We start from the raw sequence: 56,730 nt of genomic DNA on the forward strand, positions 1-56,730 counted from the left end.
CGAGCATGGTTGCGGACATGACTTGGGCGCCACTGGCGGCGCCCTTGATTTCCTCGGTCAACGCGATCTTCTCGTGGTGTTCCTTGGCGGTGCCGCTCATGTCCAGGGCGGCGAGTCCGTCGCGGACGAATACGAGGAAGGCGAGGTCTGCCGCGTGGTTGGCCCCGGCCACCGGCCACCGCGGGTCCGGAGGCGGCGTGCCGGCTGCGGATCCGACCTCTTCGTCGGAATCTTCACCTAAGTGGGGTTGATTGATGTGTTCATCGAACATATCTCCATTCTACTCTTCGGCACCGTCGAATTGAAGAGCGGAAATTATGCTTGTTCGTACTGTATGGCCATGTCAGATATTGGTTGTGGTTATCCACATGCCGCCCTAGACACCTTGACAAGGCCTCCCGAGATGGGCATCCACGACCAAGAAAATAAGGCTTTTCCAGCTAGTCCGGCGATAATGGTTGAATGCTTCCCTCCCCGCTCGCTTGGCTGTCCGAAGGTCAGTGGCTCCCTGCGGCCACAGCCCACCAAACGCGGGCAAAGCGCTTTGGCGAGCCGTTCACGCAGCGCAGGATGAAACGGCAGAAGCACCCGATCGAGGATTTCCTCTTTACCTATTACACGCAGAAGCCCGGGCAGCTCTATCGCTGGCATCCGGGCCCCGGAGTGGTGCTGGGCGGGGAAAAGGCCCGCGAACGAGCGGACTGGAAGTTCTACCGCGAGGTCCTGCATCCCGAAACCGGCGAGCGCGGCTACACAGTGGACCTTGGGGCGTTCGCCTCGGCCCGGGCGGAGGCCATCCGCTTTGCCGTGGTCATCCTCTCCAAGACCGCGGCCCGTCCCGGGAATTTCGCCTGTTTCGGACTGCACGAGTGGGCAATGGCCTACAAGTCGGCGGACAACGGCATACGGCACGAGTATCTGCCGTTGCGCCTGGGTCCGGCCGGGACGGACACCGTGGTGGAAGAGCACAAGATCCGCTGCACGCACTTTGACGCTTTTCGGTTCTACACTCCCGAGGCCGTGCCGCTGAACGAGCTGCAGCCAACCCGCGAGACCCAACGGGATCTTGAACAGCCGGGCTGCCTGCATGCCAACATGGATCTGTACAAGTGGGCCTACAAGCTCACTCCGGCGGTGCCCAGCGACTTGGTCATGGACTGCTTCGAGCTGGCATGGGACATTCGCACGATGGACATGCAGGCCTCGCCCTACGACCTGGCGGACTGGGGGCAGGAGCCCATCCGCATCGAGACGCCCGCCGGCAAGGCGGAGTACGTCCGCCTGCAAAAGGACTTTGCCGACCGCGCCCAGGAGTTGCGCGGGCGGTTGCGCGCCGTTGCCCAATCCCTTCCGGTGCCACAGACTTAGAACATCCGGCCGCCACCGTGGCCGGACCACTGCTGGAGGGGCGGCGTCATGCGGGCAAGTACCCATTCGATCATCCCGGCCCTGCTCTTGGGCGCAACCATGGTACTGACCGGGTGCGCCGGCGGTGGATCGATGGAGCCGTCCGCCAGCGCGTCATCGGACGGGGCACCGAGCGCGGACCTGCAGGTATCCATCCTCGCCGATGGCACCAGCGAAAGCGACCACTACTCCTTGCAGTGCAACGGCGCCCAAGCACTGGAGACCAGCGTCCACCCGAACGCCGGGGAAGCCTGCGCACTGGTGGAGAAGGAACCCCAGGTTCTCGCGCAGTCCAAACCCGACCCGACAATCGCCTGCACCTTACAATCCGGGGGACCTGCGGTGGCACGGGTCAGCGGAACATTGCACGGGAAAGCAGTGGAACGCAGTTTCGACTTGGTCAACGGCTGCGCCATCGCCCAGTGGCAGTCCGCTTCGGCGCTGTTGGATATCCAGCCCGGCCTGCAGTAGCCACTGGGCCTTGTGGGTCCGGCGGCTACTTCTGCACCAGATATCGGTGCTCGGGACGCCCCCTACTTCCGTATGCCAGTTCAAGGCGCAGCGATCCCGCCTGCACCAGGTTGGCGAGGTATCGCTGGGCGGTGGCCCGGGAGATACCCACCGCGGTGACCACCTGCATGACGGTGGCAGGCTCGCCGGCCGCCGCGACAGCCGCCAGCACGGCTTGCTCGGTGGGGGTTGGGGCCGCCACTGCCTCTTCACCGGCCAGCAGCGCTCGCTGCGCCCTGTCGATCCCCTGCTGGTCAAGACCCGCCGGGCCCTCCAGCTGCCTGCGGTAGCGGGCGTACCCGCGCAACCGGGAGGCGAGCGCCTTGGGGTCGAAGGGCTTGATGAGGTACCCCAATGCGCCACGCCGAATCGCCGTGCGCACGGCATCGACCTCGGTGGCGGCCGAGACCACGAAGGCATCCACGTCTAGCGTCACCAGCAGGTCGAGCCCGGAGCCCTGCGGCAGGTATACATCAAGCAGCAGCAGGTCGGGCCTACCCTCGGCGACGGCGCGCGGCACCATCCGGGCATCGTGGACCGGGGCAAGCGCGGTAAAGCCGGGGACCTCGTCAACGTAGCCCGCATGCAGGGCCGCGACACGGAAGTCGTCGTCGATGACCAAGACCTTGTAGTCGGTATTCGGGTTCATCATTCGTGCATCCTTTCGGTTGGGCCGTTCTCGATGGTGAGCACGCCGGGCAACCGCGCGGCAAAGACCGCCCCTGCCGCGGGCTCCCCGGAGGACCCGGGAATTCCTCCGGGATCGGCGATCCAAACCTCGCCGCCCCGGGTACGCGCAAGCCGGCGGATCAGCGGCAACCCCACCCCGTGTCCGTGCACGGCCGAACCCGCCGCAGCACCGGTGCTGGCCCCTTCGGCAAAGACATCCATCCAGGCAAGCACCCCGGCCCCGGAATCCGCGACGGCAAGGTGCAGCGTACTGCCCTCGGAAAGCAGGTCAACCTCGACCCAGCGCGGCGCGGCTCCCGCCACGGCGGCATGCAACGCATTGTCGATGAGGTTGCCCAAAACGGCCGTGGCGTCCTGGGCATCATTGAGCCGGCCGTAGAGCGCGCTGGAGGTCCCCACCCGCAGCACCACACCACGCTCCCAGGCCTCGATGCCCTTGGCCCCGAGGAACGCGCCCAGGTAAGGATCCCGGATGGTGGCAAGGTTCTGCACCGCTTCGCGTACCGGCCCGGAATCGATAATTTCCCCGAGGTACGTGGCGGCCTCGGCGCTGTCTCCTTGGCGCAGCAGGCCCGAGATGGTGTGCAACCGGTTGGCGAACTCGTGTCGTTGGGCGCGCAAGGCCCCTGCCATGGTCTGCACCGCATCAAGGCGCGAGCCCAGGGTCTCGATGGTGGTGACATCGCGAAGCAGCACCACCATCCCCAGGTTCGCGCCGTCGCGGATGACCGGGCGCACAGTGGCCACCAGCGCCGCACTCTCGGTTTCCAGCCGAAGCGTGGTCTCGCCACCCCGGGAGATCGCGTCGACCAGCCGCGCAGGAAAGGGCACTTCGGTGTAGGGCAGCCCAATGATGTCCGAGGTCTCGTGGCGGTGCGGCAGCGCAAGCATAATGCGTGCCGCCTGGTTGCGCACGCTCACCCGCCCGTCGGGGCCGATACCGATGACCCCGTCGGCCACCCCGTGGAGCACCGCGTCGCGGTCACGCAGCAATTGTGCCATCTCAGCCGGTTCCAACCCGAGTGTCAGTTTCTTGAGCCGACGGACCAGCCAACGGGTTGAGACTGCACTGAGCCCCAGTGCCGCAAGGCCCAACCCCAACACCCAGGCGCCCGCTGTGCGAAGTAGCACGGCAAGTTCCTCCACGCCGACCCCGACACTGACCTCACCCACCACCGCCGCATCTTCCTTCGGGTCGAACACCGGAACCTTGGCGCGCACCGATTCGCCCAAAGTGCCGTGAGCGCGGGAAACCGATTCATTTCCCGAGAGAGCCACCGGGTCGGTGGAGACCCTTTGGCCCAGCAGTCCGGGGGTCGGGTGCGCCAGGCGGATCCCGCGGTCCTCAGTGATCACCACGAAGAACGCCCCGGTGCGAACCCGTACCGCCTCGGCCGCCCGCTGCACGTAGCCGTGGCGCAGTCCCGGGGCGTCGAGGACCTCCTGATCGGCGTATGCGCCGACCTTCGCCTTGATTTCCGGGTCGGCAGCCAGCGTACGGGCAATGGACAGCGCACGCTCCTGCGCCTGTTCGTTGACCCGCTCAACGGTCACCCACATGCCACCGCCGGCCGCCACCAGAATCATCAGCCCCACCACCAGGAACTGCAGGGTCATGATGCGGGCGGCGAAGCCCCGCCCGGCCTTTGGTGCGTGGGACATGGATCAAGTGTAGGAGACGCCGTGGGCTTTATGGGCACAAAGGGATTTAGCGGAAGAACGACGCTTTGTGGGCACAACCACATGCCCGTGACGCACACCACGTAGCGTGGTTTTTTGCGGCGCACCGGCTGGTTCGTGCACCCCCACCCCCCCCCGTTGAGAAGGAGACCCCCATGCTTGTAGTACTCGGGTTCCTGATGGTTGCCACCTTCATGGCGCTCATCATGACCAAACGCATGACCCCGTTGCTGGCATTGATCATCGTCCCGACGGTGTTCGGCCTCTTCGCCGGCGCCGGTCTGGGCCTGGGCGACATGGTGATGGACGCCGTGAAGTCGATGTCTGGGACCGCCGCCCTGCTGATGTTCGCCATCATGTACTTCGGCATCATGATCGACGTGGGGCTCTTCGACAAGTTGGTCGACGGCATCCTGCGCCTGGTCGGCAACGACCCGGCCAAGGTCGTGATGGGCACCGCCGTGCTGACCGGGCTGATTTCCCTAGACGGCGACGGCTCGACGACCTTCATCGTGGTCACCGCCGCACTGCTGCCGATCTACCAGCGCCTGGGCATGAGCCCGGTGGTGCTCACCTGCGTTGCCGGCCTGACCAATGGCACCCTGAACATCGTGCCGTGGGGCGGCCCGACGGCACGCGCCGCAGCGGCGCTGCACGTGGATGCCTCCGCCGTGTTCGTCCCGATGATCCCCTCGCTCATCGCGGGCCTCATCGTCGTCTTCGCCTTCGCCTGGGCCATGGGGGTCTCCGAGCGCAAGCGACTGCAGCGCGAGGATCCCCTTCGTTGGGGCCCGGGATCGAAGATGGCACCGGGCGCCGAACGCGCCGGCGGCTCCAACACAGGTGGCACCAAGAAACCTGTAGGTGGCCGCGGCGTCGCATTGCTGGAAAAGGTCGCGGTGCGCGGGGACGGGACCGAGGCGGCCACCATGAACGGCACCGTACTGGATCCCAACCGCGAGACCCTGCGCCCCAAGTTGTTCATCTTCAACCTCTCGATGACCGTTGCCATCATGGTGCTGCTGATCGTTGATGTGCTACCGCTGTCTTACCTGTTCATGGTCGGCACCGCTGTGGCCCTGCTGGTGAACTTTCCGCGCATCTCGGACCAGGCGAAGATGATCTCCTCCCACGCCTCCTCGGTGATCGCGGTGGTCTCGATGGTTCTGGCCGCTGCGGTCCTCACCGGCGTGCTCTCGGGCACCGGCATGGTCGATGCGATGAGCGCCTGGCTTGTCGATGTCATCCCCGCATCCATGGGCCCGATGCTAGCGATCCTCACTGGCATCATCTCCATCCCCGCCACGTTCCTGATGAGCAACGACGCCTTCTACTTCGGCATCCTGCCGGTACTCACCGAGGCCGGTGCGCACTACGGGATCGATGCCGTGGACATGGCGCGCGCCTCGATCACCGGCCAGCCGGTGCACATGCAATCCCCGTTGGTTCCCGCGATCCTGCTGCTGGTCTCGATGGCCAAGGTTGATCTGGGCGAACACCACAAGAAGGTGCTCTGGCGTGCCCTCATTGTCGCCCTGGTGATGCTCGGGGTTGGCGTACTCACCGGCGCCATCGGGATCGGATAGGTACCTGCACGGCCACCGCCTAGTTGGCCCCCCCCAGCGGCAGGCACCTGGCCTCTGGGCATGCCGTGCGCAAAGCCCAAAACACCGGGCTGCATGACACTGGTGTCGTCTTAGGCGGCGAGCCAGACTGAACGCAGCTCCGCCCCCGTGCCGTCCGTGGCCACGCGAGTGTGGAAAAATGGCATTCTCTGGAAGGAATGCACCATGGAATTCTTGTTGCTGCTGATTGGCCTGCTCTTCGCCACGGTGCTGGTTGTCGGGCTGGGCGAGAAGATCAGGCTGCCCTACCCGATCCTGATGCTGGTGTTCTCCGCCGGGGCCGCGTTCCTGCCATTCGTTCCCGAGATCCACATCAACCCGGAGCTGATTCTCCCGCTCTTCCTTCCTCCACTGCTCTATGCCGCGGCACAACGCAGCTCCTGGTCGATCTTCCGCCTGCGCTGGCGCTCATTGGTGCTCTTGGCGGTGTTGCTGGTGGTGGTCACGACCGCTGCCGTCGCCGGAGTCGCCTGGCTGATGGTCCCGACGATGGCGTTGCCGCTGGCCATTGCCTTGGGGGCGATCGTTGCCCCGCCTGATCCCGTCGCGGTGGAGGCCATTGCCGGCAAGGTCAAACTGAGACGCCGGCTTCTCACGGTCCTGCAGACCGAAGGCCTGTTCAACGATGCAATGGCCATCGTAATCTTCCAAGCGGCCGTCGCCGCCTCATTCAACGGAAGCGACGTCGGCTTCGACGTGGTGCCCCGCTTCCTCATCGGTGCGCTCGGTGCCAGCCTGCTCGGCCTGGCCATGGCCTGGCTGGTGGGCACCCTGAACCGATTCGTTCCGGACTTGGTGGCGCGCTCGGCAACCACCTTGGTGGCGCCCTACGCGGTGTACCTGCTGGCCGATGAACTGCACCTTTCCGGCGTGGTGGCCGTCGTGGTCACCGCGCTTGAGCTGGGCCGCCGGGCCCGCCCGCAGGACTCCGCCGAACGCCTGACCCGCACCGCTTTCTGGGACGTGGTGGAGCTGCTGACCACGGGAGTCGCTTTTGGTCTGGTCGGCATAGAGATGCGCTACGTCATCGAAAGTGAGGGCCGCGAGCTGTTCGCCTTCATCCCGGGCATCGCCGCCATCTGCGCCACCGTGGTGCTGGTGCGCTTCATCTGGATGATGGCCATCTACAAGCTTGGCGGCGCCGAGTCCCAGTCCAAGGCCCCCGGATCGCTTAAGGAGGTGCTGGTGCTCTCCTGGTGCGGGATGCGCGGGCTGGCCACCCTCGCCCTGGCTTTGGCCCTGCCTTCCACCACTGCCGACGGACAACCCCTGGAAGGGCGGAACTTCGTGATCGCCGCCGCCTGCACCGTGCTGGTGGTGACCTTGGTGCTGCCCGGACTGACGCTGCCGACGCTGGTGCGCTTGCTGAAACTGCCCAACGACGATGTCAGCGAGGAAAAGGCCCAGCGCGCGCTGGCCCTCCGGGCGGAGCAAGTCGCCATCGAAACCATGAAAAACTCCGCCGCAGCGGCCAAGCTGCCGCCGGAACGCCGCCTCTCGCTGGCCAAGCGAATGTCCGCGCTGCACACCATCTTGGAGTCCGACCTTGAACAGGACCCCGGGGAGATGCGGAGACTGCGGCGGCTGCTGGCACTGATGGACGACGTCCAGCGAGAGGCCTTGGACGCCGCCCGCGCGGAGATACTCAAGGCACGCAACGAGCCGGGAAACGACCCCGAACTGGTGGACCGCGTGCTGCGCCGGCTGGATTTGCGCACTGTCACCCTGGATCGCTGACTTATTCCTCCCGGGAAAACAGTTCCGGGTGGCTTCAGTGGCTGGTGCCCTCCAGCGCGACAGGGACCGGGTCAAACACCAACCGCACGCATTGCCCCGGCGCATAGGCTCCGTGGGCTTCGTGCTGGACGGCAACGGATACGGGGCCGTCGTGGTCCTGGACCAGGACCACCGTGCGGCGCATCGAACCCAGGAAGCCCGAGGAGACCACTGTGCCCTCCAACCCGCCTTCCCCGGGGTCCGAGGCCGGAAGAATCCTGATGTGTTCGGGCCGCACGTAAGCGATGGCCTGCTGCCCGGGCACTGCGCCGTGCTCCGAGGCCACCGGAAGCCGCTGGCCGTGGATCGTAAAAAAGCCCTCCTCGAACAGTCCGTTCAGGCGGTTGGAAATCCCCACGAAATCGGCAACGAACGGGGTTGCCGGGCGGTGATAGAGCCCTTCGGGGGTGTCGAACTGTTCAATGCGCCCGGCGTTCATCACCGCTACCCGGTCGGAGATGGCAAGGGCCTCTTCCTGGTCATGGGTCACGAACACCGTGGTGATCCCCAAATCGGTGACAATCGCACGGATCTGTTCGCGCAAGCGGATACGGACCTTGGCATCCAGTGCGGACAGCGGCTCATCGAGCAGCAGGGCCCTGGGTCTGGTGACCAGAGCCCGGGCCAGGGCAACGCGTTGCTGCTGGCCACCGGAGAGCTGGTGCGCATAGCGATCCTCATAGCCACCCAAGTCAACGGACTCCAGCGCTTCGGCCACCCGCATCACGCGTTGCGCACGCGGTATCTTGCGCATGCTCAGCCCAAACTCGACGTTCTTGGCCACCGTCATGTGCGGGAAGAGCGAATAGGCCTGAAAAACCATGCCAATGTCGCGTCGATTCACGGGAACCCCCGAGACGTCCTTTCCGTCGATCAGCACCTGGCCGGATGTGACCTCTTCAAGCCCGGCCAAGCAACGAAGCGCGGTGGTCTTTCCGCAGCCGGAGGGCCCCAGCAGGCACACCAGCTCCCCGGGGGCGAGTTCCAGGTCGATCCCGTGCAGGACCCTGCTGGTCCCATAGTCCTTGCTCACGGACCGCAACGCGATTCCGGTGCCGTCGAGGGCGCCAACCTTGGTGCCTGCGGTGGCTGGATTATGTGGCATTTTGGTCTTTCTTTCGCGTCAGGGTGCGCCGCCTGGTGGATCGGCTGCGGGTATTACCCATGCCGGACACCAGCGCCAGCAGAACGAACATGATCAGCAGGGACAACAGCGACACCAACACGGCGATGTATGGATCGGTTTGCGAGATCTGCAGCAACCCGGTCTGGAAGGTGTCGCGGCTCAGCAGCGAGGAGACAGTAAATTCGCCCATGACGATGGCCACTGTCAACAGTGAGGCCGAGAGCAATCCGCGGCGCAACCCGGGGATCAGGATCTTGCCGAACACCGCCGGCCATCCGGCCCCCAGGGTCCGTGCCGCCTCGCTGAGCACCCGGGCATCCATGCCCTGCAGGTCGGCAGCGATGGCCCGGTAGGCAAAGGGCAACACCAGCACGCCGTAGGCCAGGAACAACGTCCACTCCCCTGAGCCCAGTGTTCGCCCCAGTATCCGGTAGACCGGTGCGAATCCGACGACCAAGGCAATGGCAGGGATCGCGATGGGCAACACCGTTAACAGGTCCAGCAGTCGCTGCAACTTCGGGAAGCGCAGGTGCACCCAGATGACCGTGGGGGCGAACACCCCCAGCACCAGGCCAAGCGAGAGCGCGGAGAGCACCAGGGAGTTGCCCAGCCCCCGCGTCAGGGCCCGGTACTGCCGGCTCTCCTGCAATGACCCCAGCCCGATCCAGTGCTCGAGGCCATAACCTCCGGTGGTGCTGCGCAACGTGAACTCGGCCATCGCCGCAAGGGGCAACAGGAAGAGCACCGAGATGACCAGCAGGATCGTGCGGCGGACGGCCGGGCGCGGTGGCGTTGAAACCCTGTTCACTGCTGCCACCGCGCTGCCCTGCGCATCAACAAGCTGTACAAGGACATGACCACTGCCATGACGACGATCATGCCCAGGGCAAGCACCCCTGCGGTGTTGGCCACCGATGCGCCCGTTTCACCGATTAGCGCTGCACGGATCTGCAGCGGAACGATCTGTGCGCCTTGGCTGATCAGTGCCGCGGCCGTGGCGTAGGAGGAGAAGGAATTGGCAAAGAGGAGTAGGAGAGCTCCGAGAAAAGATGGTGCCAGCACCGGAAAACCGACATACCGCCAGTACTGCCATCGTGTGGCACCCAGGGTGGCGCTGGATTCGGCCCACTGCGGGCGCAGGCGTTCGATCGCCGGCAAGAAAGTGATGACCATCAAGGGAATCTGGAAATACAGGTAGGGAAGAACCAGCCCGGGCAGTTCATAGAGCCAGACGCCCTCGGCGTAGATATCCACTCCCCAGGTGTCGCGCAGCCATACACGCAGGATGCTTTGCGCACCCATGGTTGCAATGAAGGCGAAGGCCAGCATCACGCCGCCGAATTGGGCAAGCACCGATGCGGCCGCGTCCATTGAACGACGGATTGGTCCGTCTCCCCGAACCCCGGTCAACGCCCAGCACACCAAGGCGCCGACCACCGCACCAATGACGGCGGTAACCATGCTGATGAGTGTGGAGGAACCGAAGGTGCGCCAAACGACCGGGTTTTCGTAGACGGAAAAATTTCCCCAGGTGAACCCTCCGGCGGCGTCGACAAAGCCACTGCCGACGGCCAAAAGAGTGGGAACCACCAGAAAGGCGAAGATATAGACGGTGAAGGGGAGAAGTCCCAGCCACGAAAGCTTGCGCTTCAAAAAGGCAGCGCTCCTTGGAATACTCGTCGGGCTCCTACGGGGCAGCCCCTAGGGCCCGCCCCGCAGGAAGGATTTTCAATCAGCGGACCCTACTGGGTCAGTTCCGCCCAACGCTCACCGAGCAGCTTGTTTGCTGCTTCTGTCTCCGTTTCATTCGGCGAAACCCAATCCTCCGAGGTGGTTCCGAAGGTCGTTTTCTGCAGCAGAGCTTCGTCGACGGAACCGGATTCCTTCAACGCGTCCACGCGAACCGGAACCGAGTTGCCTTCCATGAACAGCTTCTGTGCGTCGTCGGAGAAGATCCATTCCTGCCACAAACGTGCCGCGGCCGGGTGCGGCGCGTCTGCATTGACTGCCTCGTTGTAGAAGGACACGTATGCGGCGCCCGGCAAGATGGTTGTCTTGAACTTCGGGTTTCCGGTGGCGGCGGCTTCGTTGTTGAACGACCAGTCGAAGACCACCGGGGTTTCACCCGAGGCGATGGTTGCCGGCGTTGGATCGACCGTCAGGAAGTTTCCGGCGGCCTTCAGCTTGCCCATCCAGTCGATCCCCGGGGCGAAGTCGGCAACGCTTCCGCCGGCCAATGTCGAGATGGTGCCCATGGCAGCAAAGGCTGCTCCGGCCTGTGTCGGGTCCCCGTTCAATGCCACGGCGCCCTTGTAGTCAGCTCCGAGCAACCCATCAAGGTCCTTGGGCTCGGGAACCTTGGATGAGTCGTATCCCACCGACATGATCCCGGTGTAGTTGTTGACCCAGAGTCCGTCCGGGTGCTTGTTCCCCTCGGGAATCGAATCCCAGGTGGCCACCTTGTACGGGGCAAACTTGTCGGTGTTGGCCAGCGCTACGGCTGCCCCGAGGTCAAAGACATCCGGCGCGGTGCTCTGCCCCTTCTGGTTCACTGCAGCCTGGATCTCCTCGGCCGAGGAGGCATTGGGATTGGCGGAGTTCACGTCGATATCGTATTTGTCCTCGAACCCGGTGATGACTGCACCGTAGTTGGCCCAGTCATCCGGCAGCGCAATGACGTTCAATCCGCCTTCTTTTTGCGCTGCCGCGACCAGTTCCTCCATGCTGCCGAAGTCCATGGCGCTGGTGGCTGTCGCGGCGTCAACGCCGCCGGCCGTCTCCTTGGCCCCGGACCCCGACCCACAGGCGGCGAGTGTGGTTGATAATGCCAGCACGACTGACGCGGCCAGCAAAGAACGACGCTTCATTTAAGAGGTTCCTTCCCCAAAAGTCTACAAACCATTGGAGGGCGGAACTGAGGCATGTACCTTCAGCATCCGCCAAGCGGATGACCCTCTGACCACACCCTACTGGCACTTAGCGACTAGTGGGAGCCTTAAAGATGAACATTTTGTTAAATGATCGAATACCGGAAATTGTCCGCGTGCGGGCAGGGGACCGACAAGTCTTCCCAGGGCACCACGGAAAACCACCGCGGGGCAGCCAAAAGTGCGCTCCCGGCCACGCAAGCTTCTCGGGGCCGGGAGCGCACGGTGGGCTGGCCTCGGTCAGCTCCGGCGATGTTCAGGCAGGGGATGGCGGCCCCTGCTTAGTCGGTGAAGGAGGTCAATACGATCTTGCCTCCGGCATGGCCGGCCATGGAGTCGGTGACGGCAGCGGCAGCTTCCTGCATCGGACGGGTGGAAACCACCTTGACGGACAACGTGCCCTCCTTGACCATGACGTCCAGTCGTTCAAGGACCTTCGCGTCCGGACGCACCCAGATGTATTGCCCTCCGGCCTCGGCCACCGAACCGTCGGCGATCGAGGCATGCTTGCCGTTCTTCTTGAGCACCGCGAGGGTGTCCTCAAGCGCTTCGCCGTGGAAGTCCGCCACCGCGTCGACACCATCGGGCGCCAACACGCGGACACGCTCGATAAGACCCTCACCGTAAACCAGCGGTTCGGCACCCAGCGAGGATAGGAATTCGTGGTTCGTTTCCGACGCGGTGGCCAAAACCCGGACACCTGCAGCCCGGGCGATCTGGATGGCCGCCTGTCCCACGCCGCCGGAGCCGTTGTGGATTAACAGCACCTGGCCGGCGGAGATATCCAGCGCGTCCAGGGTGCGTAACGCGGTCATGCCGGTCAGTGGAAGACCGGCAGCTTCTTCCCACGTCAGTTCTTCCGGCTTGTGGGCCACCATGCTTGCCGGCAAGGAGATGTATTCGGCCCAGGACCCGATACCCACGGTGTCCCGCCGGCCATAGGCATGGACCTCGTCTCCGATGCGAAATTCCGGGGTGTCGAAGCCTACGGCCTCGACGATACCGGCGACGTCCCAGCCCGGAACGGCGGGAAAGTCCACGTCCATGACCGGATCGAGGTATCCGGCCATGATCTTGTAGTCCACCGGGTTGACCGCGGCGGCCTTGATCCCGATGCGCACCATGCCCGGACCCACCTTGGGCACCGGAAGCTCGTGGAGTTCAAGGACCTCCACGCCTCCGTAGCTCGCATAGGCCATGGCCTTCATCGTGCGTTCAGTCATTGTGTTGCCCACCTTCGTTTCTCTGCTTGGGGTTTGCCATGGACAACAGCGGGTCCGCCGGAATTATTCACGTAGGCCGAAAAGCGCGGACCAGCGACGCATTGGCCGAGTTCCATGCCGGTTGCCGCACCCAGGGCCTAGACTCGTTTCAACCGTCCGCCAAGGGTGCGGATGCCCAACGACCAGGGAGCCAGTTCCGATGATCATTGCCGTGCCCACTGAAACCAAGAACAACGAACGGCGCGTTGCCATCACCCCGGCGGGGGTTTCGGAATTCGTGGCCCACGGGCACCAAGTCATCATCCAGGCGGGCGCCGGAATCGGTTCCGGCATCGAGGACGCGCAGTACATCGAGGCCGGGGCAAGCATTGCCGAGGGCGCGGATGCCATTTGGTCCGCCGGGGAGATGGTCCTCAAGGTCAAGGAACCGATCGGTGATGAATACGGGCGCATGCGCGGGGACCAGATCCTGTTCGCCTACCTGCACCTGGCCGCGGCACCTGACTGCGCGGATGCGATCCTGGCCGCCGGCACCACCGCCATCGCCTACGAGACGGTGCGTCGCGGTGCCACCTTGCCGCTGCTGGCGCCGATGAGCGAGGTTGCCGGACGGCTGGCCGCGCAGATCGGCGCCTACACGCTGCAAGAGCCCATGGGCGGATCGGGCATCCTGATGGGCGGTGTCCCGGGAACCCGTCCGGCAAAGGTCGTTGTCATCGGTGGCGGGGTCGCCGGCGAGAATGCGGCAGCTGCCTCGGCCGGCATGGGCGCGGATGTAACAATCATCGACGTGAACCTGGCCCGGCTCAAGGAAATCGACACCGCCTATCACGGCCAGATCAAGACGATCGCCTCCTCCAAGCACGCGATCGGGCTGGAGGTTGCCGCCGCGGACCTGGTCATCGGCTCGGTGCTGATCCCCGGATCCACCGCCCCGAAGCTGGTGACCCTTCAGATGGTGGAAAAGATGGCACCGGGCTCGGTGCTCGTGGACATCGCCATCGACCAAGGCGGCTGCTTCGAGGGATCGCACGCCACCACCCATGAGAATCCGACCTTCAAGGTGCACGACGCCCTGTACTACTGCGTCACCAACATGCCCGGCGCCGTCCCGCAGACCTCGACCGCCGCACTGACCAACGCGACGCTTCCCTACGCGCTGCGCATCGCCAACCAGGGCTGGAAACAAGCAATGCGAGAAGACGAGGGGCTCGCCAACGGATTGATGGCACACTGCGGATCGGTGGCGTTCGCGCCGGTAGCCGCGGCGCTGGGACGCGAGCACGTTTCCGTCGACTCCATGCTTGCCGATTCCTAGGAAACAGGCCGCCGCGCCCGCCTAGTCGGTCGAATCGAGGTAGTACCAGCGGCCATCGGTGCGCTGGAAGCGGCTGACCTCGTGTTGGGTCTCGGAGTGGCCCAGCAGCCTGTAGCGTGCCTCGAACTCGACGATCCCGGTCATGTCGAAGGGTCCGCCGGCTACGGTGCGGATGATCTCCAGGTTGCGCCACACCACCGCATCGTCAAGCGCCAGCTCCACGGGGCGGGTCTGCGGGTGCCAGCTAGCCAGCAGGTAGTCGGGCAGGTGCATCGCAAAGGCGCTGAAGCGCGATCGCATTAGCGCCTCGGCGGTGCCGGGCCATGGCCCTGCATCCGGGGCCTTGAACCCCCGGTGATATCTGCCACAGCAGGATTCGTAGGATACCCCCGAATTGCACGGGCATCGCGTCTCTTTTTCCATTGAACAAGCTTAAGGGCAGTGGATCGCGCGAAATACCGTCCCTTGTGTGACCACCCGCGGTCCGGAAACCTGGCACGAAATCAGCGGAACGGCATCAGGCCGCTAGACTGGAGGCGCAAGCTCGCGGAGCGCCCCCACCCTGGCGTGAGACGGCACCTCCGCAGGCGATTAACCACCCCTCGCGCACAGGAGAACCCGGATGCCCCGGATCGTTGTTGATGTTATGCCCAAGCCTGAAATCCTTGACCCGCAGGGCAAGGCAATCGTTGGCGCACTTCCCCGTCTTGGCTTCACCGCCTTCAGCCAGGTCCGTCAGGGCAAGCGCTTTGAACTGAGCGTCGAGGGCGAGGTCACCGAGGAGGTCTTGGCCCAGGCGCGCACCGCCGCAGAGACGCTGCTCTCCAACCCGGTCATCGAAGACGTTGTCAACGTTCAGGTTGTCGCAGACTAATGAGCGCAACCGAACTTCCCTTGATCGGCGACTACTCAACGCCCGACACACCGCTGTCCGGCGCCCGCATCGGCGTCGTGACCTTCCCTGGCACCCTTGACGACCGCGACGCAGCCCGCGCCATCCGTGTTGCCGGCGCCGAGGCAGTGTCCCTGTGGCACGCCGACCACGACTTGGGCGGCGTCGACGCCGTCGTCATCCCCGGTGGCTTCTCCTACGGGGACTATCTGCGCGCCGGCGCCATCGCCCGCTTCGCCCCGATGATGTCCAACATCATCGACGCGGCAAGCTCGAGCGCCAAGCTGCCCGTGCTGGGCATCTGCAACGGTTTCCAGATCCTCACCGAGTCGCACCTTTTGCCCGGCTCCATGGTGAAGAACGACCACCTGAAGTTCCTCTGCCGCGACCAGGTGTTGCGCGTGGAAAACAACGCAACGGCCTGGACCAACAAGTACGGCTTGGGTGAGGAAATCACCATCGTGCTAAAGAACCAGGACGGCCAGTACGTGGCCGACGAAAAGACCCTCCACGCCCTTGAGGCCGAGGGCCGCGTGGCGTTTAGCTACGTTGGCTGGAACCCGAACGGTTCCCGGCGAAACATCGCAGGCATCACCAATGCCGCGGGCAACGTGGTGGGCTTGATGCCGCACCCGGAGCACGCAGTGGAGGCCGGCTACGGCCCCGACCACACCGGAACCGACGGACTGGGGTTCTTCACCTCCGTTTTGACCCATCTTGTTGGAGGCCAGAAGTGAGCGCCGCAGAACAGAGTACAGAAGTGAAGAAGTTCAACATGGACACGGTGGCCATCGCCGCCGCCACCCCGGACACCGAACTTCCCTGGGCCGAGCTGGGCCTGAAAGCCAATGAGTTTGACGAGGTCGTCAAGGTCCTGGGCCGCCGGCCCACAGCGGCCGAGCTGGCCATGTACTCGGTCATGTGGTCCGAGCACTGCTCCTACAAGTCCTCCAAGAACCTTCTGAGCCAGTTCGGCAAGAAGGTCACTCAGGAGATGAAGAAGGACATGCTCGTGGGCATCGGCGAAAACGCCGGTGTGACCAACCTGGGCGACGGCTGGGCCGTGACCTTCAAGATCGAATCGCACAACTCCCCCACCATGATCGAGCCCTACCAGGGCGCGGCCACCGGCATCGGCGGCATCGTGCGCGACATCATCTCCATGGGCGCACGCCCGGTGGCCGTGATGGATCCGCTGCGCTTCGGCGCCATCGACCACCCGGACACCGCACGGGTGATCCATGGCGCGGTCGCCGGCATCGGCGGCTACGGCAACTCGCTGGGCCTGCCGAACATCGGCGGCGAGGTGGTCTTCGACTCCGTCTACCAGGGCAACCCGTTGGTGAACGCACTGGCCGTTGGCGTCATGCGCCACGAGGACATCCGCCTGGCCAACGCGTCGGGCAAGGGCAACAAGGTGGTGCTCTTTGGCGCGCGCACCGGCGGTGACGGCATCGGTGGTGCCTCGATCCTTTCTTCCGAGTCCTTCGATGACACCAAGCCCTCCAAGCGCCCCGCGGTCCAGGTCGGGGACCCGTTCGCCGAGAAGATCCTCATCGAGTGCTGCCTGGAACTGTTCAAGGGATCCCTCGTCGAGGGCATCCAGGACCTGGGCGCCGCGGGTATCTCCTGCGCCACGTCCGAGCTGGCCTCGAACGGCGACGGCGGCATGGAGGTCGAGCTGACGAGTGTGCTGCTGCGCGATCCCTCGTTGACCCCGGGAGAGATCCTGATGTCCGAGTCGCAGGAACGCATGATGGCCGTTGTCTCACCGGCGAACATCGAGGCCTTCGAGGCGGTCATGGACAAGTGGGCCGTGGAGTACTCCTGGCTCGGCGAGGTCACCGACACCGGTCGCCTGATCATCAAGTGGGACGGCGAGGTCATCGTCGATGTCGACCCGCGCACCGTGGCTCACGACGGACCTCTCTACGACCGTCCGTACGCCCGTCCCGAATGGCAGGATGCCCTGCAGGCCGACACCTTCAAGGCCTCGGAGGCCGGGGCGGACCTGCCGTCCACCGGCGATGAGCTGAAGGCCGCGCTGATCGAGCTCATGGCGAGCCCGAACATGTGCGACAAGTCGTGGGTCACCAACCAGTTCGACCGCTACGTCGGCGGCAACACCGCGCTGGCATCCCCCGATGACGCCGGAGTGATCCGCGTCGATGAGGAAACCGGCATGGGTGTGGCCTTGGCCACCGACGCCAACGGCCGCTACACCTTCCTGGATCCGTACCACGGCGCGCAGCTGGCCCTCTCGGAGTCCTACAGGAACGTGGCGACCTCCGGCGCCGTGCCGCTGGCGGTCTCTGACTGCCTGAACTTCGGCTCCCCCGAGGACCCCGATGTCATGTGGCAACTCGCGGAGGCCATTCGCGGCCTGTCCGATGCCTGCATGGTGCTCGGGGTCCCGGTCACCGGCGGCAACGTCTCGCTGTACAACCAGACCGGGTCCACCGCGATCCACCCGACCCCGGTCGTGGCCATGCTGGGCAAGTTCGACGATGTCGCCCGCCGCACACCCTCGGGGTGGCGCGCGGACGCCGACGGGCAGGCCATCTACCTGCTGGGCACCACGCATGACGAGCTCGACGGTTCGGAATTCGCGAACATCCGTGGACACCTCGGCGGCTTGCCTCCGAAGGTGGACCTGGCGGCGGAGAAGACCTTGGGTGCGATCCTGGTCAACGCTTCGCGAGACGGCATGATCGATTCGGCACACGACCTTTCCGAGGGTGGCCTGGGCGCCGCACTGGGCGAGATGGCGCTGCGCTACGGCGTCGGTGCCCGCGTGGCCCTGGACGATCTGTGCGAGCGAGACGGTATCGATGCCTTCACCGCGCTGTTCTCCGAATCGCAGGCACGCGCCATCGTTGCGGTCCCGCGTTCCGAAGAGGTGCGCTTCAACGACATGGCCACCGCACGGGCCTTCCCGGTGGTTCGCCTCGGGGTGGTTGATGCGCAGGCCACCTCGCTGGAGGTCCAGGGCCAGTTCGATCTGGACCTGGCGGAGCTGCGCGAGGCCCACGAGGCCACGCTGCCAAAGTACTTCGGCTAGCCATACCAAGCCCAAGGCGGGGCGTCGGGGGTTTTTCCCCGGTGCCCCGCCCCTCGTTTAACCCCGTAAGGGGGCGAGCAGCCCGGATTCACGGCGCTTTTCCTGGCCCGGGAAAACTGATACCTGCAGGTGCGGACGCGCCGTGGGGTCCGCGAGCCGCGCCCTGCCCCGGAGCACACGCCATCCCCCCGAGACCCACGCAAAGCATCAGTTCATACCGGGTATTGGTGGCCCGAGCGCGGGCTGAGACAGAGAAAACCGCAGGGTCTTCCCTCCGCAGCACCCTCGGATCCCCACGCCCCTTGGCCTATGATGCGTGACATCAACACTTGTGAGCCACGCCGCTTTGCCGTAGAGTTCCTCACTACAAGCCATGTTCGACTATAGAACTTGTCGTTCTAATATAGAACACACGATATCGGCAGCAGCCATCGCCCCACGAAAAGAGGAAAGCCCGTGCAGTTCCACCACCACGGTTACGTATCCGGTGACCCGCGTATCAAGCCAGCTGCCGGTGTCGGCATCGATCGCCCGGAGGAACTCCCCGAGACGGTCGACGTGCTCATCGTGGGCTCCGGTCCCGCCGGCATGCTCACCGCCGCACAGCTCTCGCAGTTCCCCGGCATCACCACCCGCGTCGTGGAACGCCGCGGCGGCCGACTGGAGATCGGCCAGGCCGACGGCATCCAGGCACGCAGCGTAGAGACCTTCCAGGCCTTCGGATTCGCCGAGCGCATCACCCAGGAGGCCTACCAGATCACCGAAATGGCTTTCTGGCGCCCGGACACCGAGAACCCGAAGGACATCATCCGCGGCGGCCGCGCCGTCGACGACGAGCATGGCATCAGCGAGTTCCCGCACCTGATCGTGAACCAGGCACGCGTCCTTGACTACTTCGCCGAGGTCGCCGAGCACTCTCCCACACGCCTGACCCCCGACTACGGCTGGGACTTCCAGGGCCTCGAGGTCACCGATCAGGGCGAGCACCCGGTCAAGGTCACCTTGGTGCGCAGCGCCGGTGCCGACGAGGGTGCCACACGCATCGTGCACGCCAAGTACGTTGTGGGTTGCGACGGCGCCCGCAGCCCGGTCCGCGCCTCCATAGGCGCCAAGATGGCCGGCGACAAGGCCAACCACGCCTGGGGCGTCATGGACGTGCTGGCCTCCACCGACTTCCCCGACATCCGCCTTAAGTGCGCCATCCAGTCCCACGACGGAGGCTCCATCCTGCTGATCCCGCGCGAGGGCGGTCACCTCTTCCGCATGTACGTCGATCTGGGCGTGGTGCCTCAGGACGACAACGGCGCGGTCCGCAACACCCCCATCGAGCACATCATCTCCCAGGCCAACGCGATCCTGAGCCCGTACACCCTGGACGTGCGCCATGTCGCCTGGAACTCCGTGTACGAGGTCGGCCACCGCCTCACCGACCGCTTTGACGACGTCGAGCTGGCGGACATCGGAACCCAGACCCCGCGCGTGTTCATCACCGGGGACGCCTGCCACACGCACAGTGCCAAGGCCGGCCAAGGCATGAACGTCTCGATGCAGGACGGATTCAACCTGGGTTGGAAGCTGGCACACGTGCTCGAGGGCCGCAGCCCCGAGGCACTACTCTCCACCTACTCTGCGGAGCGCCAGGTCATTGCCAAGAACCTCATCGACTTCGACAAGGAATGGTCGACGTTGATGGCCAAGAAGCCCGAGGAGTTCGAGAACCCGGACGACCTCGAGGAGTTCTACGTTTCCACGGCCGAGTTCCCAGCCGGCTTCATGACCGAATACACCCCTTCCATGGTCACCGGCCAGCCCGTGCACCAGGAACTCGCCACCGGATACCCGGTGGGCAAGCGTTTCAAGTCGGCCATGGCCTCGCGGGTCTGCGACACCAACCCGATGCACTTGGGACACCACGCAACCGCCGATGGCCGCTGGCGCATCTATGTCTTCGCCGACGCTGCGGCCCCTGGCACCGGCTCCAAGGTTGATGACCTGGCCCAGTGGCTCTCCACTTCCGCGGATTCACCGCTGGCGGCAACCCCTGAGGGGCTCGACGAGGACGCCTGGTTCGATGTGAAGGTCATCTACCAGCAGCGCCACGAAGAGCTGGACATCAACGCGGTACCCTCGGTCTTCAAGCCCGAGGTCGGCCCGTTCAAGCTCACCGACTACGAGAAGGTCTACGGCGTTGTACCCGGTGCCGACATCTTCTCCGAGCGCGGGGTTTCCCGCGACGGCGTCGTAGTGGTGGTGCGCCCCGACCAGTATGTCGCCAACGTGCTGCCGCTTGATGCCACCGAGGAACTCGGTGACTTCTTCGCGCGGATCCATGCGGGCGTGCGCGCCTAGCACCACCCCTGCATGGCAAAACGACCCCCGGTAGCGGTTTCGCTGCGGGGGTCGTTTTTTCGTGTGATTCCTGCAGCTAGGCCAGCTCGACGACCTCGAACTCGAGCAGTTCCATGCCGTTTGCCACCGGTGCCTGGGCCGCGTGGTCATGCCCGGCGCGTTGGGCGCGCCAGTTCTCGAAGTCTTCGCGGGTGGCCCACTGCGTATAGACGAAGTAGCGGTCCTCCCCGGCGACCGGGCGCAGCAGCTGGAATCCCTCGAAGCCCGGGGATCCGTCCACGGAGTGCTTGCGGGCCGCGAAGCGCGCCTCGAGCTCGCTTCCGGCCTCGACCGGGACGTTGAGTGCGTTGATGACGACGATGGACACAATACTCCTTCCGGGCCCGGATTCCCCGGACCGCTTGTCCTTCCAAGTTACACCCAGGACTTCAGGGCGCTACCTGGGTGTTGCCAGCTTCCGTGCCGCGGCCAGGTAGCGTCCTGTTGCATGGCGCGCGGCCGCTTCTGCGATCGGCGCACCGAGTCGGTAAAACCAGTTCGAATGCCTGGAAACAGCGTTCAATTCGAAGTAGACGGATCCATCGTCCTCCAGCACCGCGAGAAAAGACTCCTCCCCCGTTTCCGGATGTCCGGCCAAGGTTCCGTAGGCAAAGCCGCTGCGGGCATCCTCCTGAACCAGCCGCACCACCCTGCAGGGGGCGGGCAGACGCAGCGGACCCACACCGAATCCCAGCACGACCCCGGTTCCCAAGGAAATCTCGGGGGTGTCTGCCTGCACCCGAAGCCCGGCACCTTCCTGCAGCTTCCAGGTGCGGATCCCTTGGGCCAGCGACTCGAAAGCGGACCTTCCCTGACCCACGCATTCGCGGATGCGCGTGGAACGATATCCTTCCGGGACCACATCGCCCTCGGTTGCGCCGCGTTCGGCATAGCTCAAGTCGTTGACCACCCCGAGGCGGAACAGTCTGCGGCGGGCTGCCATTTCCGAGGGCCCCATCGTGCCCAGTGCCAATCCCGCAACCGCCAAGGTCACCTTGCCGGCCAACGAACTGGGCAGCCGAACGGGCCCCAGGGCCGTCCGTTCAAGACCCAACATCCTGCGGTGGCTTTCGGGCAGGGTGTCAACCACCGCGGCAAAGAGCAGTTTGTAGCCCGGCAGGACCATGGGGTCCAACGGAGGGTTCTTCAAAAATGAGACGACCTCGGCAACCCGTTCTCCGCCGGCCAATTCGCCGCGGGACTCATAGCCGGCCATGGCCGCTTTCAGTTCGGCATCGCTGCGTGGAGGGTTGACAACTCCCATCAGCTCCCCGGCCTTGGCCCATTCACGCACATACGCGTCCGCCCCTTGTGGAACCGGACCCGAAAATATCTCGTGGCTGCGCAGGAAGGCATCGGCGAAGGCGATGTGGACCCAATCCGAGAGGCCGGGATCATTGGCGGAGTATCTCTCTTTCGCGCCTTGCCCCGTGGTGTAGGTGCCGACCACCGGGACGTGGCGGCGCCTGACCCAGTCGCAGGCCTGTTGGGCTGCTGCCGTATCCCCGTACGTCAGCGTAAAGATCCAGCGGATGGTGCCGGCCAGCCGGGACAGCATGTCGTTTTGGTAGTTTGAATGTTCGGCCACTCCTGCCAATGCTCCCGGGTGCAAGGCCTGTGTCAGCAGTGCGCGGATTCCCGCCGCAATCGGGCTCATCCCCCCGTGGACCGTCCAGACCGCGGAGTCGTGGGCAAAGTAGCCGGCGTCCTCGCCCCGATCCAGCTCGCGTTCCCACACCGGGTCATAGGTTTCTTGGGCGGTGAATGTCTGCCGGAGCTTGATCCGCAGTAGCTGGAACATGGTCGTTGCTAGCCGATCTTCAGTTCGTCCATGTCGCCCCAGGAGTCGCCCTCGACCTTGCGGGAGACGATCTTGGGGGTCGCGGCCAGTGCCGGGCGCATGGATTCCAGGCCGGCCTTGAAGTGCTCTGAGTTCACGTGTGCTCCTGCCGCGTCGTCGTCTGCGAAGGCTTCGATGAGCACGAACTCGGTCGGGTCCTCGATGCTGCGTGACCAGTCAAACCACAGGTTTCCGGGCTCGGCGCGGGAGGCGGCCGTGAAAGGGGCCACCAGGTCCATGAATAGATCGGTGTAGTTGGGCTTGGTCTTTATTTTCACGACGATGAAGTACATGGTTCCTAGCCTACCGACCCGGAGCTAGCCACGCTCAACCAAGCCATTCCAGTCCAGCGCCGCTTGTTCGATGCGTGGAAGCGAGGCGACCACCAAGTCGTAGGAATCCTCGATGAGGTCCGACATCAGTTCCTCGGCAAGCCCGGGAACCACGGTGTTCCAGTGCTTTTTGTTCATATGGTAACCGGGGGTGATCTGCGGGTTGGCGGCCCGCAACTGCTCGGCCAGCACCGGATGGCATTTGAGGTTCAACGACACCAGACCGAATCGATGGCTCAGCAACCCGAACATCTTGGCCCGGGACCTGTCCTTGCCAGCGACTTTGAACACCGCGGCGCCCTCGCCGAAGGGGAAGTCCTCATAGGCGCCGGGCATGCCCAGTGCCAGTCCGCGCCACAATTCGTATTCCACAGCTTCATCCTAGCGATGATCTTTCCACGGCAACACGGATGAAAAGGGCCGGCTTCGTTGCCTCCGCTGGAGAAATGTCAACGGAACCGGCCGGTTCAGGGTTTTCCCTGGCCGTGCAGCGGCAGAAAACCGTCTTGGATCGTGCACCGATGAGCGGTACAACGGTTCCCATTTCAAAAAAGCTGCCGGCCAGCCGTGCGGCCGCGCAGCTAAAGGCGTGGCAGTTCGATCAGCGGGCAGGTGTTCATGACAACCTCGAGTCCAGCCTCCTTGGCGCGTTTGGCGGCATCTTCATCGATGACGCCCAATTGCAGCCAGACGGCATCAGCCCCGATCTCGATTGCCTGGTCCACGATGGCCCCGACTCTTTGGGAGTTAACGAAGCAGTCGACAACATCGACATGGCCGGGAATATCAGCCAACTTGCGGTAACCGGGCTCACCGAGCACGCTGTCCGCGCGAAGCGAGACCGGAACGATCTTCATTCCCAGCTCTTCCTGCAGGACCCGCGAAACTCCCGGTGCCACGCGCCTGGGGTTGTTGCTCAAGCCGACCACGGCCCAACGTGCGGGAGTCTTCAGGAGCCGTCGTATCACTTGGGGATCATTGGCGTGCGATGCGTTCATTGTGGTGCTCATGTTCCCAACGCTACAACTGCACGCCTGTTCCTGTCGGCGAAAGGCCCTGCTGACTTAAACGCCGTGGCCTGCGTGGGATCCAGTCCCGCGCCGACCTCTCTCATGCATTTCTGCGGTTCGTTCGCGGCTAACCGATGCTTTCCAGCTTCATTTCCGTGTTGGCAGCGGAGAATTCGGTGAAGGCTCCGCGGAAACGCGCCGCCGGGTGGGTTTCTTCCAGACGATCACCGCGTCCGAACATCTTGTGGCGCAAGCTGCCCGGGGCATATTCCTTTTGGGCAAGGCCGCGGCTGTGCAGCTCGGGGAGGATCCCGTCGATGAAGTCCGTGTAGGAACCGGGAAGGATCTGGTTCATGATGTTCAATCCGTCCATGCCCGCATCCTGCCAGCGTTCGATCTCATCGACGATCTGCTCCGGGGTGCCGGAGATCTGTTGCGCCTTGGCCCGATAGCGCGCCAAGTCACCGATGGTCGGCTTTCCGCCGGGCACCGATGCGATGGCCGCCTCGAGTACCCCTCGCGCGCCCTCGGTCTCGATCTCCCCCAGCGGCGTATCCAAATCCAACCCACCGAAGTCGACGCCGATACCACCGCCGATGTGGGCAACGATCGCATGCAGGTCCAGGTACTCGTCGTACTCTGCCTCCTTGGCCTTGGCTTCCGCCTCGGTGCTTCCCACCACGAAGGACAAACCGGCAAACACCTTGACATCCCCTTTGGCACGCCCGGCAGCGGCCTCGAGTTCACGGATCTTGCCCACCTGCTTGGACACGTATTCGGTGTGCGGGGCAAACAGGAAGGTGGCTTCGGCGTGCTCTGCGGCAAACTGGCGTCCCCGCCCCGAGGAGCCGGCTTGGAAGAGGAAAGGGGTTCGCTGGCGGCTCGGCACGGCAAGGTGCGGACCGTCGATCGAATACCGCTTGCCCCGGTGGTTGATCTTGTGCACTTTTTCCGGATCTGCGAAGATCCCGGATTCCTTGTCGGCCAGCAGTGCGTCGTCGTCCCAGGAACCTTCCCACAGCTTGTAGGTCGCCTCGACGTACTCGTCTGCCCAGTCATAACGGTCATCGTGCGCCGTCAAACCCGCGGCCCCGAAGTTGCGGTGCGAGTTTTCCAGCACGCTGGTCACGATGTTCCAGGCAACCCGGCCCTTGGAGAGGTGGTCGAGAGTGGAAAGCTGGCGGGCAAACTGGAAGGGCGAGGCCTGCACCACCGAGCTGGTCATCGCCAACCCGATCTCACTGGTGGTAGCGGCGAGTGCCGAAAGCAACACCATGGGGTCGTGCGAGGGAACCTGCATTCCCTTGCGGACGTGGGAGGCCCAGCCACCTTCATGGTCTCCGTAGAGCCCCACCACGTCGGCAAAGAAGAGATTGTCGAACTTGGCATCCTCCAGCTGCTTTGCCAGATCCACCCACAACGACAGCTCGTTGAAGCGGTGCTGTTGCGCCTCGGGGTGGCGCCATTGCCCGCCGAGGATGTGGCTGGGGGTGTTCATCAGGAAGGCGCTGAGCAGCAGCCGTGGCCGCGTGTCGAAGGTACCCATTTACTTGTTCTCCTCCTGTGTATCCGTTGCTTCACCGATCGAGTGCAATCCGGTGGGGATGGTGCCGTTGATGTAGTAGTCCCCCACCGAGCGCGCCTTGAACGTCACCGGGTTGTGGGTGGCCACAGTACGGGCGTTGCGCCAATGCCTGTCCAGTGACTTGCCGCGCGATACGGCCGAGGCCCCGGTGACGTCGAAGATTTCGCTGGTGGCATCCAGGACGAGCTTCGGAACGCTCACGTGTGCTTGCTGCACCGCGATCTCGGCGCGGATGAACGCAGACTCCTCGTCCAGCCCCAGGGAGGGGTCCACTGCTGCGTCCAGGTCGCGGGCGGCAGCGAAAACGATCGAGTCGGCCGCGTAGACCGCGGCGGCAATGCGCCCGACCTTTTCCTGGATCAATGGGTCGTTTCTAAACAGCTCGCCGGAACCGGTGTTGAAGGTCCGGGTCCGGTTGCGCACCAATTGAGCGGCATCGGCCAACGCCGCGTGGCCGATGCCGGCCAGCACGCTCAGCAGCGCAAGCTGGAAGAACGCCGGTTCAAGCGTGGAGGAGACCTTGCGCGCGATGATGTCCTCCCCGGGCACCACCACATCGTCGAAGATCGCGGTTCCGGTGCCTGTCAGCGGCTGACCGAAGCCGTCCCAGTCATCAATGATCCTCACCCGCGGATCATCGGCGCGCACTATCGCGTACTGGCGCCCCTCGACGCCCTCGGTGCTGGCCATGACGATGACCCAGTCGGCAAAAATAGAACCGGTCGTGTAGTACTTCTGACCCTGAAGCAGCCATCGGCCTGCGTCCTGGCGCAACTTCGTGTTGGTGGTTCCCAGGGCGTTTCCGCCCCTTTCGGTCGCCGCGTTGCCAAAGATCTCACCGGCAATCACCCTCGGGAACCAGCGAAGCTGGAAGTCCTCGGGCTGCAGCGCAATGGTTTCCACGAAAGAGAAGTGTGAGCGCAACAGGTGCCCGACGTTGGAATCGGCGGCGGAGAGCTCCACCACCAAACGGAAGAGGTGTTCGTGGCTGATCGGATCTCCCCCGTGCGCGGCCGGAACACGAAGTGCGGTGAAGCCGGATTCCTTGAGCCAGCGCACCGGTTCGAAGGGCAATACATGGTTGTTTTCCCGTTCCACCGCGCCTTCGGCGATCTGCGCGAATACCGGGGCAAAGCGTGCGCCCAACTCCGCGTAGCGAGACTCTGCTGTTCGTTCCTGTACGTGCGTGGTGCTCATTGTTATTCCTCTACATCCATGGGATCGGGGCCTTGTTGGCCAAAGTCAGTTGTTTGCCAGCTCGCGCAATAGCTGCCCGGGGTTCGAATCCAGCAACAGCTTGGTGTATTCGCTCACCGGGCTTCCAAAGACCTGTGCTGCCGGGCCTACCTCGACGAGCCGGCCCCTGCGCATGACCCCCACATCATGGGAGATCCGTTCCACCACGTGAAGGTCGTGGGAAATGAACAGGTATGACAGACCCTGTGTGACCTGCAGGTCTTCGAGCAGGGACAGGACCTGCGCCTGGGTCAGGACGTCGAGGGCCGAAAGGGCCTCATCGAGCACCAGCGTCTTTGCCCCAAGTGCCAGCGCCCGGGCGATGGCAACGCGTTGGCGCTGGCCCCCGGAGAGTTCCTTGGCGCCGAGTGTTGCCATGCGGGCAGGTAGGTTGACCGCGTCCAACAGCTCTGCCACGCGGATCTCTCGTTCGGCCTTGCTCCCGACTTTGTAGTTTTTCAGGGGTTCGCTGATGATCCGGGACACCGTGTGTCGCGGATCCAAGGCGGAATCCGGGTTTTGGTAGACGAGTTGCAGGCTGCGCCAGAGATCCCGTTTTCCGGCCCCGCGAAGCTTTGTCACATCTTGCCCATGGATCCTCACGGTTCCCGCGCTCGGTTCGAGCAGACGCATGACCATCCGCGCCGTGGTGGATTTGCCGGATCCCGATTCACCCACCAGGGAGAAGGTGGTGCCCGGACGTACCGCAAAGGAAACCGCCTCGACAGCCGCATGGGCGTCTTTTCCATTGCCGTAGACCTTTTTCAGCCCAAGGACCTCAATGGCCGGGACCTCGATGTTCCCCTCGCGCCCGGTGGTACGGACGGCGGGGTCACTCGGAGCGGCCTCGGCAAGCAGCAGTCGGGTGTAGGGATCTTCGGGTTTAGAGAGGATCTCGCGCACCGGGCGGTCTTCGCGGATGCGCCCATGTTTCATGACCACGATGCGGTCGGCGATGTCTGTGGCGACGGCGAGGTCGTGGGTCACGAATATCACCGCCGTTCCCATGTCGCGGGCGAGCCTGGTGAAGACCTCCAGCACGGTTTGCTGAACAGTCACATCGAGGGCGGAGGTCGGTTCATCGGCAATCAGCAACTCCGGTTTCAGGGCGAAGGCAATGGCGATGAGGACTCGTTGCTTCAGTCCGCCGGAGAGTTCGTGCGGGTATTGGACGATGCGCTGGGCCGGGCGGTCGATGCCAACGAGTTCCAGCAACCTCAGCACCTCGGAGCGCAGCTCCGCCTTTGAGTGCTTTCGGCCACGCCGATGCAGACGAAAAACCTCCCCTACCTGTGATCCGATGGTCTTGACCGGGTCCAGCGAAGCTCCCGGGTCCTGTGGGATCATGCCGATGCGGCGTCCGCGGATTTGTTCAAATTCCTTGGTCGAGCGGGTGAGCAGGTCCTCTCCCCAAAGGGTGATCGTCCCGTCGAGTATCTTTGCCGAGGCCGGCAGCAACCCGATGATGGCCTTGGACAGCGTGGATTTCCCGGATCCCGATTCACCCACCAAGGCAACGATCTCACCGGCCTTCAGCGTGAGGTCGATGTTCTCCGCCGCCGTGACGGATTCGGCTCCGCTGCCGTATTGGACGCTCAGTCCGTGGATGTCCAACAACGCGGGCGCTTGGGCTTTGGTGCTCATGGCATTGCCTTTCACTAGAAACGGAAGATCTTGTGTAGCTGGCGGCCCAAGCCCGCCAGCAGGATGACCACGGCGACGATTACCAGGCCGGGCAGGGTGGTGAGCCACCATGCAGAGGCAAGGTATTGCCGGCCCTCGGCAATGAGCAGTCCCCATTCCGGGGTGGGCGGCGGCGACCCGAAACCCAGGAATCCCAGGCCCGAAATGGCGAGGATCGCCACGCCGAGGTCCACCACCAAAAGCGCCAGCACGGGGCCGCATGAATTGGGAAGGATGTGTTTGAAGACCACGGAGAAGTAGGTTCCGCCGTTCATGAACGCCGCTTCAACGTAGTCGAGGCTGCGCACCCGCAGTACCTCGGAACGGACCACCCGGGCAAATGACGCAATGGATGCGATGCCTACGCCGATGCCCAATGAGATCGGCCCCGGGGCAAATGCCGTGACGATGATCAGCGAGATCAGGAATCCGGGCACAGCCAGCAGGACATCGACCAGACGCATGGTCAGTGCATCTACAGCGCGGCCCGCCGTCGCTGCCAGAAGCCCCAGCCCGGTACCGGCCACCAGGCCGATGGTGACGGCGAGACCTGCCGTCACCAATGTTTGGCTGGTTCCGTGAACCACCCGGGCGAACATGTCGCGTCCCAGGTGGTCGGTGCCAAACCAATATTCGGCTCCAGGAGCCCGGAATTTTTCCGCCGGAACACCGCTGATGGGATCGAACCCGCTAAAGATCGCGGGGAACAGCGCCCAGCCAAGGACGATGGCCAACGGCGCGCAGGTCAGCCAGAAAACCGGGGACCGAAGCGCCCCTGGCTTGGGTTTCGGGCTTGGTAGGTGCCCGGCAGCAGGCAGGCTGTCCATCGAGGCCAACCGGTGCGCGTCAACTTGTGCCAGCGGTTCCTCTAGCTTGATGCTCATGCGGGTTCTCTCCGTTCTTTCTTAGGCAACGAGCGCGCGCGGCGCACCGTGCGTTCCACTCTTGAGGATCCGTGGATCCAATAGCGGGTAGATCAGGTCGACCACGAGATTCACGGTGACGAAGGCCGTTGCGGTGAGCAGCACCAGGCCTTGGACCAGCGCAACATCTTGTGCCGTCACGGATTGCAGCACCACTTGTCCCAGGCCTGATCGTGCAAACACCGTCTCGGTGATCACCGAACCGGCCAGCAGTGTTCCTACGGTGATGCCGCTGATGGTCATGGCCGGTGCCGCAGCGTTCTTCAGGGTGTGGCGAAAGAAGATCCACGATTCCGAAGCGCCCTTGGCCCGCAGTACGTCCACGAACGGCTGCGCGTAGACGTTCTCGACGCTTTTGAGCAGCACCTGGGCAATCGGGGCGGAAACATGGATCGCCAGGACCAGGACGGGAACGGCGATGGAGGCGAAGGACCCATCCGGGAAAAGCGACATCACGCCAAACTGGATCGAGAGGACCTGCAGGAGCACCAGGCCCAGCCAAAACACCGGCACCGCGGCAAAGAGAGGCGGCAAGTTGACGATGAACCGCTTCAACCACGTCCGACGAGCCAACGTGGCCGAAGCGACCAGCACAACGGCAAACACCACAGCCGTGGCAAAGGCGCTTGTTGCCAGCAATAGCGTCGAACCGACCACGGCACCGATGCGCTCGGCGACGGGCTGGCCCGAGGCCAGGGAATAGCCGAAGTCTCCGCGAAAGAGACCCGCCAGCTGGCTGGCGTACTGCACCAAAAGTGGCTGGTCGTATCCATACTGGGCCTTCATCGCTGCGATGGTTGCTGGGTCGGCCGCGGCATCAGCCGACAGGAAAATCGTTACGGGGTCATTTGGAAGCAACTGCACGGCCAGGAAGACCAATGTGTAGGCAAGCCAAATGACCAGCAAGGCTTGTCCGATGCGGCGGGCGATGTATGCGGCCATGGGTCAGCTACTTTCCGGTCTTCCAGGCGCCCTGGAAGATCGGGGCGGTTCCGGAGGTGAACTCGACGTGGGCGTCTGAATTGCCGCCGTAGACCTGGACCTCGTCCCAAAGGACCAAGGCCAGTGCCTTCTCACTGACGAGCTGGCGCTGTTCCTCGGCGATGAGTTCGTTGTGCTCCGCTTCGCTGGTCGCTGCGCGTTCCTTGGCAAACAGGGCGTTGAGCTCGGTGTCGGCGTTGAGGGTCTGGGTGTTGTTCTCGGGACCGAAGACCGGTCCAAGTCCCCCGTATGCGAATTGGCGGGTTCCGAAGAACTCGATGTTGGGGTCGATCATTGCGGTGGCAAGGAACGTGTTGTCCGAGGCACGGTTGATGAGCTTGACACCAATTTCACGCCACTGTTGTTCGATGAGCTCGAATGCCGGCTTGATGACCACCGAGTTGTTGGAGCTGGTCACTGTGACCTCCAGCTTCTTGCCATCCTTTTCGCGCACGCCGTCGGCACCAACAACCCAGCCGGCTTCATCGAGGAGCGACTTGGATTTTTCCGGCTCGTAGGCCAGGTCCGCGGAAAGGTCGATGAAACCGGGCGCTGCGTGGTTCAGCACCGAATCTGCCACGACATAGCTCTCGGAGAGGACGGTGTCCTTGATGGACTGCCGATCGATGCCTGCTTGGAGCGCCTGGCGGACTTTGGCATCGGTAAGCTTGCCGCTGCCGATGCGCACCGCGGCCATGTTGGTCGTCAAATCAACGCCTTGGGCTGGCAACACATTGTCCCCGCTGCTCTTGAGCGCCTGCTCATCGACCGGCTGCAGCCCGCGCACCAGGTCGACCTGGCCTGTTCTGTACCGCTCCAGCACGATGGGCAACCTCGGGCAGGTACTTCACCACAAGAGAGTCCAGGTATGCGGCTCCCTGGTTCGCCGCGCTCTCCGGTGCCCACTTGTAGTCCTCGCGCTTGGCGAAGGTGACTTCCTCATCGGTCTTTTCGGATTCGAATACGAAGGGCCCGGATCCGATGATCTTGGCGATCGCAGACTGTCCAGCGTTGTCGAGCTTGAGTGTGTCAGGGGAGACAAGACCGGCTGTTACGGAGGAGGTGGCACGCAGGAAGTTAGCGTCGGGCGCCTTGAGCGTCACCTTGACCTGGTTCTTCCCGATGACCTCTGCGGATTTGTAGGCACCAAAGTCCACGTTCGGTGCGATCTGGGCGGCCTTGACCCCAAGCCCCAAGGCATCCAGGTTCTTCTTGACAGCCTGGGCATTAAGGGCGGTGCCATCGGAGAAGCTGACCCCGTCACGAATCGTGAAGGTGAATTCGGTCTGGTCCTTGTTGGCGGTGAAGTCGGAGGCTATCCAGCCCACGAGCTTGCCCGATTCGGCATCGAAATACGTCAGGCGGTCAAGAAGGCTGTTGAGTACGTTCGCTTTCTCATAGAAGCGTGCGGCCTGTGTCTGCCAGTTGCTGATGGGAGTCACCTCCGCAAAAACGAAGGCTCCGCCCTGCACCGGCTCATTGCCGATGGGACTGTTCGGTGCTGCATTGCCGGCGTCTTGTGTCCCCGATCCGCATGCACTGAGCGCGAGCGTTGCCGCGGCGAGCATCGTCAGGACCTTGACGCCGGTACCGGCGTTGCGACGTCGCTTCGCAGGTGGGTTGGTGTTGCCCATGGTGTTCCCTCTCGGTTAACCCGAGGAATGCCGCCACATGGCTGGTCGTCCGCTTACCGTCATGGGCATGACGGTTCGTAGTGGACCGGCGCAGAGTTTGGCTATCTCCATCGGTCCTGGCGGTAGCACCGGTCCCCAATGACGGGGGTGGTTGCTGCGGCGTCAACGAGCCAGGTCTCTCAGCCGCTCTGGATGGTGTGTTCGGGTGTAGCCTTGCGCCACTGTCGAACCATTCAAGTCTGTTGCAGATTCTTCGATATGACCAACCGAAAGGTCGCTTCCGTGAAACAAACCGACGCATAGCGTCGATTGTGAGGCGTATTCATGTCATAAATCTTTACAAGTCGGACTGTGAAGCGTCAACGTAATCATTCTTGCGTCATGGGCTGGTCATGTTGATAATCCGGTCCTTGTTCGGATTCGGGCTGATCGCCAGAGGCTTGCAAGCTGACAACGCTGCATGACGCCAATCTCGGCGGGTCCATCTGCAGGGCTTTGGCGCTGCGTCCGGATTCGCTCGGAACACCGCCGCTGCACGTGTGCCAACCGAGGTGTGAACCATAATCCGAAACCAGCGTCCAGTTACGGAACGTGGCAAGATCACCTCATGAAAGGCACACGCACACGGCGTGCAAGGCATCGAAGGATGCGCTTGCTGGGAATGCTCGTCGGCGGAATCACCGCCGCCGGATTAGCCGGGGTCCTGGGCCAGTGGAACTACGCGCCGGCCGTTGGATGGACAGCGGCGGCACTGATCTACAACGCATCGGTTTGGCTGACCATTGCATCGATGGGTCACGCACGCACTTGCGACGACGCCCAGGAAGAAGACCCGGGGGTGCAGGTAACCGACCTGTTGATCATCCTGGCCGCCATCGGGTCGCTGGCCGCAGTGGCGTTGGTGATGGCCAGCGGCAGCAACCTGAGCGCATCGGCCAGGTTGCCCCTGGCCCTGTTGGCTTTGACCTGCACCGCAATGTCGTGGTTGATGGTCCATACCCTTTACACGCTGCGTTACGCCAGGATCTACTACGCCGGTGCACCAGGGGGGATCGATTTCAACCAGGACGAGCCGCCGCAGTACACCGACATCGCTTACATGGCCTTCAGCGTGGGCATGACCTACCAGGTCTCGGACACCTCCATCACCACGCGCGAGATGCGTTCGGCGGTCCTGCGTCACAGTTTGCTGGCATTTCTTTTCGGCACCGGCATCCTGGCCACCACCATCAACCTGGTGGTCAGCCTTGCCGCATGAAAGGCCTTGGGAGTGGACACACCATGGTGTGACCACTCCCAAGATTTCATCTGAGCGTCCGCGGCCTAGCTGAGAAGCGCGTTGGAGAACCGGTAGTTCGCCGCACGGTGCGAATCCTCGACCCGGTCGCCCCGGCCAAAGAGCTTGTTGCGCAGCGTGCCTTCGACGTAGTCCTTCGGGTATACGCCACGGGCCTGCAGCTCAGGAACGATGAATTCGACGATGTCCTCGAAGGTGCCCGGCGTGATGGCGTAAGCCAAGTTGAATCCATCAACGTCGGTGTCCTGGACCCATTCGATGAGCTTGTCGGCCACCTCCGCCGGGGAACCGACGGTGATGGGGCCGAAGCCGCCAACACCCACCCATTCGGCAAGCTGGCGGATCGTCCACGGGTTGCCGGCATCCCCGCTGGCCTTCTGGAAGGTCGCCACCGAAGACTGGATCGCATTGGACTTTACATCGTTGCCGATGACGTCGTCCGGGGCATAGGTGGACAGGTCGATGCCCATCCAGCCCGAGATCAGCGCGAGGGCGCCGTCGATGTCGGCATAGGACTTATAGTCCTCGAACTTGGCCTGCGCCGCGGCGCTGTCCACGTCCGTGATGATGGTCTGCATGGCGTAGATCCGCACGTCGTATCGTCCACGCCCGGCCGTCTCGGCCGCGTCACGGACCTTGGTGACGGTCTCCTTGAGCAGCTCCTTGGTCGGCGAGGTCACGAAGACAGCCTCCGCGTTTTCGGACGCGAACTTCAGTCCGCGCGGGGAGGTGCCTGCCTGGAACACCACCGGGGTGCGCTGCGGGCTGGGCTCGGTGATCGCGATGCCCGGGACCTTGAAGTACTTGCCCTCGTGTTTGATGTCGTGGACCTTGGACGGATCGGTGAAGATCCCGCGCTCGGCATCGCGCACCACGGCGTCCTCTTCCCAGGATCCCTCGAGCAGCTTGTAGACGACTTCCATGTACTCGTCGGCGTGGTTGTAGCGCTCGTCGTGCTCGAGCTGGTCCTCCTGGCCCATGTTCCGGGCGGCTGAGGGGAGGTACCCGGTCACCACGTTCCAGCCGATGCGGCCCTTGGTCAGGTGGTCGAGGGTCGCCAGTCGGCGGGCAAACGGGTACGGGTGCTCATAGGCGGTGCCTGCGGTGACGCCAAAGCCGAGGTTCTCGGTCACCGAGGCCATGGCCGATACAAGCATGAACGGGTCGTTGACCGGAACCTGCGTGCCGGCACGCAGCGGGACCTCGTTGGAGCCGCCGAAAACGTCGTAGGTGCCCAGCACGTCGGCGATGAAGATGCCATCGAACTTGCCCTTCTCCAAGGTCTTGGCGAGATCGGTCCAGTAGGACAGGTCCTTGTAGTTCGCGGACTTGTCCTTCGGGTGCCTCCACAATCCCGGGGACTGGTGTCCCACGCAATTCATGTCGAAGGCGTTGAAACGGATCTGGCGCTTGGCAGGTGGGTTGCTCATGGGTTTGTCCTTTGCGAAAGAGGTGGATGTTTGCCGATTCGAATCCTGTCGAACCGGTGGGGTGGCTTTTGGCCGGGGACCAGCTAGGAAAGGTGCGTGCCGGGGCCCGGGCCCACGTCGCCGATGGCGTTGAGTTGTTGAGGCGCGGTCCCGTTGACTTCGTAGTCGCCAATGATGCGCGACTTGTAGATCGCCGGGTTGTGAGTGGCTACGGTACGGGCGTTGCGCCAGTGCCGGTCCAGGTTGCAATGCCTTGAGGTGGCTGAAGCACCCAAGCCGTCAAAGAGCTTGGTGGCGGCCGATAGGACCAGTGGTTGCACGATGGCTTGGGCACGGTCGGCGGCAAGTTCACATACGGCGAACCGTTCGGCCGGGCTCAGCGACGGATCGCCCAACGCAACCTCGACCTCAGCGACCGCGGCCAACACGATCGAATCTACGGCGAAAGCAGTCCCGGAGATCTCACCAACCAACTGCAACACCTGGGGTTCTTCGCGGACCGGAACACCGGTCCCGGTGCTGAAGCTCCGGGTCCTGGCCTGGACCGCTGAGCGCACATCGTTAAGCACCGCGCGGCTGATCCCTGCCTGCACAGCAAGGAGCACCAATTGGAATATCGCGGATTCAGGATCGTTGATCTGTTGTTCCTCCGGAAGGACCGTGTCCACCGGAACGTCTTGGAACGTGGTCGATCCGGTCCCGGTAAGCTGCTGCCCGAAACCGTCCCAGTCATCAAAGATCTTGACCCGGGAATGCTGGGTGGAAACCACGGCAATCTGCCGTCCGGCACGGGTTGGGTGCGCGACGGCGACGGCCACCCAATCTGCATAGATGGTGCCGGTGCAATAGTATTTATCGCCGTTGAGGATCCACCGCTCCCCGGACATGGCAATCGTGCTGTTCAATGTACCGAGCCGGTTGCCGCCACGCTCGGTGTAGGCGTTGCCGACGATCTGCCCAGCCGTGATGCGCTCGATCCATCGATGGCGCATGGAGTCGTCTTCGAGCTGCAACACCGCTTCCACGAAGCCAAAGTGCGAGCGCCAGAGGTGGGCCACCTGGGAGTCGGCCTCGCCGAGTTCGATGAGCAGGCGGAACAGGTCCCGCAGACTCGCCCCGTATCCACCGTCGTTAACCGGTATCCGCAGCGCACCAAAACGTTCACGGTTCAGCCATCCGACCTGCTCGAAGGGAAGGGTCCGGGTGGCGTCGCGGTCGCTGGCACCTTCCGCGATCTTGGCGAAGACCGGACGGAAGATCGCAGCCAACTCGTCATAGTGCCCATCCACTGGCACTCCCGGGGTCAGCTTGAGCAGGTGCCGGGCAGGTGTGGCTTCGGTGAACGCATCAAGATCGATGGCTCCAAAAATTTCCGGGTCGCCTTCAACATTAAACGTGTGCAGAGGTGCATCGGCAGCCATAATTCGTTCTCCATCGACTCTGGCGTGAGCACCTACCGCCCAGTTAAGGGGAGGGGTTGCTGCGGCGTCATGGAGCCAGATCTCTCGGTCGCTCAGGATGGTTGTTGTTCACATTTCTACATGGATTCTCGCGCCGAAGACAACCCCGTCCGTCACAATCGAGGCGCGCATCACAAGGCAAAGCACTTTTGCGCTCCGCCGGAGGGCCAGTGACCCGGCGGGCCTCCGGCATTGGGTCCGCTAGTTCTTCGACGCCGCATGGGGCGGGACCGAGTGATTCGGCGCTAATTACCGACATGGGCAGATGGCGCGCCTATCCGCGAGATCACGCGGATCAGCACACTCGTGCTCGGGCTCAACGACAAGATCCCGCTCGTCGAATTGCCAAAAATGCGAAACATCGAAATTTCTGCATTCCATCACAGATCATTTGATCGGAAGAGGCATATTTCCGTGCTGTCGAAGGTTTCGTCACATTCCCATGGGTTTGCTCCTATGCTTCCCATCGACTTTGATGGAAGGCGTAACCCATCCCGAGCGGCCGAGAGATCTGGCTCATTGACGCCGCAGCAACCACCTCTTTGAGGCCGGTGCTACCGCCAGGTCCGATGGAGAAAACATGACTTCCCCTTCAGCTCGCCCCGAAGCGCCCGAGAGTGGCAGCTCCCATGACAAGCGAATCCGCGCCAAGGGTTCCTGGCAAGGGAACATGCGAACCACTGTCGATATCCGCAGCTTCTCATTCGATATCGATGAGCCGCTTCGCGTGGGCGGCACCGATACTGCTCCGACACCCATGGAATTCATGGCAGGCGCCCTCAACGGTTGCGTTAGCGTGGTCGTTGAACAGGCGGCCAAGGAAATGGGAATCGAATTCACGCGTCTGGAGACTTACTCGATAGCAACCCAAGACACCCGCGGCTTCGCCGGGACGGCAGACGTCTCACCGTTCTTCCACTCGTACAGGCTGGAGGTCCATCTTGAAACACAGCTTGACGATGCCGCGGTCAAACACGACCTGACAAAACAAGTTCACCGCCGCTGTCCCGCCATCAACTTGGTAAGTGCCGCTGGAGTGAACTTAGAGATCAACTGGGTCTTTGCCACCCAGGTCACAGAACATGCCGCCGAAAACGCCGGCAACATCGCATTGGGCTATGTGCCGCGGGAAACCCCCATCAATTCGCATGAAGAGGCCTCCGCATGAGCGCCGCCGGATACTGGACCATCGGATTAGCCTTGTCCTATACGATTCTGCTGATCGCCGGAGGGCGTCTCGCCCAGCAACGGAGCGCCGTGGGCAAGACCAAGGGGTTCTTCGTCGGTGGCAGGACCTTCAGTCCATGGACGGTCGCCTTCTGCATTACCGGGTTATTTTCCGGCTCATCCTACATTGCCATCATGGAGCTGAGCTACCGTACCGGTGTTTCAGCTCTTTGGTACGGAGTGGCTGAAACAGTACAGATATTGCTCATTGCCCTGCTGTTGGTGAAGCCTCTCCGAGAAAAGCTGGTCGTGACGGTCACTGGCATCATCGGCGACCGCTTCGGTCGGGTTGCCAAGGCAATCTCCGGTGTCATCACAGCCTTCACATTCCCCATGTGGTCGGTGGCCACCACGATCGCCTTCGCCTCGGCACTGACGGCGTTCACTGGCCTTAGCCTGCATGTGGCCGTCATCGTCACAGCCCTGTTGCTCCTGGCTTTCCTATGGAGCGGCGGGATGCGCTCGGTGGCATTCAACCAGAGCATGAACTGCCTCGTTTTCGTGGGAATGCTCTTGGTCGGCGCATACGCGGTCTTCGCGAAACCAGGTTTCTTCGGCCTGCGGGAATTCGCCGAAACCAACCCCCAGATGTTTGATCCGGGCAACGCCGGCATCTCGCTGATCGTCGCTTGGTTCGGAACCTTCATCGTGAACGTTCCGCTGGCCCAAGCCGCATTCCAGATGACCATGTCTTGCCGTACCCCGGAAGACGGCCAAAAGGGCCTCTACACAGCGGCGGCATTCGGCGTCCCATTCATCATTATCGGCGCTCTGATCGGCACCTCCGCCGCGGTGGTTGTGCCGGCGCAGGACCTCGCCCTAGTCGCAATCCCCCACTACATAGAGCAGGTTCTTCCCGCTCCGCTGGTAGGTGTATTTTTCCTCGGCGTCTGGGCTTGTGCCATGGGTTGGGCGGGTCCGTGCCAGTTCTCCGGGGCCACATCCTTGGGCCGCGACGTCGGCAGTGCCATAAATCCCAAAGCCACCGAGGTCCAGCTGGTCCGCTATACCCAGTGGTCGCTCGTAGCCCTGACTGCCCTCATGATCCTCTTTAGCATCTTGCGCACGGAACAGTCCGCCTGGTGGAACGTCTTGGCTTGGACCCTTCGCAACGGCGCAACGCTGGCGCCGGTGTTGGCCGTGTTCTTCTGGCCATTGGCGACCCGTAGCGCGGCCTATGCCTCGATGGTCACGGGCTTCAGCGCCGGGATTATATGGAACCAGCTCGCGGGCTGGTCCGCGACGTCGTTCTACCTCGGCACCCACCCGGTTTGGGTCGGTATGCTCGCAAACGTCGCAACCTTGGTCTTGGTCACCCTGGCCACTTCTCCCTGGCGTTTGAGCGTCGACCCGAGGCGGGTCCGCCGGGCAGTCCGATTCGGTCTTGGTGCACTGGCTGCACTTGTGACATTGGTCTTCACCGCAGGCTGGTTGGCGGGCTACGGGTTGATTGCCATGGTCCTGTTCATCGTCGTCCTATGCGCCGCCTTGTCAGTGTTCTTTGCCACTGAATCACGCGAATCAAACTTTGCGGGTCGGGCTTCCAAAGAGAATCCGGAGCACGAATCCTCCGGGCGCGCCATCGAAAATGCCGTGTAGGCAGGCTGGCGTCCGCGAGTAGCCTCCACCCATTCCGAGCGGCCTAGAGATCTGGCTCAGTGACGCCGCAGCAAGCACCGCATAGACGGTGAAGTGCTCATGCCAAGACCGATGGAGAACACCATGACTGAGACCCTTTGCCCCGCCACGGCGGACATCACCAACGAGACCAACTGGAGCGAAGCGGAACGCCTCGCATTTTGGGACAACGCCGCCAAGCGCCTTGACTGGTCCGAGGACTGGCACACCACCTACACCAGCACCGGTGTGGACACAGCTGCACGCCGGGGACCCGAGCTGCGCTGGTTTGAGGGCGGCAAGCTCAATGCCGCCTACAACTGCGTTGACCGCCATGTCGAGGCAGGTCGCGGGGCAAAGGTCGCCCTGCATTTCGAGGGCGAGCCCGGCGACACCATTACCGTCACATACCAAGATCTGCAGGACCGCGTGTCCAAGGCCACCAACGCATTGGTTCTTCTGGGCATCGGCAAAGGCGACCGCGTGGTCATATATCTACCGGTATTGGTGGAGACGGTTGTCATCACCCTGGCCTGCGCCCGGATCGATGCCGTGCACTCGTTGGTTTTTGGCGGCTTCTCCGCCGAGGCGTTGAAGTTCCGTGTCGAAGACACCGGCGCGAAGCTCTTGGTCACCACCGACGGCCAATTCCGTCGCGGCGAGGCCGTTCCGGTCAAGCACAACGCGGATGCGGCAGTGTCCGGGGACAACGACATCGAGCACGTGCTGGTGCTTCGCCGCACCGGATGCGAGGTCCCTTGGACCGCGGACCGCGATGTGTGGTGGCATGAGGTGGTCGACACCGCCGACAGCACGCTTATCCCCGAGGCCTTCGACTCTGAAACCCCGCTGTTCATCATGTACACCTCCGGTACCACCGGCCAGCCCAAGGGGCTGGTCCACACCACCGGCGGCTACCTGACCCAGGCGTCGTGGAGCCACGAAGCCCTCTTCTCGAACCCGGATCCGGAACAGCGCGCCAACGACGTCCACTGGTGCACCGCTGACCTGGCCTGGGTTACCGCCCACACCTATGAAATCTATGGGCCGCTGTCCAACGGGGTCACCCAGGTCATCTACGAGGGCGTGCCCAATGCCCCGCACCCTGGACGCCACTTCGAGATCATCGCGCGCTACGGCGTGACAAGTTACTACACCGCACCCACGTTGGTTCGCTCGCTGATGGGATGGTTTCCCGCCGGAATCCCTGCGGAGCATGACCTGTCCTCGATCAGGGTGGCAGGAACCGTGGGTGAAGCCGTGAACCCGGAGGCATGGCGCTGGCTGCGCAGCCAGGTCGGACGCGATACCGAAAGCGGCATCCCGATGGTCGATACATGGTGGCAGTCGGAAACCGGCGCCACGATCCTCTCCCCCCGCCAGCAGGACACCGGGTTCAAGCCCGGTTGCGGCACCCGTGCCCTGCCCGGTGTCAGTGTCGACATCGTTGACGATGCCGCACAAACCGTGGAAAAGAACCTTCAGGGCTACATCGTACTGACCAAGACCGGGCCCGCGATGGCCCGTACGGTCTGGGGCAACCCCGAGCGCTACTTCACCTCGTATTGGCAGAAGTACGCCGAACAGGGCTGGTTCCTGGCCGGGGACGGCGCTCGTTTCGATGCCGACGGGGACATCTGGATCCTGGGGCGCACCGACGATGTCATCAACATTTCCGGGCACCGGCTCTCCACCATCGAAATCGAATCCGCACTGGTGGCCCATCCGTCCGTCGTCGAAGCAGGGGTCTGTCCTACACCGGATACACGGACGGGGCATGCTGCCACCGCTTTCGTGGTTCCCTTCGACAAGTCGGTGGTGGGCACGGACCTTTCAGGCGAGGCCTTGGCCAAGCAGCAAGAGCTCATCGCCGCGTTGCGCGACCACGTTGCAACGCAGATCGGGCCTATTGCCAAGCCGCGCGAAATCGTTTTCGTCCCGGACGTGCCAAAGACCCGTTCGGGCAAGATCATGCGTCGGTTGCTGACCCAACTCTTTGAGGGCAGCGCATTGGGCGACACCACCAGCCTGCAGAACGAACCGTGCATCGAACAGGTCAAACAGATCTGCGACGCACGCTAGGCCCACGCTTAGCTACCGCGCAGTGCCGGGGTGCGGAAGCGGTGAAGCCCGTGGAACCGGTGTACCGGAGGGGCTCTCGTCGCAGGCGCGGAAGTTGTCCATGCGGTCCGAGTTTTGGAAAAGCGTTCCTTAGCGGACGGATTCGCGGAAGTGCTCACGCAGCTTCTGCACATCCACATGAAGAGACTCGCCGTTGCGCAAGATGTTACTCTTCGCTCCCCCGGTGATCACGTCCAATGCCACCCGGATCAATGTTCCGTGCGCCACCGCAATGATCCGCTGGCCCTCGTGACGCTGGATCAAGTCATGGAGCACGAACAGTGCACGGTGTGCCACCCGTTCCTCCGGCTCCCCGGAGCCCAGCAGTGCATCGATCTGCGGGCGCGGAAGGTCACGGACCACTTCACCTTCGGCGTCGCCGTAGTTGCGCTCCTGAAGACCAGTGATCCTTTCGGTCAATGCCAGGCCAAGATTCTGCCCGATCAACTCCGCGGTCTCCACCGCCCGCCCCAGCGTGGAGGAGACAAGGATGTCCCATGAATCGGCACCGAGCCGCTGGCCCGCCGCGTGGGCCTGTGCGCGCCCCAGGTCGTTGAGCGGAATATCCGTTTGCCCCTGAAGGCGGCCCTCGGCGTTCCATGCCGTTTCGCCGTGCCGAACCAAAACCAATGTTGCACTCATGCCTCCAAGCTTACCCGGCGGGGCACGTCGGGTTTTTTGCCGCAGGATCTTCGACCACCGGCCCGTGGAGCGCAACTTGGGATCACAATCTTTGGACAACAACGGTTTTGTTGCCACAATGGAATGACGATGACCATCCCGAGCGGCCGAGAGATCTGGTTCAATGACGCCGCAGCAACCTTCCACACTCCGGTGGACAAGGTGCTACCGCCAGAAACGATGGAGAATGCGCAAGCAATCTTTGGCACCGCCGTGATCCATGGCGGCGCCGCATTGAACCCGGGAACAGGTCAGCCACCCACCACCGATATAACGGGCGCCTGCACTGCACTGGCAGTGAAGTCGGCGCGCCCGTTCACGCAAGGAGTCAGCCACCGACCATGACAGAACACGTTTTTGGGTTCCGCACGCGCGCACTGCATGCCGGCGGCACTCCGGATGCCGAGCACGGTTCCCGCGCCGTCCCGATCTACCAGACCACCTCGTTTGTCTTCAAAGACTCCGACGACGCCGCCAACCTCTTTGCACTGCAAAAGTACGGCAACATCTACTCACGCATCGGCAACCCGACCGTGGCCGCTTTCGAGGAGCGCATCGCGTCCCTCGAAGGCGGAATCGGCGCGGTTGCCACCGGCTCGGGTATGGCAGCGGAGTTCATCACCTTCGCAGCATTGGCCGGGGCCGGGGACCACATCGTGGCTTCCTCCAAGCTCTACGGCGGCACCATCACCCAGCTGGATGTGACCTTGCGCCGATTCGGCGTGGAAACCACGTTCATCGATTCCACCGATCCGGCGGAGTTCGCCGCGGCCATCCGGGAAAACACCAAGGCGCTGTACACCGAGGTGGTGGCCAACCCCTCGGGTGACATCGCTGATCTCAAGGGCCTGGCCGAGGTGGCGCAGGCAGCGGGCATCCCCCTGGTCGTCGACTCCACGCTGACCCCTCCTTACTTGTTGCGGCCCATCGAACATGGAGCGGATATCGTGATCCACTCCGCCACCAAGTTCCTTGGCGGCCATGGGACCACCCTTGGCGGGGTCGTGGTGGAGGCCGGAACGTTCAATTGGGGCAACGGCAACTTCCCCACGATGACCGAACCGGTCGCCGCTTACGGGAATGTCTCCTGGTGGGATAACTTCGGCGAGTACGGCTTCTTGACCAAGCTGCGCAGCGAGCAGCTGCGCGACATCGGCCCGGCATTGCCGGCCCAGTCCGCGTTCCAGCTGCTGCAGGGCGTAGAGACCCTGCCCCAACGCATGGACTCGCACCTGACCAACGCCAAAGCCGTGGCCAAATGGCTCGCCGCCGATGAACGCATCAGCTACGTGAACTTCGCTGGCCTGGAATCGCACCCGCACCACAAGCGGGCCAAGGAGCTACTGCCCCTGGGCGTCGGCTCGGTCTTCAGTTTCGGGGTCAAGGGCGGCCGCGCCGCCGGGACCGCATTCATCGAAGCGCTGCAGCTGGCCAGCCACCTGGCCAACATCGGGGATGTTCGCACCTTGGTGCTGCACCCGGCATCCACCACACACCAACAACTCAGTACCGAGCAGCTGGCAGCCGCCGGCGTCGCGGAGGACCTGATCCGCCTCTCGGTTGGCTTGGAGGACATCGAAGACATCCTCTGGGACCTGGACCAGGCACTGACCGCCTCACAACGGGTGGCCGATGCCCCGGAGCAGGAAGCCCGTGAAGGGGCGGCATGCTCCATTGATGCCGCCCGCCCAGCGGCCATGACGGGAGCCAACTGATGTCCAACGCCATCGAAACCCGCAACTGGGTCGGACCGAACGCCGCCGAACGCCTGGAACTGTTGCGCACCACTACCTCGATCGCGATCGTTGGAGCATCGAACAAGCCTTCACGTGCCAGCTACTTCGTGGCCACGTACCTGCTTTCCTCTTCGAAGTACAAGGTCTACTTCGTGAACCCGGTGCTCAATGAGATCCTGGGCCAGCCGGTCTACAAGTCACTTGCCGACCTGCCCGAGGTCCCGGACCTCGTCGAGGTGTTCCGCAAGTACGACGATTTGCTCGGCGTGCTGGACGAATCGTTGGCTGTGGGGGCCAAGACCCTGTGGCTGCAGCTGGGTTCCTGGCACGAGGAGGTTGCGGCAAAGGCCGAGGCCAACGGCATAAACGTGGTCATGGACCGCTGCGTGAAGATCGAGCATGCCCGATTCCACGGTGGGCTGCGCCTGGCCGGATTCAACACCGGAGTCATTTCCTCCAAGCGGCAACTGCTCGCCTGAGCCTGTGCGCATCAGGCAAGAAGGGTCGGTACCCGACGGGCACTGACCCTTCTTGTCCCCGCGACAGGTGTCTCGCGACACGCAGCTCTTAGCCGTGCAGGATTCCTACCACGCGGCGTCCTCCTCGTCATCGGCCTCGGACACCCCGAGGGAGGGCTGCTGGTTCGCGTCGAACTCGGCCCAGGCCTCGACGAAGCCCAGGATGTCCTCGAGCGTCTCTTCTTCCTCGTCTCCGAGCTGCTCCACGGCCTCTGGCGTGTCCAGGATCAGGGCGATGGCGACTGCCGGGTGCTCCTCGAAGTGGTCGGTGGGCGCGTATTCGGTATTGAACGTCAGGGTCTTGCTCTGTCCGTAAAGCTCGATGAACGCCCGCACGGCCGCCAGAACCCGGGAAAGATCCAGTCCGGTCAACGAGTCGTTGTAGGCCTGGGCCGTTGCATCGGCCCAGGCCTCGATGATCGATTCGGTCATTTGTGTGTCTGAATTTCCCACTGCTGATCCTGCCTCTTGACGGTTGCTTCGAGAGTCAACACTAGTGCGCGGGGTCCGCCGCGTATATGCGGAAAAGTGTGAAATTGGCCCGGTTCCTAGCTGCCTCCCGTGGCGGTATCGGACTGCCTAGAGCCGGCGGTTGGCCAGCACCGGCAGGTACTCCCGCACCTCGTCGATGCGGCGACGGGTGACATCGGCGGTCACCAGGGCCTCCGCGTCATCGCCCAGATACTCGATCGGCACTCCCATGGGGTCAAGGATCGCCGAGTGGCCGATGGTGTGGCTGGAGCTGGTGCCGGCCGCGGCAACCCACACCGTGTTTTCAATGGCGCGTGCCCGCAACAGCGTTTCCCAGTGCTCGATCTTGTGCTCGCCCTTGAACCAGGCGGCCGGAACCAGCAAGACCTCGGCGCCGGCGTTGACCAGCCTTCGGGCAACTTCAGGGAAACGCAAGTCGTAGCAGGTCAGCACGCCGACCTGCAGTCCTGCAATCTCAAAGACCGGGATCTGGCCGACGTCTCCGGCCTTGATCGACCGGGACTCCTGGTAGGAAAAAGCGTCATAGAGGTGGATTTTGCGGTAGGTGCCCATGATTGCACCGTCGGCCGCCAGCACCGCCAAGGTGTTGTAGGGCAGGTCGTCGTCGCTTTGCTCGTATCCGCCGGCCACGATGGCAACGCTGTTTTCGGCGGCCAAGAAGGAAAGCTTCTGGACGAACTTGGTCCAGTTTCCCTCGATGGCGGCATTCAAGGGACCGGTGACCTTGGAAACAGCCAGCATCGCTTCTTCGGGGAACAGCACTAGGTCGGCGTCCTCGGCCTTCGCCTGGGCTACCAACCGTTCAATGGTTTCCAAGTTGTCGGTGACGGAGCCGGTGGGTGCGAACTGACCAACGCTGACCTTCATGGCGATTCCCTTCGTTGCGGAGTGCTTGGAACCAGCCTAACGACAATCACCCATCCGGTGGATCCATTGCTCCGGTTTTCGCCGTAGCCTGAGAATTGTGACGAGGAAACCCGAAAAAAAGTGGTTGGCGCTGGCTGTCCTTGCTGGAGCCCTGGCGTTGATCGTGCTCGATGGAACCATCGTCGGGGTTTCACTGCCCAGCATGATCCAGGACCTGGACATGGACCTGACACAGGCCCAATGGATCAATTCGCTCTACTCCGTGGTCTTGGCGGCATTGCTGATGACCGCCGGTCGCCTCGGGACCGGGTGGGACGACGACGCCTGTTGGCCCTGGGCGTCGGGCTCTTCGTTCTCGGCAGCCTCAGTGCCGCATTGGCCTCCGGGCCCGGGCCGTTGATCGCATCACGCGCAATCCAGGGCATCGGCGGGGCCGCGGTGCTTCCCTCGACGCTCTCGAGCATGAACTCCATCTTCCGGGGCAAGGAACGCGCGGCGGCCTTTGGCGTCTGGGGCGCTGTCATGTCCGGTGCCGCGGCCATCGGCCCGCTGGCAGGCGGGGCGTTCACCACCTATCTTGATTGGCGTTGGATCTTCTGGGTGAACCTGCCCCTGGGGGTGTTGGTCATCCTGGGGATCTGGCGCTACGTTCCGGAAACCCGGGAGGCCCAGGCCAATCGCGGAGCTGACATACTGGGCGCGCTGATCAGCGCGGTGGGGTTCGGGCTGCTGGTGTTCGTGCTGATCGAGGGCCCGAGCTGGGGTTGGCTCAGACCTCGCACCGGGGTCGATGTCGGCCCGTTGCATTGGCCGGCCGATGCCGCCGTGTCACTGATCCCGGTCCTGGGCGTGATGGCCCTGGCCTGCCTGGGTGCATTCATCGGCTGGGAGCTGCGACGGGCGAGGAAGAACCAAAGCACGTTGCTCGACCTATCACTCTTCTCCTATTCGACGTTCTCCTGGGGAAACGCCACGGCCACCATGGTGGCCATGGGCGAGTTCGGGCTGCTGCTGGTTTTGCCGCTGTACTTGATCAACGTCCTGGGCACCGATCCCATGGGTGCCGGTTTGATCCTGGCGGGCATGGCGGCCGGCGCGTTCCTCTCCGGTGCGATGGCCCGGCACCTGGCCGAACGACTGGGAGCCGACCGGGTCGTAGTGCTCGGGTTGGGCATGGAGATCGTGGGCGTCGTGGCTCTCGTGCTGGTCCTGGGGGCCGGGGCACCCTTGCTACCGCTGGTGGCGTTCCTGGTGCTCTACGGACTGGGACTCGGCTTGGCCTCCGCGCAACTGACCAGCACCGTGCTGCGAGACATTCCAACCAGCGCCTCGGGGCAGGGCTCGGCAACCCAAAGCACCGTGCGGCAGCTGGGCGCCGGGTTCGGCACCGCGATTGCCGGCAGTGTGCTTGCCATCGCCACGACCCATGCGGCGGTAACGAACCTGGGGGTGTTGGCCCTGCCGGGGATCAACGCCACCGACTGGGCACAACGCCTCAGCGACTCCGCCGGCGGGTTGATCCCGCTGGTGCTGCACACCGATGCCGGCGCGGAATTCGGCGAGCACACCGCACAGGTCGCTGGGGTCATGTCCGACGCATTTACCACCGGTGTCCAAGCCGCAATGGTCGCCGCTGCCGTTTGCCTGGCCATTGGTTGGCTCGGTTCGCTCGAGGTCAGCCGGGCCGCCCGGCGCAAGCCCGGGGCGCACACCGCGACAGAACGCTGAAAACACCAAGGGCGTGATGCCGGTACCAGCGAAAATCCATCCGCCCGGTGTCAGCACCACGCCCTTGGCGTGTGTTTGGTGTCAGTCGTTGATCAGGTCGTGGCGAACGATCGTCTGTTCGCGATCCGGTCCAACACCGATAGCCGAGATGCGGGTCCCGCTAATGGCCTCGAGCGCCAGCACATAGTTACGCGCGTTTTCCGGCAGGTCCTCCATTGTCCGGGCACCGGTGATGTCCTCGGTCCAGCCATCGAAGTACTCGAAGATCGGCTTGGCGTGGTGAAAATCGGTTTGCGTCATCGGCATTTCGTCGTGGCGCACCCCATCCACGTCATAGGCCACGCACACCGGGATCTTCTCGATGTTCGACAGTACGTCGAGCTTGGTGACGAAGTAGTCGGTAAAGCCGTTCACGCGCGAGGCCTGGCGTGCCAGGACCGCGTCGTACCAGCCGCAGCGACGTGGCCGTCCGGTGTTCACACCGAATTCGCCACCCGTCTTCTGCAGGTATTCACCTATGTCATCAAACAATTCGGTGGGGAACGGCCCGGCACCAACACGAGTCGTGTAGGCCTTGATGATGCCAATCGACCGGCTGATCCGGGTCGGGCCGATGCCCGATCCCACGGATGCTCCGCCGGCGGTCGGGTTCGACGAAGTGACGAACGGGTAGGTGCCGTGGTCGACGTCGAGGAACGTTGCCTGGCCGCCTTCCATGAGCACGACCTTGCCGGCATCCAATGCGTTGTTCAGCTCAAGGGTGGCGTCGATGACCATCGGACGCAGCCGTTCGGCGAAAGACAGGAAGTACTCGACGATCTCGTCGATCTCGACGCTGCGACGGTTGTAGACCTTGACCAGGAGTTCGTTCTTCTGGCGCAGTGCACCCTCGACCTTTTGGCGCAGGATCGATTCGTCGAAGACGTCCTGGACACGGATGCCGAGGCGTCCGATCTTGTCCATGTAGGCCGGGCCGATGCCGCGGCCAGTGGTGCCGATGGCACGCTTGCCCAGGAAACGTTCGGTGACCTTGTCCATGGTCTGGTGGTACGGGGCGACCAGGTGTGCGTTGGCCGAAACCCGCAACTTGGAGGTGTCTGCTCCGCGTGCTTCGAGTCCGTCGACCTCTTCGAAGAGCGCCTCAAGGTTCACGACGCAGCCGTTGCCGATGATCGGGATCGCGTTGGGCGAAAGAATTCCGGCGGGAAGGAGCTTGAGCTCATACTTTTCACCGCCAACGACGACCGTATGTCCGGCGTTGTTGCCGCCGTTTGGCTTGACTACGTAGTCGACCTGGCCACCCAAAAGATCTGTGGCCTTGCCCTTGCCTTCGTCGCCCCATTGGGCTCCGACGATCACGATTGCTGGCATGGGATCCTCCCCCTTGCTCGATTCAGCGCGGCCGGCGCAATGCCGGGTCCCGGCGGTGCCGGGCGCAGAAATGCCCCTCGCTCTTCGATTGGCCCAAGCATGGATCAGGAAGAACAATAAGGGGCTCTTACCTCACGAGTTTACCCGATGAAGCATCGATGAGTGGATTTAGGCCTTTTGGGGCTCGCCTTCTGCCTTGATCGCCGCATTTAATGCGGCCCGCATGAGTGACTCCCAGTGTTCCAATGAACTTTCGGGGACCGACACCCAGTCACGGTATGGCCGGCCTTGGCCGGAGAGATCGAAAAGGACGGCTCCAGGATAGCTCATGGCGGTGGCCATGGATTCGCTGTCACGCCCGACCTTGAACCCCATGGAGTCTTCGAGCAGGCAGGCAATCGCCTTGGACCCGTACTTCAAGGCATCCTTGCCAAACATCTTTCCGACTTCCACGTCCTCGCCGAGCAAGGCGCGGGCGAGCCGTTGGAACTCGTTCATGGCCTCTGGTGTTGGGAATTGCATACTCATGACCCCATCAAACTCCCCTTTGGGTGTTTCGTCGAGAGGTTTGGACGCAGGGCTTTCCCCAACGACGTCGGGATCACGGCCCTGATGCCTGATGCGCAACCACCAAAACGGCACCAGGAACGTTCCCCCTGCGCTGCGATCCTGTGCGAATGTCCAAAAATTTTAGACTGCCAGCGAAGCGCCGGGCAATAAAGCGGCCCCGTGTCGCGGCCAAGAGACCGCTCACCGATGACGCGAAGAAGATTTCCAGTCGATCCAGAAAATAGATCATCGTCTTGGTCGAAGGCAAGCTGTGTGTTCTGGGGCGGCCGTGCCGGAGGCGGTTATATCCGTTGCCGCCATAGACTGGGTTCCATGGCCCTGACTCGTGAGCAACTTATTGACACAGCCGTGGGCGTCCTCTCCGAATTCGGCTTGGCGGATCTGTCGATGCGTCGGCTCGCGCGGGAACTCAATGTGCAAGTCGGCGCACTGTACTGGCACGTGAAATCCAAGCAGGAGCTACTTGTTGATGTGGCTGCCAAGTTGCTGGGATCCGTGCCGCGGCCGGCGACCCCGACAGCAGGAGCGATCCCGTTGGCCATTGCGTCCTTGCTCCAACAATTGCGCACCGCTTTGATCACCGTCCCGGACTCGGCCGAGGTGATCCAGCTGGCACAGTCGATGCGGCCCGATGCGCTGGCTCCGCTGGGCTGGCTGATGGATTTTTTGGAACTCGCCGGCATCCCGCCGCACGAGGTCCCCTATGCACGGCACCTGTTGCTCAACCACCTGCTGGGTTCCATTGCGGCGCACCAGGAATTCCAGGCACTGGCCGGCGGGCCGGAAACAGACTCAGCGCCGGACGAACTGGGCCAAGAGGCATTCGAATACGGCATCCGTGTGATCCTTCAAGGGCTGGCCATGGAGCATCCGGCCAACGCGGCCTAGCTTCCCAGACGCCCGCCGGAAGCTTCCAGGTAGCAAGAGCCGCACAGCGATTCGTACCAGACCTCGTCGCCGTCGATCGCTATCTGGTCTCCGTCAAAGGTGATCCGCTCTCCGGATCTGCGGGTGTTGAACACTGCCTTGCGGCCGCAACGGCAAATCGTCTTGAGCTCCTCGAGGGAATGCGCAATCTCCAGTAGGCGGGCGGAACCCGGGAAGGCATGGGTTCGGAAATCGGATCGGATCCCGTAGGCAAGGACCGGTACGTTGTCCAGTACGGCGATGCGGAAGAGGTCATCGATCTGTCCGGGGGTCAGGAACTGGGCCTCGTCGACCAGCACGCAAGCCACCGGGGGCGCATCGACGTGCTGCAGCAACGCATCGGGATCATCGCCCGCGGCCATTCGCGTAAACAGCTCCCGCACGTTTGCCGTAGGCGGGATCAGGAAATCGACATCGCGGCTCATTCCCAGGCGGGACATGATGCGCGAATCGCCCTTGGTGTCGACCCCGGGTTTCGTCAAAAGAACACGTTGGCCGCGCTCTTCGTAGTTGAATGCAGTCTGGAGCAATCCGGTGGACTTGCCGGAGTTCATCGCTCCATAACGGAAGTACAGCTTCGCCACATCGTTCCTTTCGAGTTGGGCACCGGGGAAGATTCTATGCGCTGAACCGTTCGCTGGACCCACTCACAGGCATGGGCGAGCACCACGGAACAGTCTTCCGGCCCCGAACCTTGAGGTTCGGGGCCGGAACAACCCGAGCGCGCTAGTTGTACTAGGTCACGGCGTGGCGTGTGCGATACGCCGGCACGTCCCAGTCCCGGGCCTCGAGGACATCGCGCAGGATTTCCACGGCGTCCCAGATGTCGGTGAAGGAAAGGTACAACGGGGTGAGGCCGAAGCGCAGCACCTCCGGTTCCCGGTAGTCCCCGATGACGCCCCGGTCGGTCAGGGCTTGGATGATCGCGTAGCCCTCGGGATGGCGGAAACTGACGTGGCTGCCGCGTTCAGCGTGGTTCTCCGGCGTAACCAGTTCGAGGCCAAACCCACCACAACGTTGGCGCACCAGGGCAATGAAGAGGTCTGCCAAGGAAAGTGACTTCGCGCGTACTGTCTCGATATCTGCGTCCAACGCAACGTCCAGCCCGCATTCGATCATCGCCATGGAGGTGATCGGCTGCGTTCCGCACAGGAATCGGCGGACGTCATTGGCAGCGGTGTAGCTTTCTTCCATCTCGAACGGCGAGGCGTGGGACCACCATCCAGTCAGTGGCTGCCAGAAGCGTCCTTGGTGGCGGGAGTTGACCCAGATGAATGCCGGGGAGCCCGGGCCGCCGTTGAGGTACTTGTACGTGCAACCCACCGCGTAGTCGGCGTTGGCTCCGTTGAGGTCCACCGGCACCGCCCCGGCGGCATGCGCGAGGTCCCAGACGATCAGAGCCCCCGATTTGTGCGCTGCGGCGGTGACGGCTTCCATGTCCCACATCGCCCCGGTGCGGTAGTTCACATGCGAAAGTGACACCACGGCCACCGAATCATCAAGGGCCCGCTCAAGCGAGAGGTCCTCATCGATCAGACGGATCTCGTAATGCGTGCCGGTTTCCGCGTTGACCGAGTTCAGGAAGTCGCTGATGCCTTCGGCAATGTAGATGTCGGTGGGGAAATTGTCACGTTCGGTTAGGATGACGCGCCGGGTCGGGGCGTCTTGCTGCTGGATGCGGACGGCGGAGGCAAGCGCCTTGAACAAATTCAGGCTGGTGGTATCAGTGACCACCGTTTCGCCGTCGTTGCCACCAATGAGCTTGGAGAGCGTGTCCCCCAGTCGCGTTGGCAGGTCGAACCAGCCCGCCGTGTTCCATGAACGAATAAGACCGTGGGCCCATTGGTTGTTGATGACCTCGGCCGCGCGCTCGGCAGCGCCAATGGGCAGCGGGCCAAGCGAATTCCCATCAAGGTAGATCACGCCTTCCGGGAGCGAGAAGCGGTCGCGAAAGGAAGCCAACGGATCCGTTGCGTCGGCTGCCTGGAGACTGGCGCGGTCCAACTGGGTGGATGTACTCATGTTTGGGGTCGATGACCTTTCTGGAATGCGTGGCGGGGCCGGATGGCTGATTCAGCGGACACCGCCGGAACTCTCATCATAGAATTATTAGTGCTCCAGTAGATACACTTCTGAATAAGTGATCGAAATCCTAGGAGTTTATCGTGCTGAATTCTGCATCGATCAAAAATCACGACGCCCATCAGAATAGTGTTCGGCTCGACGACGTGGACTTGAGGATCCTTGCCGAGCTCAGTGCAGATGCGCGGATGCCCAACAACCTCTTAGCTTCACGCGCAGGGGTTGCACCCTCCACCTGCTTGGGCCGGGTCCGCGCACTTCAGGATGCCGGGGTGATCCGGGGGTTCCACGCAGACATCGATCCGGCCAAACTGGGGCTGCGCATCGCAGCCATGGTCTCGGTCGTGGTCAGCCCCGAAGCCCGCAACGCAATGCTTGAAGCAGCACGCATCCTGCGTGGGCTTCCGGAGGTCCAGGACGTCTTCGTACTCGGCGGAACACCGGACATCATGGTCCACGTCATCACCGAATCCATCGAAGCCCTGCGGGACTTCGTGGCTGCGCACCTGGGCGGGAATCGCGCCTTTTCCTCAACGCAAACCAACATCGTCTTCGAGCACCTGTCCCCCGCCAAGCAAGGATGAACCACCGGTGGTGGCGCAAGGGCTGCTCCTACGGGGCGGCTTCGGCATATGCCCGCAACGTCTTCAAGGTGCTGGCCTCGGAATCGGCGATTGCCGAGAGCAAGCCCCCAACCTCGTCCCGAAGACCCTCGGCCGCCTGGACGCTGATGGTCAGCCGCACGCATGCTTGCTCCGACTCCTCAGTGAGCAAATAGGTATACAGCACGGTGATGTCCCCTCCACCGGAGGACAGGGTTATGGAATCCTCCTCGCGCACATCGGTAATGAGCAATTGGCGCTCGTGTGGGCCGCAACGGTAGTCAAGCACGGTCCCGGGGCCGGTGAGCTGTTCGGCTTCCATCCAATCAACCCCGGGCATCCACTCAGGGGCCGCGGCCCAATCGGTGAGCAGTTCCCACACCCGTGGCACCGAGAGGTGAATCAGCTCCTGAACATCTAAAGCCTGAAACTGTGTCATAGCCAAATCGTGTCACGCTGCGGCGCAAAATGAAATGTCTAGAAGCTGCACGCTCCACGCCTGTTTGCTGATCGTGCCCCGGCTGCTTCCACTAAGGCCTATCCAGGCTGGCCCAAGAACGATTAAAGCCATGGGGGCTGTTCGTGCAAACCATGGGCTTGCACGAACAGCCCCCATGGCTGGCTCGTCGATGGTGCCCGAAGGCTATTCGGCCTCGATGGCCGCAGCGGCCAGCGGATCCGAGTCGTTGAGGAAACGGCCGATGCGGTCGACTTCCTCGGCCTCGCCGAGCGCCGCCGCGGCGCGCTGCAGTGCATACAGCGCACGCAGGAAACCGCGGTTGGGCTCATGGGTCCACTGAACCGGCCCTTGGCCTCGCCAGCCGGCCTTGCGCAGGGAATCGAGCCCGCGGTGGTAGCCAACACGCGCATAGGCATAGGACTCCACGACGTGGCCTTCGGCATGCGCTTCGTTCGCCAGCAGCGCCCATCCCGTGGAGGACGCCGGGAAAGCTGCGGCGATGTCCACCGCCTCGTCACCGGCTTCCAAACGTGAGTTGACCTCGGTTTCTTCCGGCAACAGGGTTGCGGGGATACCAAGCAGGTTTGCTCCAAGTTCTGCCATGTTTACTTCAGTGCCTTTCCGGCCGAACCGAGCTGCTGTGCAGCCTCGACAATGCGGGCGGCCATCGACTCTTCGGCCTTGGCACCCCAGACGCGCGGGTCGTAGGTCTTCTTGTTGCCGACGTCTCCATCGATCTTCAACACCCCGTCGTAATTGGAGAACATGTGTCCAACGATCGGTCGGGTGAAGGCGTACTGGGTATCGGTGTCGATGTTCATCTTGATGACACCGTAGGAAACCGCGTCGGAGATTTCCTTCTCCGAGGAACCGGACCCACCGTGGAAGACAAGGTCAAACGGGTTGGCCTTGCCGAGCCTTGCACCGACCTTCTCCTGGATGTCCTTGAGCAGCTCGGGGCGGAGTTTGACGTTGCCCGGCTTGTAGACACCGTGCACGTTGCCGAAGGTCAGTGCCGTCATGTAACGGCCCTGTTCGCCCGTGCCCAGTGCGTCGATCGTGGCCAGCGCGTCTTCAACGGTGGAGTAGAGCTTGTCGTTGATGGCGTTTTCCACGCCGTCTTCTTCGCCGCCGACGGCGCCGATCTCGACCTCGAGGATCTGCTTTGCTGCTGCCGAACGCGGGAGAAGCTGGGCAGCGATGCGCAGGTTCTCTTCGAGGGTCTCGGCAGAGCCATCCCACATGTGAGAGTTGAAGAACGGGTTGCGGCCTGCGGCCACTTCGGCCTCCGACGCTGCAAGCAGCGGCAGCACGAAGTCATCAAGCTTGTCCGCCGGGCAATGGTCTGTGTGCAGGGCAATCTTGACGCCGTAGTCCTTGGCCACTTCGCGCGCAAAAGCCACGAAAGCCAGTGAACCGGTGACCATGTTCTTGACGGAGGAGCCCGACCAGTAGGCGGCACCGCCGGTGGAGACCTGGATGATTCCGTCGGATCCTGCTTCTGCGAAACCGCGTATCGCGGCATTCAGTGTCTGCGACGACGTTACATTCACTGCGGGGTAGGCGTATCCGCCCGCCTTCGCGGAATCGATCATGGCATTGTATTGTTCCGGGGTTGCGATGGGCATACTAACTCCTATGTAGATAAGGAATGTGTGGGGAGTAGACCTCGTTGGCTACTCCCATCCTATCTACTTGTGTGCTGGATCGCTCGCGGGCTGACACAACAGCACCGAAAGGGCTGCTGGCGCCGATTCACGTGTCACTGCGCCTTCGGCTGGATTGCATTGCGCCAAGTCCGTTTCACATTGGGGCTCAGCAATCTTTTCCGGGGCGTCATTTGGATCCTGCGCCTCTTTCTCCGGTTTCGCTTCCTTCTTCAGGTCGGGCTTGAGCGGCTCGCATTTATCCTCCTCCGGAGTCGGGTCTCCAGCCTTGGGCTCCGTTGGCTCCGCGCTCGGTGGCAGCTCTGCCTGACCGGTTGGAACCGCACTGGGTTCCTCTGGCTCCGGCGTGGGCTCCGTGATTCTTGGCGGCTTGTTGCCTTCCGGCGGCGATGTGCTTGGCGCCGGTGTCCTGGGTGCTGGAGTCGGCGCCGAAGCGGTGGGTTCCGGGCTCGAATCGGGAGCAGGCGGGGTCTTCGACGGCGGTGATGGATGCGTGGGTTTGGGCGAAGCGGTATGCTGCGGAGCTGGCTTGCTGCTTGGCGTCGGCTTGCTGCTCGGGGCGGGGTTTGTGCTCGGCGCCGGGTCGATCATCGGACGCGGCTTGACGTGGGACCGGGTCTTCGTCGGCGTGGCGCTTGGTGTCCGGGTACTTGCTGGCTCCGGGCTTGCAACGTGTGTCTTGGGGGCCGCGTCCGGACGCTCCTGGCGCCCCCGGGCCTCGGCCACGGGTGCTCCGGCGTTACGAATAGGTTCTGCCGCGATGGTGGTGCGGCGCGAATCGATCATGGGATTGGGCTGGCCCGAGATCGGGGGCAGGAAGTTCCGAGGGTCGTTCCAGCGCCCATTGATGATCACTTCGAAGTGCACGTGGCAGCCGGTGGAGTTTCCCGTCGTGCCGCTCAATGCAAGGAGTTGACCCTGTTTGACCTTCTCCCCCACCTTGGCAATGAGTTTCGAGTTGTGGCTGTACCCGGTGCGCACCGAAGACCCGTTATCAAGAGTGACGCGCATGCCCGAGTGTCCTGCCCAGGCGGATTGGATGACTGTGCCATCTGCCGATGCATACACCGGGGACCCGCACGGGATGGCATAGTCCTGGCCGATATGGATCTGGGTTCCGGGACCTGTCGGATTGTTCCGCCAGCCATACGGGCTGGTGATGTGCCGGGAGGTGACCGGGTGTATCAGCCGGAGGTTTCCCGGCAGCGTCCCAAGCCGGCCCATGTTCTGGCCTACCAAGACGCCCACGGCATTCCGCCCGGCGGCGCGCGGCGCCGAACCGGGATTTCCCGAATTGAAAAGTGCCGAACGCCCTGTTTCCCATTGGCCGTCTGCCGCAATGCTGGTGATGTCCGGCGCTTGCCAATTAATGGCGTCCACGCCGCTGAGCAATGAAACGGTGACGGGCGCCACGTAGTCCTCCGACGCCTGCATCGGCGCGGCGATCGCCTGCGGTGCGAGCTGGTCCACGGCGCCGCCGAGTCCTGAGGCCCCGGACAATGCCATGGTGGCGGCCAAAACGAGGCCCAGAGCAGGAATACTCGGAGATTTCTTGCCGGTGGCGTTCGGCGGCCATCCCCGATTCACCTGATGCTTTTTCAAAGGCCACAACCCCCCGCTACCTCGACCCTGAAGTTTTAGGCAGCGAGGTAAGGATCACGGTCCGTCCCGAGCCATCTACGCGTTCGTGTCACCCCAAGCAACCGATCGCTTAGGCATCACCGTAACGCACCCACGCGGAGGAATAAAGGGAAGATCCGCCTACGCGGCAAATTGTTGCCGCTTCCGCGTCGACCGATGCAGTATCCATGGCGGTTACGTGCCTGTAGGCCGACTCGCCATCACCTCCCGGATGCACTTGCCCTGATGTAGCCCTAGGTGGATTCGGCATGCGATTACGCCGTGGAGAGGGTACTGCCCCCGTCGCTTTGGCCCGGGTTGCTGCCCGTGGATGGCTCCTCGGGCCCCGGGTCTGGAGCCTTGCTCGGCAATGCTTCCTGAGGCACGGTGGGGGCGATGCTATCCGCCGC

General features: G+C 63.2%; 53 protein-coding genes and 4 riboswitches. Of the genes, 19 read left to right on the plus strand and 34 right to left on the minus strand.

Features of this window, described 5'->3' with window-relative positions; all coding sequences use genetic code 11:
• Positions 1–271 (minus strand): hypothetical protein (locus tag ABEA12_RS01485; protein WP_345466000.1); only part of this gene is annotated, 271 nt, incomplete at its 3' end.
• A gap of 191 nt (positions 272–462) precedes the next feature.
• Between ABEA12_RS01485 and ABEA12_RS01490 the strand changes: the two genes are divergently transcribed.
• A complete protein-coding gene (locus ABEA12_RS01490; protein ID WP_210102107.1) occupies positions 463–1,368 on the plus strand; it encodes a 3-methyladenine DNA glycosylase in 906 nt (301 codons plus the stop codon).
• Between the two features lie 48 nt (positions 1,369–1,416).
• Positions 1,417–1,878, plus strand: a complete 462-nt coding sequence (locus ABEA12_RS01495; RefSeq protein WP_210102108.1) for a subtilase-type protease inhibitor — start codon at positions 1,417–1,419, stop codon at positions 1,876–1,878.
• Positions 1,879–1,903: 25 nt separating this feature from the next.
• Here the strand turns inward: ABEA12_RS01495 and ABEA12_RS01500 are convergent, their stop codons facing one another.
• Together ABEA12_RS01500 and ABEA12_RS01505 are read right to left on the minus strand one after the other, a co-directional pair.
• Positions 1,904–2,566 (minus strand): response regulator, encoded by a 663-nt coding sequence (locus ABEA12_RS01500; protein WP_210102683.1) that lies wholly within the window; start codon positions 2,564–2,566, stop codon positions 1,904–1,906.
• Positions 2,566–4,269, minus strand: a complete 1,704-nt coding sequence (locus tag ABEA12_RS01505) for a sensor histidine kinase (RefSeq protein ID WP_210102109.1) — start codon at positions 4,267–4,269, stop codon at positions 2,566–2,568. The genes ABEA12_RS01500 and ABEA12_RS01505 overlap by 1 nt, the downstream gene beginning before the upstream one ends.
• A 173-nt stretch (positions 4,270–4,442) precedes the next feature.
• Between ABEA12_RS01505 and ABEA12_RS01510 the strand changes: the two genes are divergently transcribed.
• Positions 4,443–5,873: a CitMHS family transporter gene (locus tag ABEA12_RS01510; protein WP_210102110.1), complete on the plus strand. Its 1,431-nt coding sequence runs from the start codon at positions 4,443–4,445 to the stop codon at positions 5,871–5,873.
• A gap of 204 nt (positions 5,874–6,077) precedes the next feature.
• Entirely contained in the window at positions 6,078–7,649 is a 1,572-nt protein-coding gene (locus tag ABEA12_RS01515; RefSeq protein WP_210102111.1) for a Na+/H+ antiporter, read from the plus strand.
• 34 nt (positions 7,650–7,683) lie between these two features.
• Here ABEA12_RS01515 and ABEA12_RS01520 read toward each other — a convergent pair whose 3' ends face one another.
• From ABEA12_RS01520 to ABEA12_RS01540, 5 genes are all read right to left on the minus strand, one after another.
• Positions 7,684–8,793, minus strand: coding sequence for an ABC transporter ATP-binding protein (locus ABEA12_RS01520; RefSeq protein ID WP_210102112.1), 1,110 nt, complete (start codon positions 8,791–8,793; stop codon positions 7,684–7,686).
• Entirely contained in the window at positions 8,783–9,631 is an 849-nt protein-coding gene (locus ABEA12_RS01525) for an ABC transporter permease (RefSeq protein WP_345466010.1), read from the minus strand. Before ABEA12_RS01525 ends, ABEA12_RS01520 begins: the two co-directional genes overlap by 11 nt.
• Positions 9,619–10,467 carry an ABC transporter permease gene (locus tag ABEA12_RS01530; RefSeq protein ID WP_210102113.1) on the minus strand — a complete coding sequence of 283 codons (849 nt, stop codon included), beginning with the start codon at positions 10,465–10,467 and terminating at the stop codon, positions 9,619–9,621. Before ABEA12_RS01530 ends, ABEA12_RS01525 begins: the two co-directional genes overlap by 13 nt.
• 89 nt (positions 10,468–10,556) lie before the next feature.
• The gene (locus ABEA12_RS01535; RefSeq protein WP_210102114.1) at positions 10,557–11,681 is read right to left on the minus strand and encodes an ABC transporter substrate-binding protein; all 1,125 of its coding nucleotides are present in this window, start codon (positions 11,679–11,681) and stop codon (positions 10,557–10,559) included.
• Positions 11,682–12,022: 341 nt separating this feature from the next.
• Positions 12,023–12,949: an NADP-dependent oxidoreductase gene (locus tag ABEA12_RS01540; protein ID WP_210102685.1), complete on the minus strand. Its 927-nt coding sequence runs from the start codon at positions 12,947–12,949 to the stop codon at positions 12,023–12,025.
• Between the two features lie 214 nt (positions 12,950–13,163).
• Here ABEA12_RS01540 and ald point away from each other — a divergent pair, with 214 nt between their 5' ends.
• Entirely contained in the window at positions 13,164–14,282 is a 1,119-nt protein-coding gene (ald, locus tag ABEA12_RS01545; RefSeq protein WP_210102115.1) for an alanine dehydrogenase, read from the plus strand.
• Between the two features lie 21 nt (positions 14,283–14,303).
• Here the strand turns inward: ald and ABEA12_RS01550 are convergent, their stop codons facing one another.
• Complete coding sequence (locus ABEA12_RS01550) at positions 14,304–14,705, minus strand: YchJ family protein (protein ID WP_210102116.1); 402 nt, start codon at positions 14,703–14,705, stop codon at positions 14,304–14,306.
• A gap of 199 nt (positions 14,706–14,904) precedes the next feature.
• On the opposite strand from ABEA12_RS01550, the gene purS reads away from it, so the two are divergent.
• The 4 genes from purS to ABEA12_RS01570 all read left to right on the plus strand — a co-directional run bounded on the left by purS (position 14,905) and on the right by ABEA12_RS01570 (position 20,584).
• Complete coding sequence (purS, locus tag ABEA12_RS01555; RefSeq protein WP_210102117.1) at positions 14,905–15,156, plus strand: phosphoribosylformylglycinamidine synthase subunit PurS; 252 nt, start codon at positions 14,905–14,907, stop codon at positions 15,154–15,156.
• Positions 15,156–15,911 (plus strand): phosphoribosylformylglycinamidine synthase subunit PurQ, encoded by a 756-nt coding sequence (gene purQ, locus ABEA12_RS01560; protein WP_210102118.1) that lies wholly within the window; start codon positions 15,156–15,158, stop codon positions 15,909–15,911. The genes purS and purQ overlap by 1 nt, the downstream gene beginning before the upstream one ends.
• A gap of 38 nt (positions 15,912–15,949) precedes the next feature.
• Positions 15,950–18,235, plus strand: a complete 2,286-nt coding sequence (purL, locus tag ABEA12_RS01565; RefSeq protein ID WP_210102686.1) for a phosphoribosylformylglycinamidine synthase subunit PurL — start codon at positions 15,950–15,952, stop codon at positions 18,233–18,235.
• A 456-nt stretch (positions 18,236–18,691) separates the two neighbouring features.
• Complete coding sequence (locus ABEA12_RS01570; RefSeq protein ID WP_210102119.1) at positions 18,692–20,584, plus strand: FAD-binding monooxygenase; 1,893 nt, start codon at positions 18,692–18,694, stop codon at positions 20,582–20,584.
• A gap of 76 nt (positions 20,585–20,660) precedes the next feature.
• On the opposite strand, the gene ABEA12_RS01575 is transcribed toward ABEA12_RS01570, so the two are convergent.
• From ABEA12_RS01575 to ABEA12_RS01630, 12 genes are all read right to left on the minus strand, one after another.
• On the minus strand, positions 20,661–20,951 hold the full coding sequence (locus ABEA12_RS01575) for an antibiotic biosynthesis monooxygenase family protein (protein WP_210102120.1): 291 nt from the start codon (positions 20,949–20,951) through the stop codon (positions 20,661–20,663).
• A gap of 69 nt (positions 20,952–21,020) precedes the next feature.
• Positions 21,021–22,424 carry a DUF1990 family protein gene (locus ABEA12_RS01580; protein WP_210102121.1) on the minus strand — a complete coding sequence of 468 codons (1,404 nt, stop codon included), beginning with the start codon at positions 22,422–22,424 and terminating at the stop codon, positions 21,021–21,023.
• Positions 22,425–22,432: 8 nt separating this feature from the next.
• Positions 22,433–22,756, minus strand: a complete 324-nt coding sequence (locus ABEA12_RS01585) for a putative quinol monooxygenase (protein WP_210102122.1) — start codon at positions 22,754–22,756, stop codon at positions 22,433–22,435.
• A 24-nt stretch (positions 22,757–22,780) separates the two neighbouring features.
• Entirely contained in the window at positions 22,781–23,167 is a 387-nt protein-coding gene (locus ABEA12_RS01590; RefSeq protein ID WP_345466023.1) for an MmcQ/YjbR family DNA-binding protein, read from the minus strand.
• A gap of 209 nt (positions 23,168–23,376) precedes the next feature.
• Positions 23,377–23,805, minus strand: a complete 429-nt coding sequence (locus ABEA12_RS01595) for a CoA-binding protein (RefSeq protein WP_345466027.1) — start codon at positions 23,803–23,805, stop codon at positions 23,377–23,379.
• A 127-nt stretch (positions 23,806–23,932) separates the two neighbouring features.
• Positions 23,933–25,351, minus strand: coding sequence for an NtaA/DmoA family FMN-dependent monooxygenase (locus ABEA12_RS01600; protein ID WP_210102123.1), 1,419 nt, complete (start codon positions 25,349–25,351; stop codon positions 23,933–23,935).
• A complete protein-coding gene (locus ABEA12_RS01605; protein ID WP_210102124.1) occupies positions 25,352–26,587 on the minus strand; it encodes an acyl-CoA dehydrogenase family protein in 1,236 nt (411 codons plus the stop codon).
• 45 nt (positions 26,588–26,632) lie between these two features.
• Positions 26,633–28,270: a dipeptide ABC transporter ATP-binding protein gene (locus ABEA12_RS01610; protein ID WP_210102125.1), complete on the minus strand. Its 1,638-nt coding sequence runs from the start codon at positions 28,268–28,270 to the stop codon at positions 26,633–26,635.
• A gap of 14 nt (positions 28,271–28,284) precedes the next feature.
• The gene (locus tag ABEA12_RS01615; protein WP_210102126.1) at positions 28,285–29,193 is read right to left on the minus strand and encodes an ABC transporter permease; all 909 of its coding nucleotides are present in this window, start codon (positions 29,191–29,193) and stop codon (positions 28,285–28,287) included.
• A 21-nt stretch (positions 29,194–29,214) separates the two neighbouring features.
• Positions 29,215–30,174: an ABC transporter permease gene (locus ABEA12_RS01620; protein WP_210102127.1), complete on the minus strand. Its 960-nt coding sequence runs from the start codon at positions 30,172–30,174 to the stop codon at positions 29,215–29,217.
• A gap of 7 nt (positions 30,175–30,181) precedes the next feature.
• Positions 30,182–31,036, minus strand: a complete 855-nt coding sequence (locus tag ABEA12_RS01625) for an ABC transporter substrate-binding protein (RefSeq protein ID WP_345466038.1) — start codon at positions 31,034–31,036, stop codon at positions 30,182–30,184.
• On the minus strand, positions 30,975–31,847 hold the full coding sequence (locus tag ABEA12_RS01630; RefSeq protein WP_345466041.1) for an ABC transporter substrate-binding protein: 873 nt from the start codon (positions 31,845–31,847) through the stop codon (positions 30,975–30,977). The genes ABEA12_RS01625 and ABEA12_RS01630 overlap by 62 nt, the downstream gene beginning before the upstream one ends.
• A 104-nt stretch (positions 31,848–31,951) precedes the next feature.
• Positions 31,952–32,046, minus strand: a riboswitch (SAM riboswitch).
• 447 nt (positions 32,047–32,493) lie between these two features.
• On the opposite strand from ABEA12_RS01630, the gene ABEA12_RS01635 reads away from it, so the two are divergent.
• Complete coding sequence (locus ABEA12_RS01635) at positions 32,494–33,105, plus strand: DUF1345 domain-containing protein (RefSeq protein ID WP_345466044.1); 612 nt, start codon at positions 32,494–32,496, stop codon at positions 33,103–33,105.
• Positions 33,106–33,170: 65 nt separating this feature from the next.
• On the opposite strand, the gene ABEA12_RS01640 is transcribed toward ABEA12_RS01635, so the two are convergent.
• On the minus strand, positions 33,171–34,574 hold the full coding sequence (locus ABEA12_RS01640; RefSeq protein WP_210102128.1) for an LLM class flavin-dependent oxidoreductase: 1,404 nt from the start codon (positions 34,572–34,574) through the stop codon (positions 33,171–33,173).
• A gap of 83 nt (positions 34,575–34,657) precedes the next feature.
• Entirely contained in the window at positions 34,658–35,995 is a 1,338-nt protein-coding gene (locus tag ABEA12_RS01645; RefSeq protein WP_210102129.1) for an acyl-CoA dehydrogenase family protein, read from the minus strand.
• Positions 35,996–36,002: 7 nt separating this feature from the next.
• A riboswitch (SAM riboswitch) is annotated at positions 36,003–36,099 on the minus strand.
• 421 nt (positions 36,100–36,520) lie between these two features.
• Positions 36,521–36,610, plus strand: a riboswitch (SAM riboswitch).
• Positions 36,611–36,614: 4 nt separating this feature from the next.
• Here ABEA12_RS01645 and ABEA12_RS01650 point away from each other — a divergent pair.
• The 3 genes from ABEA12_RS01650 (at position 36,615) to acs (ending at position 40,960) form a co-directional block, all read left to right on the plus strand.
• Complete coding sequence (locus ABEA12_RS01650; protein ID WP_210102130.1) at positions 36,615–37,202, plus strand: OsmC family protein; 588 nt, start codon at positions 36,615–36,617, stop codon at positions 37,200–37,202.
• Positions 37,199–38,860 carry a sodium:solute symporter family protein gene (locus ABEA12_RS01655; RefSeq protein WP_210102131.1) on the plus strand — a complete coding sequence of 554 codons (1,662 nt, stop codon included), beginning with the start codon at positions 37,199–37,201 and terminating at the stop codon, positions 38,858–38,860. The genes ABEA12_RS01650 and ABEA12_RS01655 overlap by 4 nt, the downstream gene beginning before the upstream one ends.
• Before the next feature lie 123 nt (positions 38,861–38,983).
• On the plus strand, positions 38,984–40,960 hold the full coding sequence (gene acs / locus ABEA12_RS01660; RefSeq protein ID WP_210102132.1) for an acetate--CoA ligase: 1,977 nt from the start codon (positions 38,984–38,986) through the stop codon (positions 40,958–40,960).
• 129 nt (positions 40,961–41,089) lie between these two features.
• Here acs and ABEA12_RS01665 read toward each other — a convergent pair whose 3' ends face one another.
• Positions 41,090–41,641, minus strand: coding sequence for a histidine phosphatase family protein (locus ABEA12_RS01665; protein WP_210102133.1), 552 nt, complete (start codon positions 41,639–41,641; stop codon positions 41,090–41,092).
• A gap of 130 nt (positions 41,642–41,771) precedes the next feature.
• Positions 41,772–41,867: riboswitch (SAM riboswitch) on the plus strand.
• A gap of 154 nt (positions 41,868–42,021) precedes the next feature.
• Between ABEA12_RS01665 and ABEA12_RS01670 the strand changes: the two genes are divergently transcribed.
• The gene (locus ABEA12_RS01670; protein ID WP_210102134.1) at positions 42,022–43,395 is read left to right on the plus strand and encodes an O-acetylhomoserine aminocarboxypropyltransferase/cysteine synthase family protein; all 1,374 of its coding nucleotides are present in this window, start codon (positions 42,022–42,024) and stop codon (positions 43,393–43,395) included.
• Positions 43,395–43,895: a CoA-binding protein gene (locus ABEA12_RS01675; RefSeq protein ID WP_210102135.1), complete on the plus strand. Its 501-nt coding sequence runs from the start codon at positions 43,395–43,397 to the stop codon at positions 43,893–43,895. Before ABEA12_RS01670 ends, ABEA12_RS01675 begins: the two co-directional genes overlap by 1 nt.
• A 105-nt stretch (positions 43,896–44,000) precedes the next feature.
• Here ABEA12_RS01675 and ABEA12_RS01680 read toward each other — a convergent pair whose 3' ends face one another.
• A complete protein-coding gene (locus tag ABEA12_RS01680) occupies positions 44,001–44,387 on the minus strand; it encodes a hypothetical protein (protein WP_210102136.1) in 387 nt (128 codons plus the stop codon).
• 126 nt (positions 44,388–44,513) lie between these two features.
• Positions 44,514–45,293 (minus strand): carbon-nitrogen hydrolase family protein, encoded by a 780-nt coding sequence (locus ABEA12_RS01685; RefSeq protein ID WP_210102137.1) that lies wholly within the window; start codon positions 45,291–45,293, stop codon positions 44,514–44,516.
• A gap of 97 nt (positions 45,294–45,390) precedes the next feature.
• On the opposite strand from ABEA12_RS01685, the gene ABEA12_RS01690 reads away from it, so the two are divergent.
• Both ABEA12_RS01690 and ABEA12_RS01695 read left to right on the plus strand, forming a co-directional pair.
• Positions 45,391–45,693 (plus strand): hypothetical protein, encoded by a 303-nt coding sequence (locus tag ABEA12_RS01690; protein WP_345466054.1) that lies wholly within the window; start codon positions 45,391–45,393, stop codon positions 45,691–45,693.
• Entirely contained in the window at positions 45,603–47,021 is a 1,419-nt protein-coding gene (locus tag ABEA12_RS01695; protein ID WP_345466057.1) for an MFS transporter, read from the plus strand. The genes ABEA12_RS01690 and ABEA12_RS01695 overlap by 91 nt, the downstream gene beginning before the upstream one ends.
• Positions 47,022–47,102: 81 nt before the next feature.
• On the opposite strand, the gene ABEA12_RS01700 is transcribed toward ABEA12_RS01695, so the two are convergent.
• Positions 47,103–48,392 carry an adenylosuccinate synthase gene (locus tag ABEA12_RS01700; RefSeq protein ID WP_210102138.1) on the minus strand — a complete coding sequence of 430 codons (1,290 nt, stop codon included), beginning with the start codon at positions 48,390–48,392 and terminating at the stop codon, positions 47,103–47,105.
• A 168-nt stretch (positions 48,393–48,560) separates the two neighbouring features.
• Entirely contained in the window at positions 48,561–48,920 is a 360-nt protein-coding gene (locus ABEA12_RS01705) for a hypothetical protein (protein WP_210102139.1), read from the minus strand.
• 354 nt (positions 48,921–49,274) lie between these two features.
• Here ABEA12_RS01705 and ABEA12_RS01710 point away from each other — a divergent pair, with 354 nt between their 5' ends.
• The gene (locus ABEA12_RS01710; protein WP_210102140.1) at positions 49,275–49,850 is read left to right on the plus strand and encodes a TetR family transcriptional regulator; all 576 of its coding nucleotides are present in this window, start codon (positions 49,275–49,277) and stop codon (positions 49,848–49,850) included.
• Here ABEA12_RS01710 and ABEA12_RS01715 read toward each other — a convergent pair.
• Positions 49,847–50,473, minus strand: coding sequence for a thymidine kinase (locus ABEA12_RS01715; protein WP_210102141.1), 627 nt, complete (start codon positions 50,471–50,473; stop codon positions 49,847–49,849). The genes ABEA12_RS01710 and ABEA12_RS01715 overlap by 4 nt on opposite strands.
• Before the next feature lie 151 nt (positions 50,474–50,624).
• A complete protein-coding gene (gene kynU, locus ABEA12_RS01720) occupies positions 50,625–51,911 on the minus strand; it encodes a kynureninase (RefSeq protein ID WP_210102142.1) in 1,287 nt (428 codons plus the stop codon).
• Between the two features lie 143 nt (positions 51,912–52,054).
• Here kynU and ABEA12_RS01725 point away from each other — a divergent pair, with 143 nt between their 5' ends.
• Positions 52,055–52,555 (plus strand): Lrp/AsnC family transcriptional regulator, encoded by a 501-nt coding sequence (locus ABEA12_RS01725; RefSeq protein ID WP_210102143.1) that lies wholly within the window; start codon positions 52,055–52,057, stop codon positions 52,553–52,555.
• 28 nt (positions 52,556–52,583) lie between these two features.
• Here ABEA12_RS01725 and ABEA12_RS01730 read toward each other — a convergent pair whose 3' ends face one another.
• The 4 genes from ABEA12_RS01730 to ABEA12_RS01745 all read right to left on the minus strand — a co-directional run bounded on the left by ABEA12_RS01730 (position 52,584) and on the right by ABEA12_RS01745 (position 56,287).
• The gene (locus ABEA12_RS01730) at positions 52,584–53,012 is read right to left on the minus strand and encodes an SRPBCC family protein (protein WP_210102144.1); all 429 of its coding nucleotides are present in this window, start codon (positions 53,010–53,012) and stop codon (positions 52,584–52,586) included.
• Positions 53,013–53,216: 204 nt separating this feature from the next.
• Complete coding sequence (locus ABEA12_RS01735; protein ID WP_210102145.1) at positions 53,217–53,636, minus strand: DUF3151 domain-containing protein; 420 nt, start codon at positions 53,634–53,636, stop codon at positions 53,217–53,219.
• Positions 53,637–53,638: 2 nt separating this feature from the next.
• The gene (gene fbaA, locus ABEA12_RS01740) at positions 53,639–54,661 is read right to left on the minus strand and encodes a class II fructose-bisphosphate aldolase (RefSeq protein WP_210102146.1); all 1,023 of its coding nucleotides are present in this window, start codon (positions 54,659–54,661) and stop codon (positions 53,639–53,641) included.
• Positions 54,662–54,724: 63 nt separating this feature from the next.
• Positions 54,725–56,287: a M23 family metallopeptidase gene (locus ABEA12_RS01745; protein WP_345466066.1), complete on the minus strand. Its 1,563-nt coding sequence runs from the start codon at positions 56,285–56,287 to the stop codon at positions 54,725–54,727.
• Positions 56,288–56,730 lie beyond the last annotated feature (443 nt).

Origin of the sequence: Paeniglutamicibacter antarcticus (assembly GCF_039544305.1) — a bacterium.
GTDB classification, from domain to species: Bacteria; Actinomycetota; Actinomycetes; order Actinomycetales; family Micrococcaceae; genus Paeniglutamicibacter; species Paeniglutamicibacter antarcticus_C.

Coding starts and splice junctions, on each gene's coding strand:
- ABEA12_RS01490 (WP_210102107.1), top strand. CDS start 463: ATGCTTCCCTCCCCGCTCGCTTGGCTGTCCGAAGGTCAGTGGCTCCCT.
- ABEA12_RS01495 (WP_210102108.1), top strand. CDS start 1,417: ATGCGGGCAAGTACCCATTCGATCATCCCGGCCCTGCTCTTGGGCGCA.
- ABEA12_RS01500 (WP_210102683.1), bottom strand. CDS start 2,566: ATGAACCCGAATACCGACTACAAGGTCTTGGTCATCGACGACGACTTC.
- ABEA12_RS01505 (WP_210102109.1), bottom strand. CDS start 4,269: ATGTCCCACGCACCAAAGGCCGGGCGGGGCTTCGCCGCCCGCATCATG.
- ABEA12_RS01510 (WP_210102110.1), top strand. CDS start 4,443: ATGCTTGTAGTACTCGGGTTCCTGATGGTTGCCACCTTCATGGCGCTC.
- ABEA12_RS01515 (WP_210102111.1), top strand. CDS start 6,078: ATGGAATTCTTGTTGCTGCTGATTGGCCTGCTCTTCGCCACGGTGCTG.
- ABEA12_RS01520 (WP_210102112.1), bottom strand. CDS start 8,793: ATGCCACATAATCCAGCCACCGCAGGCACCAAGGTTGGCGCCCTCGAC.
- ABEA12_RS01535 (WP_210102114.1), bottom strand. CDS start 11,681: ATGAAGCGTCGTTCTTTGCTGGCCGCGTCAGTCGTGCTGGCATTATCA.
- ABEA12_RS01540 (WP_210102685.1), bottom strand. CDS start 12,949: ATGAAGGCCATGGCCTATGCGAGCTACGGAGGCGTGGAGGTCCTTGAA.
- ald (WP_210102115.1), top strand. CDS start 13,164: ATGATCATTGCCGTGCCCACTGAAACCAAGAACAACGAACGGCGCGTT.
- ABEA12_RS01550 (WP_210102116.1), bottom strand. CDS start 14,705: ATGGAAAAAGAGACGCGATGCCCGTGCAATTCGGGGGTATCCTACGAA.
- purS (WP_210102117.1), top strand. CDS start 14,905: ATGCCCCGGATCGTTGTTGATGTTATGCCCAAGCCTGAAATCCTTGAC.
- purQ (WP_210102118.1), top strand. CDS start 15,156: ATGAGCGCAACCGAACTTCCCTTGATCGGCGACTACTCAACGCCCGAC.
- purL (WP_210102686.1), top strand. CDS start 15,950: ATGGACACGGTGGCCATCGCCGCCGCCACCCCGGACACCGAACTTCCC.
- ABEA12_RS01580 (WP_210102121.1), bottom strand. CDS start 22,424: ATGTTCCAGCTACTGCGGATCAAGCTCCGGCAGACATTCACCGCCCAA.
- ABEA12_RS01585 (WP_210102122.1), bottom strand. CDS start 22,756: ATGTACTTCATCGTCGTGAAAATAAAGACCAAGCCCAACTACACCGAT.
- ABEA12_RS01595 (WP_345466027.1), bottom strand. CDS start 23,805: ATGAGCACCACAATGAACGCATCGCACGCCAATGATCCCCAAGTGATA.
- ABEA12_RS01600 (WP_210102123.1), bottom strand. CDS start 25,351: ATGGGTACCTTCGACACGCGGCCACGGCTGCTGCTCAGCGCCTTCCTG.
- ABEA12_RS01605 (WP_210102124.1), bottom strand. CDS start 26,587: ATGAGCACCACGCACGTACAGGAACGAACAGCAGAGTCTCGCTACGCG.
- ABEA12_RS01610 (WP_210102125.1), bottom strand. CDS start 28,270: ATGAGCACCAAAGCCCAAGCGCCCGCGTTGTTGGACATCCACGGACTG.
- ABEA12_RS01615 (WP_210102126.1), bottom strand. CDS start 29,193: ATGAGCATCAAGCTAGAGGAACCGCTGGCACAAGTTGACGCGCACCGG.
- ABEA12_RS01620 (WP_210102127.1), bottom strand. CDS start 30,174: ATGGCCGCATACATCGCCCGCCGCATCGGACAAGCCTTGCTGGTCATT.
- ABEA12_RS01630 (WP_345466041.1), bottom strand. CDS start 31,847: ATGGGCAACACCAACCCACCTGCGAAGCGACGTCGCAACGCCGGTACC.
- ABEA12_RS01635 (WP_345466044.1), top strand. CDS start 32,494: ATGCGCTTGCTGGGAATGCTCGTCGGCGGAATCACCGCCGCCGGATTA.
- ABEA12_RS01640 (WP_210102128.1), bottom strand. CDS start 34,574: ATGAGCAACCCACCTGCCAAGCGCCAGATCCGTTTCAACGCCTTCGAC.
- ABEA12_RS01645 (WP_210102129.1), bottom strand. CDS start 35,995: ATGGCTGCCGATGCACCTCTGCACACGTTTAATGTTGAAGGCGACCCG.
- ABEA12_RS01650 (WP_210102130.1), top strand. CDS start 36,615: ATGACTTCCCCTTCAGCTCGCCCCGAAGCGCCCGAGAGTGGCAGCTCC.
- ABEA12_RS01655 (WP_210102131.1), top strand. CDS start 37,199: ATGAGCGCCGCCGGATACTGGACCATCGGATTAGCCTTGTCCTATACG.
- acs (WP_210102132.1), top strand. CDS start 38,984: ATGACTGAGACCCTTTGCCCCGCCACGGCGGACATCACCAACGAGACC.
- ABEA12_RS01665 (WP_210102133.1), bottom strand. CDS start 41,641: ATGAGTGCAACATTGGTTTTGGTTCGGCACGGCGAAACGGCATGGAAC.
- ABEA12_RS01670 (WP_210102134.1), top strand. CDS start 42,022: ATGACAGAACACGTTTTTGGGTTCCGCACGCGCGCACTGCATGCCGGC.
- ABEA12_RS01675 (WP_210102135.1), top strand. CDS start 43,395: ATGTCCAACGCCATCGAAACCCGCAACTGGGTCGGACCGAACGCCGCC.
- ABEA12_RS01685 (WP_210102137.1), bottom strand. CDS start 45,293: ATGAAGGTCAGCGTTGGTCAGTTCGCACCCACCGGCTCCGTCACCGAC.
- ABEA12_RS01700 (WP_210102138.1), bottom strand. CDS start 48,392: ATGCCAGCAATCGTGATCGTCGGAGCCCAATGGGGCGACGAAGGCAAG.
- ABEA12_RS01705 (WP_210102139.1), bottom strand. CDS start 48,920: ATGAGTATGCAATTCCCAACACCAGAGGCCATGAACGAGTTCCAACGG.
- ABEA12_RS01710 (WP_210102140.1), top strand. CDS start 49,275: ATGGCCCTGACTCGTGAGCAACTTATTGACACAGCCGTGGGCGTCCTC.
- kynU (WP_210102142.1), bottom strand. CDS start 51,911: ATGAGTACATCCACCCAGTTGGACCGCGCCAGTCTCCAGGCAGCCGAC.
- ABEA12_RS01730 (WP_210102144.1), bottom strand. CDS start 53,012: ATGACACAGTTTCAGGCTTTAGATGTTCAGGAGCTGATTCACCTCTCG.
- ABEA12_RS01735 (WP_210102145.1), bottom strand. CDS start 53,636: ATGGCAGAACTTGGAGCAAACCTGCTTGGTATCCCCGCAACCCTGTTG.
- fbaA (WP_210102146.1), bottom strand. CDS start 54,661: ATGCCCATCGCAACCCCGGAACAATACAATGCCATGATCGATTCCGCG.